This window comes from Dactylosporangium siamense (assembly GCF_016862795.1).
Classification (GTDB): Bacteria; Actinomycetota; Actinomycetes; order Mycobacteriales; family Micromonosporaceae; genus Dactylosporangium; species Dactylosporangium siamense.
The window spans coordinates 57,672-106,110 of record NZ_BONQ01000060.1 but is presented as its reverse complement, the minus strand read 5'-3'; the positions used below and the strand labels follow the sequence as shown (position 1 = coordinate 106,110).

General features: G+C 72.0%; 45 protein-coding genes, 1 tRNA gene and 1 other RNA gene (1 of these 47 running past the window's edge). 21 read left to right on the top strand and 26 right to left on the bottom strand.

The window, feature by feature from the left end; translation table 11 throughout:
• Window positions 1–131 precede the first annotated feature (131 nt).
• Entirely contained in the window at window positions 132–962 is an 831-nt protein-coding gene (panB, locus tag Dsi01nite_RS20790; protein ID WP_203847865.1) for a 3-methyl-2-oxobutanoate hydroxymethyltransferase, read from the top strand.
• Between the two features lie 51 nt (window positions 963–1,013).
• Here panB and Dsi01nite_RS20785 read toward each other — a convergent pair whose 3' ends face one another.
• The 4 genes from Dsi01nite_RS20785 to Dsi01nite_RS20770 form a co-directional block, all read right to left on the bottom strand.
• On the bottom strand, window positions 1,014–2,204 hold the full coding sequence (locus Dsi01nite_RS20785; protein WP_203847864.1) for a cytochrome P450: 1,191 nt from the start codon (window positions 2,202–2,204) through the stop codon (window positions 1,014–1,016).
• Window positions 2,201–2,893: an NADPH-dependent F420 reductase gene (npdG, locus tag Dsi01nite_RS20780; protein WP_203847863.1), complete on the bottom strand. Its 693-nt coding sequence runs from the start codon at window positions 2,891–2,893 to the stop codon at window positions 2,201–2,203. Before npdG ends, Dsi01nite_RS20785 begins: the two co-directional genes overlap by 4 nt.
• Entirely contained in the window at window positions 2,890–4,302 is a 1,413-nt protein-coding gene (locus Dsi01nite_RS20775) for an RNB domain-containing ribonuclease (RefSeq protein WP_203847862.1), read from the bottom strand. Before Dsi01nite_RS20775 ends, npdG begins: the two co-directional genes overlap by 4 nt.
• Window positions 4,303–4,384: 82 nt before the next feature.
• On the bottom strand, window positions 4,385–5,104 hold the full coding sequence (locus Dsi01nite_RS20770) for a hypothetical protein (RefSeq protein WP_203847861.1): 720 nt from the start codon (window positions 5,102–5,104) through the stop codon (window positions 4,385–4,387).
• Here Dsi01nite_RS20770 and Dsi01nite_RS20765 point away from each other — a divergent pair.
• The 4 genes from Dsi01nite_RS20765 to Dsi01nite_RS20750 all read left to right on the top strand — a co-directional run bounded on the left by Dsi01nite_RS20765 (window position 5,067) and on the right by Dsi01nite_RS20750 (window position 10,147).
• Entirely contained in the window at window positions 5,067–7,103 is a 2,037-nt protein-coding gene (locus Dsi01nite_RS20765; protein ID WP_203847860.1) for a hypothetical protein, read from the top strand. The genes Dsi01nite_RS20770 and Dsi01nite_RS20765 overlap by 38 nt on opposite strands.
• Window positions 7,104–7,591: 488 nt before the next feature.
• Entirely contained in the window at window positions 7,592–8,017 is a 426-nt protein-coding gene (locus Dsi01nite_RS20760) for a hypothetical protein (protein WP_203847859.1), read from the top strand.
• A gap of 58 nt (window positions 8,018–8,075) precedes the next feature.
• On the top strand, window positions 8,076–9,350 hold the full coding sequence (gene aroA / locus Dsi01nite_RS20755) for a 3-phosphoshikimate 1-carboxyvinyltransferase (protein WP_239136041.1): 1,275 nt from the start codon (window positions 8,076–8,078) through the stop codon (window positions 9,348–9,350).
• Window positions 9,347–10,147: an inositol monophosphatase family protein gene (locus tag Dsi01nite_RS20750; protein ID WP_203847857.1), complete on the top strand. Its 801-nt coding sequence runs from the start codon at window positions 9,347–9,349 to the stop codon at window positions 10,145–10,147. The genes aroA and Dsi01nite_RS20750 overlap by 4 nt, the downstream gene beginning before the upstream one ends.
• Window positions 10,148–10,153: 6 nt before the next feature.
• Here Dsi01nite_RS20750 and Dsi01nite_RS20745 read toward each other — a convergent pair whose 3' ends face one another.
• Entirely contained in the window at window positions 10,154–10,588 is a 435-nt protein-coding gene (locus Dsi01nite_RS20745; protein ID WP_203847856.1) for a pyridoxamine 5'-phosphate oxidase family protein, read from the bottom strand.
• Window positions 10,589–10,610: 22 nt separating this feature from the next.
• Between Dsi01nite_RS20745 and Dsi01nite_RS20740 the strand changes: the two genes are divergently transcribed.
• From Dsi01nite_RS20740 to Dsi01nite_RS20730, 3 genes are read left to right on the top strand one after another with little or no spacing between them, the layout of a single operon-like run.
• A complete protein-coding gene (locus tag Dsi01nite_RS20740; RefSeq protein WP_203847855.1) occupies window positions 10,611–11,456 on the top strand; it encodes a sigma-70 family RNA polymerase sigma factor in 846 nt (281 codons plus the stop codon).
• Window positions 11,457–11,514: 58 nt separating this feature from the next.
• The gene (locus Dsi01nite_RS20735) at window positions 11,515–12,291 is read left to right on the top strand and encodes a hypothetical protein (RefSeq protein WP_203847854.1); all 777 of its coding nucleotides are present in this window, start codon (window positions 11,515–11,517) and stop codon (window positions 12,289–12,291) included.
• On the top strand, window positions 12,288–12,728 hold the full coding sequence (locus tag Dsi01nite_RS20730; RefSeq protein WP_239136040.1) for an NUDIX hydrolase: 441 nt from the start codon (window positions 12,288–12,290) through the stop codon (window positions 12,726–12,728). The genes Dsi01nite_RS20735 and Dsi01nite_RS20730 overlap by 4 nt, the downstream gene beginning before the upstream one ends.
• Before the next feature lie 350 nt (window positions 12,729–13,078).
• Here the strand turns inward: Dsi01nite_RS20730 and Dsi01nite_RS20725 are convergent, their stop codons facing one another.
• A complete protein-coding gene (locus Dsi01nite_RS20725; RefSeq protein WP_203847852.1) occupies window positions 13,079–13,588 on the bottom strand; it encodes a DUF2199 domain-containing protein in 510 nt (169 codons plus the stop codon).
• A gap of 334 nt (window positions 13,589–13,922) precedes the next feature.
• Window positions 13,923–14,290, bottom strand: an RNA gene (gene rnpB / locus Dsi01nite_RS20720) — RNase P RNA component class A.
• 30 nt (window positions 14,291–14,320) lie between these two features.
• On the opposite strand from rnpB, the gene Dsi01nite_RS20715 reads away from it, so the two are divergent.
• Window positions 14,321–15,100 carry a sulfite exporter TauE/SafE family protein gene (locus tag Dsi01nite_RS20715; RefSeq protein ID WP_203847851.1) on the top strand — a complete coding sequence of 260 codons (780 nt, stop codon included), beginning with the start codon at window positions 14,321–14,323 and terminating at the stop codon, window positions 15,098–15,100.
• Here the strand turns inward: Dsi01nite_RS20715 and Dsi01nite_RS20710 are convergent.
• The 5 genes from Dsi01nite_RS20710 to Dsi01nite_RS20690 are packed head-to-tail and all read right to left on the bottom strand — an operon-like array spanning window position 15,097 to window position 19,698.
• Window positions 15,097–16,353 (bottom strand): bifunctional RNase H/acid phosphatase, encoded by a 1,257-nt coding sequence (locus Dsi01nite_RS20710; RefSeq protein ID WP_373318799.1) that lies wholly within the window; start codon window positions 16,351–16,353, stop codon window positions 15,097–15,099. The two genes, Dsi01nite_RS20715 and Dsi01nite_RS20710, sit on opposite strands and share 4 nt — an antisense overlap.
• A complete protein-coding gene (locus Dsi01nite_RS20705) occupies window positions 16,350–17,090 on the bottom strand; it encodes a zinc ribbon domain-containing protein (protein WP_203847849.1) in 741 nt (246 codons plus the stop codon). The genes Dsi01nite_RS20710 and Dsi01nite_RS20705 overlap by 4 nt, the downstream gene beginning before the upstream one ends.
• A complete protein-coding gene (locus Dsi01nite_RS20700; RefSeq protein WP_203847848.1) occupies window positions 17,087–17,878 on the bottom strand; it encodes a Nif3-like dinuclear metal center hexameric protein in 792 nt (263 codons plus the stop codon). Before Dsi01nite_RS20700 ends, Dsi01nite_RS20705 begins: the two co-directional genes overlap by 4 nt.
• Before the next feature lie 9 nt (window positions 17,879–17,887).
• Window positions 17,888–18,442, bottom strand: coding sequence for a flavoprotein (locus Dsi01nite_RS20695; RefSeq protein ID WP_203847847.1), 555 nt, complete (start codon window positions 18,440–18,442; stop codon window positions 17,888–17,890).
• Window positions 18,443–18,465: 23 nt separating this feature from the next.
• Window positions 18,466–19,698 carry a helix-turn-helix domain-containing protein gene (locus tag Dsi01nite_RS20690; RefSeq protein WP_203847846.1) on the bottom strand — a complete coding sequence of 411 codons (1,233 nt, stop codon included), beginning with the start codon at window positions 19,696–19,698 and terminating at the stop codon, window positions 18,466–18,468.
• Between the two features lie 193 nt (window positions 19,699–19,891).
• On the opposite strand from Dsi01nite_RS20690, the gene Dsi01nite_RS20685 reads away from it, so the two are divergent.
• On the top strand, window positions 19,892–20,530 hold the full coding sequence (locus tag Dsi01nite_RS20685) for a bifunctional DNA primase/polymerase (RefSeq protein ID WP_203847845.1): 639 nt from the start codon (window positions 19,892–19,894) through the stop codon (window positions 20,528–20,530).
• 253 nt (window positions 20,531–20,783) lie between these two features.
• Here Dsi01nite_RS20685 and Dsi01nite_RS20680 read toward each other — a convergent pair whose 3' ends face one another.
• The 6 genes from Dsi01nite_RS20680 to aceE all read right to left on the bottom strand — a co-directional run bounded on the left by Dsi01nite_RS20680 (window position 20,784) and on the right by aceE (window position 26,962).
• On the bottom strand, window positions 20,784–21,185 hold the full coding sequence (locus tag Dsi01nite_RS20680) for a hypothetical protein (protein WP_203847844.1): 402 nt from the start codon (window positions 21,183–21,185) through the stop codon (window positions 20,784–20,786).
• Window positions 21,186–21,584: 399 nt separating this feature from the next.
• Window positions 21,585–22,322 (bottom strand): ABC transporter permease, encoded by a 738-nt coding sequence (locus tag Dsi01nite_RS20675; RefSeq protein ID WP_203847843.1) that lies wholly within the window; start codon window positions 22,320–22,322, stop codon window positions 21,585–21,587.
• 3 nt (window positions 22,323–22,325) lie between these two features.
• Window positions 22,326–23,198 carry an ABC transporter ATP-binding protein gene (locus Dsi01nite_RS20670; RefSeq protein ID WP_203847842.1) on the bottom strand — a complete coding sequence of 291 codons (873 nt, stop codon included), beginning with the start codon at window positions 23,196–23,198 and terminating at the stop codon, window positions 22,326–22,328.
• On the bottom strand, window positions 23,198–23,500 hold the full coding sequence (locus Dsi01nite_RS20665) for a transcriptional regulator (protein ID WP_203847841.1): 303 nt from the start codon (window positions 23,498–23,500) through the stop codon (window positions 23,198–23,200). Before Dsi01nite_RS20665 ends, Dsi01nite_RS20670 begins: the two co-directional genes overlap by 1 nt.
• Window positions 23,493–24,137, bottom strand: a complete 645-nt coding sequence (locus Dsi01nite_RS20660) for a transporter (protein ID WP_203847840.1) — start codon at window positions 24,135–24,137, stop codon at window positions 23,493–23,495. The genes Dsi01nite_RS20665 and Dsi01nite_RS20660 overlap by 8 nt, the downstream gene beginning before the upstream one ends.
• Window positions 24,138–24,217: 80 nt before the next feature.
• Window positions 24,218–26,962: a pyruvate dehydrogenase (acetyl-transferring), homodimeric type gene (aceE, locus tag Dsi01nite_RS20655; protein ID WP_203847839.1), complete on the bottom strand. Its 2,745-nt coding sequence runs from the start codon at window positions 26,960–26,962 to the stop codon at window positions 24,218–24,220.
• Between the two features lie 251 nt (window positions 26,963–27,213).
• On the opposite strand from aceE, the gene Dsi01nite_RS20650 reads away from it, so the two are divergent.
• From Dsi01nite_RS20650 to Dsi01nite_RS20625, 5 genes are all read left to right on the top strand, one after another.
• Window positions 27,214–27,657 (top strand): hypothetical protein, encoded by a 444-nt coding sequence (locus tag Dsi01nite_RS20650; RefSeq protein WP_203847838.1) that lies wholly within the window; start codon window positions 27,214–27,216, stop codon window positions 27,655–27,657.
• 13 nt (window positions 27,658–27,670) lie between these two features.
• The gene (locus tag Dsi01nite_RS20645) at window positions 27,671–28,084 is read left to right on the top strand and encodes a YjbQ family protein (protein ID WP_203847837.1); all 414 of its coding nucleotides are present in this window, start codon (window positions 27,671–27,673) and stop codon (window positions 28,082–28,084) included.
• 49 nt (window positions 28,085–28,133) lie between these two features.
• Window positions 28,134–28,577, top strand: coding sequence for an NUDIX hydrolase (locus Dsi01nite_RS20640; protein WP_275423402.1), 444 nt, complete (start codon window positions 28,134–28,136; stop codon window positions 28,575–28,577).
• Between the two features lie 66 nt (window positions 28,578–28,643).
• Window positions 28,644–31,469, top strand: a complete 2,826-nt coding sequence (locus Dsi01nite_RS59180; RefSeq protein WP_308442076.1) for a transketolase C-terminal domain-containing protein — start codon at window positions 28,644–28,646, stop codon at window positions 31,467–31,469.
• A gap of 106 nt (window positions 31,470–31,575) precedes the next feature.
• Window positions 31,576–32,007, top strand: a complete 432-nt coding sequence (locus Dsi01nite_RS20625; RefSeq protein ID WP_033362448.1) for a DUF3052 domain-containing protein — start codon at window positions 31,576–31,578, stop codon at window positions 32,005–32,007.
• A 383-nt stretch (window positions 32,008–32,390) separates the two neighbouring features.
• Here Dsi01nite_RS20625 and Dsi01nite_RS20620 read toward each other — a convergent pair whose 3' ends face one another.
• Window positions 32,391–35,039, bottom strand: coding sequence for an Hsp70 family protein (locus tag Dsi01nite_RS20620; protein WP_203847836.1), 2,649 nt, complete (start codon window positions 35,037–35,039; stop codon window positions 32,391–32,393).
• A gap of 47 nt (window positions 35,040–35,086) precedes the next feature.
• Here Dsi01nite_RS20620 and Dsi01nite_RS20615 point away from each other — a divergent pair, with 47 nt between their 5' ends.
• Both Dsi01nite_RS20615 and Dsi01nite_RS20610 read left to right on the top strand, forming a co-directional pair.
• Entirely contained in the window at window positions 35,087–35,539 is a 453-nt protein-coding gene (locus Dsi01nite_RS20615) for a peroxiredoxin (RefSeq protein WP_203847871.1), read from the top strand.
• A gap of 86 nt (window positions 35,540–35,625) precedes the next feature.
• A tRNA-Val gene (locus Dsi01nite_RS20610) sits at window positions 35,626–35,697 on the top strand.
• A gap of 99 nt (window positions 35,698–35,796) precedes the next feature.
• On the opposite strand, the gene Dsi01nite_RS20605 is transcribed toward Dsi01nite_RS20610, so the two are convergent.
• Entirely contained in the window at window positions 35,797–37,359 is a 1,563-nt protein-coding gene (locus tag Dsi01nite_RS20605) for a methyl-accepting chemotaxis protein (protein ID WP_203847835.1), read from the bottom strand.
• 80 nt (window positions 37,360–37,439) lie between these two features.
• Between Dsi01nite_RS20605 and Dsi01nite_RS20600 the strand changes: the two genes are divergently transcribed.
• Window positions 37,440–37,901, top strand: coding sequence for a hypothetical protein (locus Dsi01nite_RS20600; protein ID WP_203847834.1), 462 nt, complete (start codon window positions 37,440–37,442; stop codon window positions 37,899–37,901).
• Here Dsi01nite_RS20600 and Dsi01nite_RS20595 read toward each other — a convergent pair.
• On the bottom strand, window positions 37,888–38,661 hold the full coding sequence (locus tag Dsi01nite_RS20595) for an aldo/keto reductase (RefSeq protein ID WP_203847833.1): 774 nt from the start codon (window positions 38,659–38,661) through the stop codon (window positions 37,888–37,890). The two genes, Dsi01nite_RS20600 and Dsi01nite_RS20595, sit on opposite strands and share 14 nt — an antisense overlap.
• Window positions 38,662–38,695: 34 nt before the next feature.
• Between Dsi01nite_RS20595 and Dsi01nite_RS20590 the strand changes: the two genes are divergently transcribed.
• Together Dsi01nite_RS20590 and Dsi01nite_RS20585 are read left to right on the top strand one after the other, a co-directional pair.
• Window positions 38,696–40,045, top strand: coding sequence for a GH1 family beta-glucosidase (locus Dsi01nite_RS20590; RefSeq protein WP_203847832.1), 1,350 nt, complete (start codon window positions 38,696–38,698; stop codon window positions 40,043–40,045).
• 68 nt (window positions 40,046–40,113) lie between these two features.
• A complete protein-coding gene (locus Dsi01nite_RS20585; RefSeq protein WP_203847831.1) occupies window positions 40,114–40,530 on the top strand; it encodes a hypothetical protein in 417 nt (138 codons plus the stop codon).
• Between the two features lie 44 nt (window positions 40,531–40,574).
• Here the strand turns inward: Dsi01nite_RS20585 and Dsi01nite_RS20580 are convergent, their stop codons facing one another.
• From Dsi01nite_RS20580 to Dsi01nite_RS20565, 4 genes are all read right to left on the bottom strand, one after another.
• Complete coding sequence (locus Dsi01nite_RS20580; protein WP_203847830.1) at window positions 40,575–41,015, bottom strand: hypothetical protein; 441 nt, start codon at window positions 41,013–41,015, stop codon at window positions 40,575–40,577.
• A 69-nt stretch (window positions 41,016–41,084) separates the two neighbouring features.
• On the bottom strand, window positions 41,085–42,119 hold the full coding sequence (locus Dsi01nite_RS20575; RefSeq protein ID WP_203847829.1) for a type VI immunity family protein: 1,035 nt from the start codon (window positions 42,117–42,119) through the stop codon (window positions 41,085–41,087).
• Between the two features lie 12 nt (window positions 42,120–42,131).
• Window positions 42,132–42,677, bottom strand: a complete 546-nt coding sequence (locus tag Dsi01nite_RS20570; protein WP_203847828.1) for a hypothetical protein — start codon at window positions 42,675–42,677, stop codon at window positions 42,132–42,134.
• 191 nt (window positions 42,678–42,868) lie between these two features.
• A complete protein-coding gene (locus Dsi01nite_RS20565; RefSeq protein ID WP_203847827.1) occupies window positions 42,869–43,318 on the bottom strand; it encodes a hypothetical protein in 450 nt (149 codons plus the stop codon).
• 1,535 nt (window positions 43,319–44,853) lie between these two features.
• Between Dsi01nite_RS20565 and Dsi01nite_RS20560 the strand changes: the two genes are divergently transcribed.
• The gene (locus Dsi01nite_RS20560; RefSeq protein WP_239136038.1) at window positions 44,854–46,410 is read left to right on the top strand and encodes a methyl-accepting chemotaxis protein; all 1,557 of its coding nucleotides are present in this window, start codon (window positions 44,854–44,856) and stop codon (window positions 46,408–46,410) included.
• A 114-nt stretch (window positions 46,411–46,524) separates the two neighbouring features.
• On the opposite strand, the gene Dsi01nite_RS20555 is transcribed toward Dsi01nite_RS20560, so the two are convergent.
• Window positions 46,525–48,439: the 3' portion of an efflux RND transporter permease subunit gene (locus Dsi01nite_RS20555; RefSeq protein ID WP_203847825.1), read on the bottom strand. It continues 1,268 nt past the right edge of the window; the window shows 1,915 of its 3,183 coding nt (coding positions 1,269–3,183); its start codon lies beyond the right edge, outside the window; the stop codon is at window positions 46,525–46,527.

Genomic DNA, 48,439 nt, shown 5'->3' with positions numbered 1-48,439 from the left:
AAGGCCGCCGCGGAAGAAGCAGTGACATTTCGCATGCGCCCTGTCGGGGGGCGGGGGGCGGTGCGACCATCGGGGGGAACAGCCCGGGGACCTCGCTACGGGGCCTCGAGGAATCCGTTAGGAGGACATCGATGTCCGAAGTCCAGTCGCTGTACGGCGGTGCCGTCAACCGCCGGGTGCGCACCAGGGACCTGCTCGCCGCCAAGGAGCGGGGTGAGCGGTGGCCGATGCTGACGTCGTACGACCAGTACACGGCCGGCATCTTCGACGAGGCCGGGATCCCGGTCCTGCTGGTCGGCGACTCCGCCGCCAACAACGTATACGGCTACGCCTCGACGGTCTCCGTGACCGAGGACGAGCTGCTGCCGCTGGTGCGGGCCGTGGTCCGTTCCACGAGACGGGCGCTCGTCGTCGGGGACCTGCCGTTCGGGTCCTACGAGGAAGGGCCGGCGCAGGCGCTGCGCACCGGCGTGCGGTTCATGAAGGAGGGCGGCTGCCACGCCGTCAAGCTGGAGGGCGGCGTGCGGGTCGCGCCGCAGATCGCCGCGCTGACCGGGGCCGGCATCCCGGTGATGGCGCACATCGGGTTCACGCCGCAGAGCGAGCACGCGATCGGCGGGTTCCGGGTGCAGGGCCGCGGTGACGCCGCCGACGAGGTGGTGGCCGACGCGCACGCGGTCGCGGAGGCCGGCGCGTTCGCGGTGGTCCTGGAGATGGTGCCGGGCGAGGTCGCCAAGCGCGTCACGCACGAGCTGCGGATCCCCACGATCGGCATCGGGGCCGGCGCGGAGACCGACGCCCAGGTGCTCGTCTGGCAGGACATGGCGGGGCTGCGCACGGGGAAGGCACCGCGGTTCGTGAAGGCGTACGCGGACCTGGCCGGCGCGCTCGGCGACGCCACCCGGGCGTTCGCCGACGAGGTGCGCTCCGGCGTCTTCCCGGCCCAGGAGCACACCTTCTGAGCTGGCTGGACGCCGCGGTGCGAGAACGGCCCGCCATCAGCGGGCCGTTCTTCAGATCGACACGTCGAGCCGTTCGAGGCCCCTGATCACATAGCCGGGCTTCCACGCCGGTTCCCGGTCCAGGCGCAGCCCGGGGGCCTTGGCCAGCAGCGCGCCGAACGACGCGACGAGCTCGATCCGCGCGAGGGGGGCGCCCAGGCAGTAGTGGATGCCGGCGCCGAAGGAGATGTGCGGGTTGTCGCGGCGCTCGATGTCGAGGCGCTCCGGGTCGGCGAACACGGCCGGGTCGTGGTTGGCGGAGCCGAACAGCAGCGCGACCTCCTGCCCTTTGCGGATCGTGTGGCCGTGCAGCTCGAGGTCCTCCAGGACCCATCGTTCGAACATCTGCAGTGGCGTGTCGAAGCGCATCAGTTCCTCGATTGCCACCGGTACCAACGCCGCATTTGTCCGAAGTTTTTGTAGTTGATCGGGATTGCGGAACAGGGCCCACCATCCGTTGCCCGTCACATTGACGGTGGCCTCATGCCCGGCGTTGAGCAGCAGCACGCAGGTGCCGATGAGCTCGTCCTCGCTCAGCCCTTCGACCGCCGCGAGGGCGCTGACCAGGTCGTCCTGCGGATCGGCGGCCCGGCGCCGGGCCAGCCCGCGCAGGTAGTCGGAGAACTCCTCGGCGGCGCGGACCGCCGCGGCCGCCGTGTCCCGCGAGGGGTTCAGCTCGTACATCCCGCAGATCGCCGCCGACCACGGCCGCAGCAGGTGCCGGTCCGCCTCGGGGACGCCCAGCAGCTCCGCGATGACGGTCACCGGCAGCGGCTCGGCGACCTCCGCGATCAGGTCCCCGCCGCCCTTGGCGACGAACGCGTCGACCAGGCCGTCGGCGAGGCGCTGCACCACCGGCCGCAGCGCCTCGACCCGCCGCGGCGTGAACGCCTGCGACACGAGCCGCCGCAGCCGGGTGTGGTCCGGCGGCTCCCGGTCCAGCATGCCGTTGTTGTTGAGCTTCCAGAACGGCTCGTCCTGCGCCGGAGGGGCGGTGCGGCCCATCTCCTCGTGCGTGGCGACGTGCAGGTAGGTGCGGCCCAGCCGGCGGTCCCGCAGCAGCGCGTTGACGTCCTCGTGCCGCGACACCAGGAACTGGCCGCTCGGCTCGAACCAGCTGACCGGGTCGTGCTCCCGCAGCCGGCGGTACGCCTCGTACGGGTGCGCGACGAACGCCGGCGACCACGGGTCGAACGTGCTCACAGGTCCGTCACCCGCACGCCGGCGTGCACCTTGTAGCGCTTGTTGATCGCGATCAGGTTCGCCGTGAGCGCCTCGACCTGCCCCGCGTTGCGCAGCCGGCCGGCGAACACGCCGCGCATCCCCTCGACCTTCCCGGCGATGGCCTGCACCTGCGCGGCCGCGTCCCGGTCGTCGCCGAGGACCAGCACGTCCAGGTCGATCTTCTCGATCTCCGGGTCGGTCAGCAGCGCCGCGCTGACGTGGTGGAACGCGGCGCACACCCGCGCCTCCGGCAGCAGCGTCGCGGCCTGCTCGGCGGCGCTGCCCTCCTCGACCCGCAGCGCGTAGGGCCCCTGCTTGTCGAACCCGAGCGGGTTCACGCAGTCGACCACGATCTTGTTCTGGATGAGGAGCGGCGCCAGCTCCGCGAGGGTCGCCGAGTGTCCCTCCCACGGCACCGCGATCACGACCACGTCGGCCTGGCAGGCGAACGCGTTGTCGCCGCCCTCGGCGTCCCTGGTGACACCGGGCAGCGCGTTGAGCTCCTCCGCCGCCTGCGCGCCGCGCTCGGTGGATCGGGACCCGACCAGCACCTGCAGCCCGGCCCGGGCGAACCGGTACGCGAGGCCGCGACCCTGCGGCCCGGTGCCGCCGATGATGCCGACCCGCAGCGCCGACACGTCGGGCAGTTCGATCTGCTCGTAGCTCATGACTCAAGTCTTACCGTGCGGAAGAGCACCTTGCGGCGGGTGGGGTCCGCCTCGGTGAGTTTGACCCGGATCCGCTCCCCCAGCGGAAGCCGCTCACCCTCGCACCGCGCCCGCACCGGCGGCTCGTCGAGGGCGATGTCCGCCCGGTTCTTGTCCACGTCGAGCACCGCGGCGTCGAACTCCTCCCCGATGCGGTGCTGCAGCAGCACCGCCTCCACCAGGTCGACGGCGCCGCGCTCGGCGGCGTTGGCGACCCGGTCGGTGCGGCTCATCACCTCCGGCAGCCGCGGCAACGCCTCCCGCGCCCACTGCGGCACCGTGGTCGCGTTGTGCAGGGCGAGGCACACCTCGGTGACGTACCGGTCGGCGAGGCGGCGCAGCGGGGCCGTCACGTGGGCGTACGGGGCCGCCACGGCGCCGTGCAGCGGCTGCTCCGGCACCTGACCGTCGAACGGCGTGTAGCCGGCGCCGCGCATCATCTCCGCGGCCTGGTCGATGAGCGCCGCCGCCCGCGGCTCCATCGGGTCGAGTCCCGCGATGACCTCGCCAGGGCTCTTCTCGGCGGGCCAGTCGATGTGCAGCGCCTGCGCCGCCAGCCGCAACCTACGCACCGCCTCCTCAGCCGGCGGCGGCATGGTGCGCAGCAGCCCGATGCCGTGCTTGAGCATGATCTGCGCGGCGGCCATCCCGGTCAGCAGCGAGATCTGCGCGTTGAACTCCTCGACCGGCACCGGTCCCCGGATCGCGAGGCGCCAGCCGTCGCCGTCGGGCTCGATCTCCTGCTCCGGCATCGGCAGGTTCACCGCGCCCCGCTCGAGGCCCTTCCTGACGAGGAGCTGCCCGATCTCCGGCAGCAGCGCGACCGACGGGTGCGGGGTGCCCGCGTCGGCGTCGCGCTGGACCTGCTCGTAGTTGAGCTTCGCCCGGCTGCGCACGGTGGCCCGCCGGACGTCGACCCCTGTTGTCCCGCCGTGCTCGTCGAGGTCGATGGTCCACACGACGGCGGGCCGGTCCTGGTCCGGCAGGAGGCTCGCGGCGCCCTCGCTGAGCACCGCCGGGTGCAGCGGCACCTTGCCGTCGGGCAGGTACACCGTCTGCCCCCGCTGCCAGCTCTCGGCTTCGATCGCGGGCGCCGCGCTCGTGAACGCGGCGACGTCGGCGATCGCGTAGTACACCCGGTAGCCGCTGTCCTCCTTGTGGAGCAGCAGGGCCTGGTCGAGGTCCTTGGACGTCGGCGGGTCGATCGTCACGAACTCCAGCGCGGTGCGGTCCTCGCGGTCCCCGTGCAGGTCCTTCGCGGCGGTCTCGGCCTCCCGTTCGGCCGCCTCGGGGAACGCGGTGGGCAGGTCGAGCTCTCGGCGCAGCCCGGAGAAGTCGATGCGGGCGGCTCGGATACGTCGTAAGGCCACGGCACAGTCTTACACCGGCACCGCAAAAAGCGGCGGCGCCGCGGTCCAGTGGACCGCGGCGCCGCCGATCGTGCCGGTGCCGTTACGGACGGGCCAGGCTGGCCCAGTCCTCGGGGGTCATGGCCGACGCCCCTTCGACGTTGTTGCCGTTCTCGCGGCCGGGGATCGCCTCGGTGGCGGCACCACCGGACGGCGCGGTCGCGGCGCCCTCGACGTCACCGGCCGCGCCGGCGTCGAGACCACCCTCGGACACCACGGCCGGCGGGGTCGCCGGCTCCGCCGCCGCGGCGACGGGCGCCGGAGCGGCTTCGGCGGCCTTCTTCGCCGGGGCCTTCTTCGCCGCGGCCGGCTTCGCCGCCGTGGACTTGGCCGCCGTGGACCTGGCCGCCTTCGCGGGGGTCGCCTTGGCGGTGGTGGCCTTCGCCGTCTTCGCGGTCGCCGTGGCGGCCGGGACGGGCTCGGTCACGGTGGCCGGCGCGGTGGTGGCCGCCGGTGCCGTGGCGGGTGCTGCGGCCGCCTTGGTCGCCTTGGCGGGGGCCGCCTTGGACGCCGCCGTCTTGGCCGGGGCCTTGGTGGCCTTCGCCGTGGCGGTCTTCGCCGCGGTCGCCTTGGCCGCGGTGGGCTTCGCCGCCGCCTTGGCCGGGGCCGCCTTCGCCGTGGTGGTGGCCTTCGCCGCGGTGGTGGCCTTGGCCGTCTTGGCCGGGGCCGCCTTCGCGGCCGGGGCCGCCTTCGTGGCCGGCGTGGCCTTGGTGGCGGTTGCCTTGGTGGCGGGCGCGGTCTTCTTGGCGGTCGCCTTGGCCACGGTCTTCGTGGCGGTCGCCTTGGCGGCGGCCTTCGCCGGGGCCTTCGTGGCGACGGCCTTCGCGGGGGCCTTCGTGGCGGTCGCCTTGGCCGCGGCCGGCTTCGCCGCCGTCTTGGCCGGGGCGGTCTTCGCCGCCGCGGTGGCCTTGGCGGTGGTGGCCTTGGCGGTCTTCGCCGGGGCCGCCTTCGCCGCCGTCTTGGCCGGGGCCGCCTTCGCCGCCGCCGTCTTGGCCGCCGCCGTCTTTGCCGGGGCTGCCTTCGCCGCGGTGGTGGCCTTGGCGGTGGTGGCCTTGGCGGTGGTGGCCTTGGCGGTCTTCGCCGGGGCTGCCTTCGCCGTCGCCTTCGCCGCCGTCGACTTCGCGGCCGCCTTGGTGGCCGTCTTCGCCGGGGCGGACTTGACGGCCGCCTTGGCCGCGGCCGTCTTTGCCGGGGCCGCCTTGGTCGCGGTGGCCTTCGTCGCGGTGGCCTTCGTCGCCGTGGCCTTGGTCGCCTTGGCCGCCGTGGACTTCGCTGCGGTCGCCTTTGTCGCCGTGGACTTGGCCGGGGTCGACTTGGCCGCCGCGGTCTTCGCGGGCGCCGACTTGGTCGCCGCCTTCGCCGGGGTCGCCTTCGCCGTGGTGGCCTTCGCCGCCGTCGCCTTGGCCGTCGTGGCCTTGGCGGTGGTGGCCTTGGCCGTGGTGGCCTTGGCGGTCTTCGCCGGGGCCGCCTTCGCCGTCGCCTTGGCCGCCGTCGACTTCGCGGCCGCCTTGGTGGCTGCCTTGGTGGCTGCCTTCGCCGGGGCAGCCGACTTGGTGGCTGCCTTCGCCGGGGTCGCCTTGGCGGTCACGGTCTTGGCGGGAGTCGCCTTGGCCGCGCTCGTCCTGGCCGACTTCGCCGGCGTCGCCTTCGCCGTGGCAGCCGACTTGGTGGCCGCCTTGGCCGCCGTCGACTTCGCCGCCGGGGTCGCCTTGGCAGTGGTGGCCTTCGCCGTGGTGGCCTTCGCCGCCGTCGACTTCGCCGCCGGGGTCGCCTTCGCCGTGGTGGCCTTGGCCGCCGTCGACTTCGCCGCCGGGGTCGCCTTGGCCGTGGTGGCCTTGGCCGCCGTCGACTTCGCGGCCGGGGTGGCCTTCGCCGTCGCCGACTTCGCCGCGGTCGCCTTCGCCGCGGGCGTCGCCTTCGCCGTGGCCGACTTCGCCGCGGTCGACTTCGCCGCCGGGGTCGCCTTCGACGACCGTGCCGCGGTGGACTTGGCGGCCGGGGTCGCCTTCGCCGTGGTGGCCTTCGCCGCCGTCGACTTCGCGGCCGGGGTGGCCTTCGCCGTCGCCGACTTCGCCGCGGTCGCCTTCGCCGCGGGCGTCGCCTTCGCCGTGGCCGACTTGGCCGCGGTCGACTTCGCGGCCGGGGTCGCCGTCCGGGCCGTGGTGGCCTTCGCGGCCGGCTGCGCCGTCGACTTCGCCGCAGTCGCCTTGGTGGCGGTCTTGGCGGCGGTAGCCTTGGAAGCGGCCGCGGCCGGCTTGGCCGCCGAAGACGCAGCCGCACCCGACCGGCCGGCCGGGGTGGCGACGGTGAGCGCCGCCGGGGTCGCACCCGTTGCCGGCGTGGTGCCGGTCGCGCGCGTACGGGTCGAGGACTTGGTGCCGGTGGGCTGCGCCACCGTGGTGCTGGTCGCGCGCCGGCGGGGTGCGGCGGCGGCGACCGACTTCGCGGCCCTGGCGGGGGTCACGGCCGTTGCCGCGTCCGCGGTTGGAGTCGTCGTGGCCGCGCTCGTTGCGGCCGATCTCGTGGTGGCCTTCTTAGCTGCGGCCATCGTGGTCCTCCTGGAGGAGTTCTCCCGCATCCTGCGGGATGTTCGCGGTTGGGTTGTGCGGGTGGAGACGGGTCGAACGTGTCGTGTGCCGGGGCGGTTCGCGGTCGCCGTCGGCTGCGACGTGTTGCTAGTGCTTGCCTTCCCACCGTTCGTCTTCGGCGTCCCACGCCTCGTTGCGTTGCTGGACTGTTGTCAGCGCATGTTCGGCTTCTGACGCCGAATCATAGGGGCCGAGCCGATCCCTGCCGGCGCACATGTCGGCCTCGGACTCGACCCGATGGTGGGAAAGGCACCAGTAGTACCGCTCAGCACCGCTGCTGCTCATGACATCACTGTGCACCGCAAATGCAACACGCGCCACCGAAACCGGCAAATAGCTGGTTGGGATTCCACAGTAGACGCAACCGCCCGAGTCCGGGAGCAGACGCCCGCAAGACGTCCGGAAGGCGACGAAGAAGGTCCGCGAAAGGCGGAGAAAACCTTGTGCGGCAACGATTCCTGGAATCGACCGGCGGCCCGGGCGGCATGCGCGGAGGCACCGACGGCGGCGGATGCGTGTGGTCACGATCACCCGCGGGTGAGCCGTTCGGTGGATCGAGATTCGAGTCGGTCGGGCGACCCTCGTTCATCGTTAGGAGACGAACGGTCCACCGTGGACGCCGCCGGTGGAACTTTCCGGCGCCGGGCCAGATACTCGGTGCCGTGGAGTCCTTCTCTTCCCCCGCGGCATCGGATGTACCGTCCCCGCCCGCCCTCAGCGTCGTCCTGGCGATCGGGGGTTCGGCCGCCTCGGACGATGTCGCCCGGCACCTGACGGCCGGACGGATGGCGCGCGCCGCCGACGGCCGGTTCCTGGTCCTCTACGACACACCGGCCGCGGCGGTCCACGACGTCGCCGGATACCTGCGGCCGCGGGCGATGACGATGGTCCGGTTCGGCCTGCACGCCGGGGAGCCGCCCCGTGACGGTGGCGGACGGCTGACGGGCCCGACGGTGTCGGCCGCGTCCCGCCTCGCCGACCTCGCCGCCCCGGGCCGGTTGCGCGTCTCCGCCGCCGCCGCGGAGCTCCTCGGCGGCGCGGTGCCCCTCGAGGAGACCGGGGACGGCTCGTTGCAGCTGCGGAAGTGATTTGGGACGGGGCGAGGTCGCCCCGCGCACGGCCGGCGGGCTGCGGGACAATCGGATGGTGAGCCTCCATGCCGATGAGCTGCCCGATGTCCTAGCCGTCACCCCGCTGAGCGCACCGCCGGACGTGTCGCTGCGGCCGCCGGGTTCGAAGAGCATCACCAACCGCGCCCTGATCTGCGCGGCGCTCGCCCCGGGCCGCAGCACGCTGACGGGGGTGCTGTTCGCCGACGACACGCACGCGATGCTCGGCGCCGTGCGGGCGCTGGGCGCGACGGTGACGGCCGACGAGGCGGCGTACACCGTCGTCGTCGACGGCGTCGACCCGCGCACCGCCACGGAGCCGGCCACCGTCGACGCCCGGATGTCGGGCACCACGTCGCGCTTCGTCCTGCCGGCGGCGGCGCTGCGTCCGGTGCGCAGTGTGGTGGACGGCTCGCCGCAGCTGCGGGCCCGGCCGTTCGGCCCGCTGACCGACGCGCTGCGCGAGCTCGGCGCGACGGTCGAGGACCTGGGCACGCCCGGGTTCCTGCCCGTCGCGGTCACCGGGCCGGTCGCCGGCGGCAAGGTCCCGCTGCCGGGTCACCTGTCCAGCCAGTTCCTGTCCGGGCTGCTGATGGCCGGGCCGCTGATGGCCGACGGGCTGTCGGTGGAGCTGACCTCGCCGCTGGTCTCGGTCCCCTACGTCGAGGCGACCACGGCCGTCATGGCGGCGTTCGGGGTCACCGTCGACGGGCTGCGGGTGCAGCCGGGGGCGTACCGGGCGACGGACTACGCGATCGAGCCCGACGCCAGCGCCGCGTCGTATCTGCTCGCCGCCGCCGCGATCGGCGAGGGCCGGGTCACCGTCGAGGGTCTCGGCACCGGGAGCCTGCAGGGCGACGTGCGCTTCGCGGACCTGCTCGAGCGGATGGGCGCCCGGGTCGAGCGGACCGCCGACCGGATCACCGTCACCGGCACCGGCACGCTGCACGGCATCGACGTCGACATGGCCGACATCTCCGACACCGCACAGACCCTGGCGGCGGTGGCCGTGTTCGCCGACTCCCCGACCCGGGTGCGCGGCATCGGCTTCATCCGCAAGAAGGAGACCGACCGGATCGCCGCGGTCGTCACCGAGCTGCGCCGGGCCGGCCTCGACGCGGTCGAGGACGAGGACGGGTTCACCATCAACCCGGGCCCGCCCGCGCCGACGGCCTTCGACACGTACGAGGACCACCGCATGGCGATGAGCCTGGCGCTGCTCGGCCTGCGGGTGCCCGGCATCGAGATCCGCGACCCGCGCTGTGTGGCGAAGACGTACCCGACGTACTTCGTCGACCTGGCGCGCCTGTGACCGGACCGGACGACAGCGACATCGCGCTGGCCCGCCGCGCCGCCCTGGCCGGCGCGGCGGTCGGCCTGCGGTACTTCGCGGCGCTCGCCGGGCTGCCCAGGGAGCTCAAGGCCGACGGCAGCACCGTCACCGAGGCCGACCGGGCCGTCGAGGCCGCGGTCCGGGACGTCCTCGCCGCGGCGCGGCCCGCCGACGCGATCCTCGGCGAGGAGGGCGGCCTGACCGGTGCCGGCGGCCGCCGCTGGATCATCGACCCGATCGACGGCACCGCGATGTTCGTCGCCGGCGACGACCGGTGGCTGGTCCTCGTCGCCCTCGAGGAGGACGGCGAGATCGTGGCGGGGGTGGCCGCCGTGCCGGCGCAGGGTGCGCTGTGGTGGGCCGAGCGCGGCGTCGGGGCGTACCACTCCCGGATCGACGACGACGGTCCAGCCCGGCGCCTGCGGGTCGCCTCCACCGGCGCCGACACACCCGACGGCGCCAGGCTCGGCGTCGTGCCCTTCGACGGCCAGGTGTTCCCGGCCGAGTGGACGATGCTCGAGCCGCTGCTCGCCACGGCGCACAAGGAGCCGTGGCCGACCCACGCGGCGCTGCTGGTCGCCGACGGGCGGCTCGACCTGGCCGTGCAGACCCGGGGTCAGGTCTGGGACTTCGCGGCCACGTCGCTCATCGTGCGGGAGGCCGGCGGCTGGTACAGCGGCCTCGACGGACGCACGAGCCCCGGCGCCGGCCCGGCGCTGTTCGCCAGGAGCGGCCCGCTGCACGCGGCGACCCTGAAGCTCTTCGAGAGGTCCTGACGCGCTTCACGCCAGCGGCTGCGGCAGCTCGCGTTCGGCGAGTTCGTTCACCTCGCGCCACGCCTGCACCCACAGAGGTGTCATTCGCAGGTAGACGTACTTCGGACCGGGCCGGAACCCGGTCTTCGCGGCGAACGCGTCGACGACGTCGGGCGCCATGCCGGCGGCCGGCAACGACTCCACGGCACACTCGATGAGGACCACGTCCCGGGTCGGCCCGACACCGACCCGGGCCCGTCCGTTCACGGCGAGGTTGCGGGCCGTCGGGTTGCCGGGCGCGGTGGAGAACAGCAGCGTCGCGCCGTCCCACAGGAACGACAGCGGCACCATGCACGGCTCCCCCTGCGGCGACGCGGTCGCCACCCAGGCGTCGACGTCGTGCTCGAGACGATGCAGCGTGTCGGCGACCCGCTGCGTCGTGGTGCGTGCCGGCGCGGTCATGGCCCCAGCCTAAGCTGTGGCGGTGGACGACTCCGCCCTCTTGGCCGCCCGGTTCGAGGAGCACCGCGGACATCTGCTGGGCGTGGCGTATCGCATGCTCGGCGCCCGCGTCGAGGCCGAGGACGCCGTCCAGGAGGCATGGCTGCGGCTGAGCCGGTCCGACCACACCGCCGTGGACAACCTCGGCGGCTGGCTGACCACCGTCGTCGGTCGGATCTGCCTCGACCAGCTCCGCAGCCGGAAGACAGCCGTCCCCGTCGTCTCGCTCGCCCCGACGGTCGACCCCGAGCACGAAGCGATCCTCGCCGACGACGTGGGGCAGGCGATGCTCGTGGTGCTCGACACCCTCACCCCCGCGGAACGGCTCGCGTTCGTCCTGCACGACCTGTTCGCGGTGCCGTTCGAGGACATCGCCACCGTCGTCGGCCGCACCCCCGCCGCCGCCCGCCAGCTCGCCAGCCGCGGCCGCCGCCGGGTCCAGGGCGCCGACGCTCCCCGCGACCCCGACCTGCCCCGGCAGCGCGAGGTCGTGGACGCCTTCCTCGCGGCCTCCCGCGGTGGCGACTTCGAGGCACTCCTCGCCCTGCTCGATCCCGACGTCGTCCTGCGTGCCGACGCGGCCACGGTACTGTCCGGCGCCGCCCCCGAGGTCCACGGCGCGGACGCGGTCGCCGCGACGTTCACCGGCCGGGCCAGGGGCGCGCAGACCGCCCTCGTCGACGGCTTCGCCGGCTTGGTCTGGTCCGTCGGCGGCAGCCCCCGCGTGGTCTTCGACTTCGTCGTCGAGGACGGCAAGGTCGTGGAGATCGAGCTCCTCGGCGACCCCGTCACCCTGGACCGCCTCGACCTGGAAGGTTTCCCGGCCTGACCGGAGCGGGGGCCTCCGGTGCTCGCTTCCGCTCACCGGCAGCACGAAGGGCACCGATGTGGCGCTGCCACAGGGTCTCCATCGCGCTGACGTAGCCGAACGCGTCGACGTCATCCGCGTCCGGCCCGTCGCCTTCGACGGCCGGCTGATGGAGGTCAGGATCGCGTCGCAGCCGTCCCCCGGCCGCAGCGCCAATGAGGACTTCGCGTTCGCGTTACCTGACCTGGTCGGCGTCCTCGACGGCGTCTCAGCGCCCGACCCGCTCGACACCGGTTGCCGCCACGGACCGTCGTGGTACGTCCGCCGCCTCGGCGCGCACATCGCCGCGGCCCACAGCCAGCACGACAACGCCCCACTCGCCGACCTCCTGGGGGATGCCATCGCCCAGGTTGCCACGTACCACAGCGACACCTGCGACCTCCAGCATCCGGGCACCCCGGCAAGCACTGTCTGCCTTGTCCGAGCCGGCGGCAAGGTCCTTGAATACCTGGTCCTCTGCGACAGTCCGCTCGTGGTCGAGCGAGCCGACGTCGTCACGGTCATCACCGATCCCCGCTTCGCGGCTGCCGTGACGCCGCTCCGCGCGGCTGCTCTCTCCGGAGCGCATCGCATCGGCAGCCAGGAGCATGCCGCTGGAGTACGCCACATGGTCACGCGGCAGCGGGCGTTGACCAATCGCGAGGATGGCTACTGGATCGCGGCCGCTGACCCGGTGGCAGCCCGCCACGCGGTCACCGGCACGCTGCCAATGACCGGCGGCAACCGGGTCAGCCGCGCTGCACTGCTGACGGATGGCGCGGCGGCCCTATGCCTCTTCGATGGGAGCACCTCGTGAGCCGACCCCTGCACTCCGTCTCTGTCGCGGCCGTCGTCACCGACGACGCCGGTCGGGTCCTGGTGATCCAGCGCCGCGACAACGGCAAGTGGCAGATCCCCGGCGGCATCCTCGAACTCGACGAGTCCATCCCCACCGGACTCCGCCGCGAGGTGCTGGAAGAGACCGGCGTCGAGATCGACCCGGGCCGCCTGACCGGCGTGTACAAGAACGTCAAGCTGGGCGTCGTCGCCCTGGTGTTCCGAGCGACCGCAACTGGCGGCCGGGCCGCTCCCACTGACGAGGCCGCCGCCGTCGAGTGGTGGACACCGGCCAGGATCGAGGCCGAGACCGACGAGGTGTTCGCCATCCGGGTGCTCGACGCGCTCGACAGCCACGACACCGCCGTCCGCCTGCACAACGGGGTCACGCTCCTGCCAGACGGCACCCTGCCGTAAACGCCGCGACCAGCGACCAGCGCCGCCGCTCGCCGGTGAGCTCAGCCCCAGCCGTCCGTGCGCCCGTCGTTCGGGTGACCGCCGACGCCGCACCAGAGGGTCACTTCGGCGTGATCGTCCTGTTGGCTGACGTCGATCGGCCCCTGTCCCGCCGGTGGCGATCCGGTCTTTACCTCGCCCCCACACCCACTCGGGATGCTCGGCGATCCACGGCCACCGCTCGCGCGGTCGTGGTGGAGCCGGCGGAGCAGCGAGCGACTCCCCCGACCATCTCGCCATCAATGAAGGCCGCTGGACCTTCCAGTTGGAGATCGACCGTTACACGAACGATTACGTTGCCAACGCCCCTGTCAATGGCCATGCCAGGCTTCTCCCGGGATGGCGGACAGCACCCAGTCGCGGGACCACGTTTCGGTGAGCACCTTGCCCATTTCGTCGTCCTCGATCGCCTCCACGTACGGCACCCGGTCGGGGTGACGGACGGCCACCCGAGCCCGCTTCACCAGGGGCGCTCCCCAGGGTTCGATCGCGTTGGCCAGGACACCGTCAACAACCAGCGACGGGTAGTCCGGCGAGTGCCAAAGGCTGCGAACGCGGTCGAAGTCCTCCCTGGTCATGAGGCAAAGCCACGTGCCGTAGGTGATCTGGTAGCCCTCGGTAAGGCGAACCGGCAGCAGCACGCGGACGAAGACTCCAACGCCGTCCGCCCCCACCATGTCGCCGCTATCGCTGATGCGTGCCGGGCGCTCTGCCTCGGGAATCGCGAACAGCGGATCTGGCAGCTTGAAGCGGAAATCGAGGTCGGTGCCTTCGACCCGCTGGTGGCAGTACGAGCAGACGAGTTGCGGTACTGCGGTCATGGTCGACATTCTGCCCTGACCGTCGTGCGTGCCTGTCGCCTGCCCGCGGGCGGGCCGACCCAGCGTCCGTTGTGGGCCGGTGCCTCGTCGCCTCCGGCGGGCAGGGCTACTCGCCGCGACCCGGGAAGCCTGTTCGGGTCCGAAGCAGGTTGCGGAAGCAACCGACGAAGAGCAGCCCGCAGGCCGTCCAAGTTGATCTACGTCGGGCCGTCCCTGGGCCGTCGGGGTCGTCACCGGGCCGTCAAACGACGCCCAGCATTGACCGACGTCGACCAGTACCGACGTTCGAGACACCAGGTCAGACGCCACCAGCAGGGCCACGACAAGCAGGCAACGGACGAGTCGACCTGTACGCCGGGTTCTGTCCCCGCCTGTGGGCGGGGGGCGGCCATCCATCTCGGCCTACCGTTGCCGGCAGGCTCTAGCGGTCTACCCGCAGGCTCGGGCGGGCAGCCCTCGAACGCCTGCGTCTGACCTTGCTCCGGGTGGGGTTTACCTAGCCGCCCCGGTCACCCGGGGCGCTGGTGGGCTCTTACCCCACCGTTTCACCCTTACCCGGCCGTGTGGCCGGGCGGTCTGTTCTCTGTGGCACTGTCCCGCGGGTCGCCCCGGGTTGCCGTTAACAACCACCCTGCCCTCTGGAGCCCGGACGTTCCTCGGCGGCACCGGTGAAGGTGCCGACGCGGCCGCCCGGTCGACTCGTCCGTCGTGCTGACTATCCTAGGCCGGACCATGAACCTTGTAGACATCGCGCTCCTGTCGGGTGCCGGGCTGGCCGCCGGCACGGTCAATGCGATCGCCGGCGGCGGGTCGCTGATCACGTTCCCGGCGCTGATCGCGACCGGGTTGAGCCCGGTGGCGGCGAACGTGACGAACTCCGTGTCGGTGTTCCCCGGATACGTGGCGTCGGTGTACGGCAGCCGCACCGACCTCAAGGATCTGGCGCGGGACAGTTCCAAGAAGACCCTCGTCATGCTCGTCCCCACGTCGGTGGTGGCGGCCGCGCTGGGGTGTGCGCTGCTGCTGGCCACGCCGGCGCGGGCGTTCGACCTGGTGGTGCCGTTCCTGGTGCTGGGGGCGACGACGATCCTGGCGTTCCAGGAGCGGCTGCGGGGGCTGGTCGGGCACCCGCGGGACATGACCGAGCGGCGCCGGACGCTGAGCCTGCACGCGATGGTGTTCGCCGGTTCGCTGTACGGCGGCTACTTCGGCGCGGCGCTCGGCGTGATGCTGGTCGCGGCGCTGGGCCTCGTCCTGGACCAGTCCATGGCCAGGATCAGCGCGTTGAAGAACGTGGTGTCGGCGCTCGGCGGGCTCGTCACGGTGTGCGCGTTCGCGGCGTTCGGGCCGGTCGCCTGGGCGGACGTGCTCGTCGTCGCGCCCACGGCGATGATCGGTGGATACGTGGGCGCCCGCCTCGCCCGCCGGCTGCCGTCGAAGGTGCTGAAGTGGCTGATCGTCGCCTTCGGCACCGGGGTGGGTCTGGTCCTGCTCTACCGTGCGGTGTTCTAAGGAGCCAGGTGCGAGGTGTCGTTCACGGTCCGCACGGCGACCCCGCCGTCGGGCCACGAGTCGACGACCGAGACGCCGGCCGGGTCCAGGTAGAGCCGGTACATGAACGTGTCGCCGGCGGCGAGGGCGTCGCGGAGCAGTGACTTGATCGGGGTCACGTGGCTGACGACGGCGATCTGCTGCCCGGCGTACTGCTGCTGCAGCCGTCGCAGCGCGCGCCGGACGCGGATGGTGACCTGCTGCATCGACTCGCCGCCGGGTGGGGCGACGAGCGGCGAGGCGAGCCAGCGGTCGAGCTCGTTCGGGTAGGCGGCGCGCACCTCGGCGAACGTCATGCCGTCCCACTCGCCGAAGTCGCACTCGACCAGGTCCGGCTCGACGACGGTCTCGAGGCCGCCGAAGACCGTGCCGAGCGCGGCGGCGGTCTCCAGGCAGCGGCGCAGCGGGGAGCTGACGGCGACGGCGAGGTCGGGGGCCAGGGCACGGACCCGGCCGGCGGCCCGGGCGGCCTGATCACGGCCGCTCTCCGAGAGTGGGATGTCGCTGCGACCCGAATAGCGTTTTTCGATGGTGTACGGCGTTTCGCCGTGCCGCACGAGCACCATCCGCAGCGGTGACCCGGTCGTCGGCGGCGCCCACGACCGTGGACCCTCAGCTGGCGCATCGACATCTGACGAGGCACCCACCGCGGAGGCGATGACAGGCGCGGAAGCGCCGGCAGCGGACGAGCCGGCGCCGGACGAGGCCGCCGCAGCGGCCGCGGCGGCCCGGGCCGCCGCACGGCCGGGCGAGTCCGGACCCGCGACCGGCGCGGCCTCGACGGGAGGCACCGCGGCGGCGGGCGGGTCGGGGGCGTCCTTGCCGTCCATGGCGGCGTTGGCGAGCCGGTCGGCGTGCTTGTTGCGCTCCCGGGGGATCCACGAGTAGCGCACCACCCGGAACGCCCGCGCGAGCTGCCCCGCCTGCTCGGCGAGGGGGCGCAGGCCGGGGTGCTTGATCTGCCACCGGCCCGACATCTGCTCGACGACGAGCTTGGAGTCCATGCGGACCTCGACCTCGTCGGCGCCGACCTCAGCGGCGGCGCGCAGGCCTTCGATCAGGCCGGTGTACTCCGCGACGTTGTTGGTGGTGACGCCGAGCCGGCCGAGGCGTTCGGCGAGGACCTCGCCGGTGTCGGAACGCACGACCGCGCCGTAGCCGGCGGGTCCGGGGTTGCCCCTGGACCCACCGTCGGCTTCGATCGTGACCTTCACAGACCGGACTCCGCGGTCCGCACGAGGATGCGCCGGCATTCCTCGCAGCGGACGACCTCGTCGGGGGCGGCGGCCTTGACGCGGGCCCGGTCGCCGCCGGAGAGCTCGATCCGGCAGCCTTCGCAGCGGCCGTGGCGGAGCATGGCGGCGCCGATGCCGCCGCTGCTGTCGCGGATCTTGTCGTAGAGGGTGATGAGGTCGGCCGGGAGGTCGGCGGCGAGGGGCTTGCGGCCTGAGCGGCGGAACTCCTCGTCCTTGGCGAGGCCCGCGAGGGTCTCGTCGCGGCGCTGCTCGGTGGCGGCCCGCACCGACCGGGTCTCGGTGAGGCGGCCGACGATGTCGTCGAGGGTGGCCTGCGCGGTCTCCCGCTCCTCCATCAGCTCCAGCTCGGCGTCCTCGAGCTCGCTCTGGCGCCGGTTGAGCGTGGCGATCTCGTGCTGGAGCGCCTCCAGCTCGCGGGCGGGGCCGGTGCCGGCGTCGAGCCGGACCTGGTCCTTGTCCTTGCGGGCGCGGACCTGCTCGGCGTCGCGCTCGAGGCGGCTGATGTCGCGGTCGAAGTCGTCGACCGCGACCTGGGCGCGCACGCGCTGGTCCTCCATCGTGGACAGTTCGCGGGCCAGCCGGTCGAGCTCGGCGTGCTCGGGCAGCGACTTGCGCTTGTGCGCGAGCTGGGTGAGCGCGATGTCGATCGCCTGCAGGTCGAGCAGGCGCCGCTGAGCCTCTGGGTCAGCCTTCACGAATTACCGTCCTCCAAGAACGTCCACGGTGAGGTGTCCACATCGGACACGATGGTCTGCAGGCCGGTCTCGCGTCGCAGGAATGCCGCGACGTCGTCGAGCCAGGGCCGCTCGGACGCCCAGTGCGAGACGTCGAGCAGCACGGGCCCGCCGGCCGCGAGGTGCTCGTGTGCCGGATGGTGGCGCAGATCCGAGGTCAAGTATGCGTCAACACCCGCGCGCGCGGCGTCGGCCAGGAACGCGTCGCCGGCACCACCGGACACGGCAACCGTGCGGATGGTGGTGTCGGCGGGACCTGCCACCCGTACCCCACCCACCGACGAGGACACGAGCTTCGCCAGGTCTGCCAGTGCCATCGGAGCTGGCAGGCGTCCGATCCGGCCGTGGCCACGGCCGGTGTCGGCGATCGGCACGAGGGGGCGCACGTCGAGCAGGCCGAGGCGGGCGGCGAGCGCGTCGGAGACGCCCGGGTCGGCCACGTCGCCGTTGGTGTGCGCGGTGTGCAGGGCGATGCCCGCCCGGATCAGCTGATGGACGATGCGGCCCTTGTACGTGGTGGGCGCGACGCTGGACACGCCGCGCAGCAGCAGTGGGTGGTGGGTGAACATGAATTCCGCCCCCGCCTCGACGGCCTCCGCGACGGTCCGCGGGTCGCAGTCGACGGCGAGGAGGACCCTGGTGACCTCGGCGGTCGGCTCACCGAGGGTGAGGCCGACCCGGTCCCAGCTCTCGGCCCAGGAGGGCGGGTAGCGCTGCTCGAGCAGTTCGACGAGTTCGGCGACAAGCACGGCGCGACGTTACTCCACGTCCTCCCGTGCCGTCTGCCGGTCGAGCGCGTCGACGGGCAGGTGCCACGGGAACGTGTCGACGATCCGCTCGCCGGTGCCGGGCGGGTGCAGCGGCAGCACGTCCGGGCCGTAGAGGACGGTGACGCCCCAGGAGCGCAGCTTCTCCACGGATTCGCCGAACGCCGGGTGGCGGGCCATGGCGGCGTTGGTGAACGGCACCGCGACGATCGGCAGGCCCATGCCGAGGCCCTCGACGAGCAGGCCGAGGGCCAGGGTGTCGGCGATGCCGGCGGCCCACTTGTTGATCGTGTTGACGGTTGCCGGGGCGACGATCATCGCCTCGGCCTGCGGGAGGATGTCGGGGTCGCCCGGGTACTTGTACCGGTGCCGGACGGGGTGTCCGGTCTGGGCGACGAGGCGGGGGATGTCGAGCCACTTCAGGGCGTCCGGCGTGGCGACCACGCAGACCTCCCAGCCTTTCGCCTGGGCGAGCGACACGAGCTTGCTGGCATCCTGCGTGACGGGCGATCCGCACATCACGGCGTATAGGACATGACCGGCCATGCGGGCATTGTGCTACCTGGCTTCTACACCCCGACGCTCATGTGCTCGGCGAGTTCCGCGACGGGCGCCGACGGCGTACCGCGGGTGCGTCGCAGCACGTCGCTGAGCACCTCCCGGGCCAGGGGACGGCAGCGGATCTCCGACGGGGCGAGCCGGTCGCCCTCCAGGAGCATCTCGCTGGCCAGGTCGATGTCGCCGAGCATCGCGTGGGCGCGGGCCTGGTCGAGGTAGTGGTGCGCGCGGCGCTCCGGCAGCAGCGTGTGGAACGCGTCCAGGTCCAGGGCCTCGTGCACCTCGACCGCGACCCGACCCTCGCCGAGCTCGACGGCGGCTGCGGCGCGGTGCAGCTGCACGTTGGTCGGCCCGAAGCAGGACCAGTAGTAGTTGTGGTCGCCGTCGAGTCCCCTGGCCGCGTCCTCGGCGCCGTGCAGCAGGTCCCGGACGGTGGCGCCGTCGCCGATGCGGGCGGCGGCCATCGCGCCCTGCAGCAGCAGCATGCCGTAGACCGACATGCGCTCGGGTGCGCAGTCGTTGCCGTTGGTGCCGGGGGCGAGCCGGTTGGCGATGTTGACGTTGATCTCCAGGGCCGGGCGGGACCGGCCGAGGGCGAGCAGCGCCGAGGCGACGCGGGTGGTGGCGGTGCCGGCCAGCAGCTGGTCGCCGGCGCGCTGGGACACCGCGATCGAGCGGTCGGCGGCGAGCCAGGCCAGCTCGTGCTCGCCGAGCTTGCGCAGCGCCGACGACGCGATCTGGTACACCTGCCCGAGCAGGTGGGCGGACTCGCGGCCCGGCCCGTCGCCGGCGTAGGCGGTGTCGGCGGCCTGGGCCTCCCGCAGCAGGCGCGGCAGGGTGCGGGCGAGCATGCCGTACTTGGCGTGCTGGTAGCTCAGCCACGCGTGGGTGACGGCCTTGCGCATCTCGGCCAGGGGCGGGGGCTCCGGCGGCGCGTAGAAGAAGGCGCTGATCTGGTCGTAGCGCTCCAGGGCGGCCCGGATCTCCTCGACCTCGACCTGGTCGACGCAGTTGACGCTGTCGGGGCGCCGCTCCGGGTCCTTGCCGAGCAGGATCTGCACGTCCAGCTGGAGCACGTCGGCGATCTCGTAGACCACCGAGAACTTGTCCAGCCGGCGCACGCCGCGTTCGACCTTGTCGACCCAGCTCTTCGACTTCCCGAGCCGGTCCGCGAAGACCTGCTGGGACATCTTGCGCCGGTTTCGCCAGTAGGCCACGCGCCGGCCGATCGGCAGCTCATCCACGCCGCTCACCTCCGGAGGTCACCCGCTCGGTCGACATCGCACCTTTTGTGCGGTTCGTCCGGCGTTCCCGCTCATACGTTCCGATGTGCAAGTTGCAGCCCCCGTCGCCATTGCCAACGACGCACAGGACGTCCGGTGACGCGACGTGGTGCTGTGGGCACTTTCGAGTGATCTCCCCTGCTAGGAGGAGCACATGCGGTCCTGGGAACGCGCCAAGCTGCGAAAAGCGGCGGTCCGGTACGTCGAGCACGGGTGGCACGTCCTGCCCGGCGCCTACCTGGTCGGCCAGCACGCCGGCCGGCACGCCAAGGAGCGCCGCTTCGACTGCGGCGAGGCCGGCTGCCGCACCGTGGCGTGCCACCCGACGGCCTACACGCCGAGCCGCTCGCCGGCGCTCGTCGCCGAGTGGTGGCGGGTCCATCCGTACACGGTGCTGTTCCCCACCGGGCACGCCTTCGACGTGCTCGAGGTCTCCGCGGCGCTGGGCCGCGCGGCGCTGCTGGGCGACGGCTTCGTCGCGGCACGGGGACCGGTCGCCGTCGCGCAGCAGAAGGGCCTGACGGACCGCTGGTTCTTCCTGGTGCTGCCCGGGCACGGCCTGCTGCCGGAGCTCGCCCAGCAGCCCGACGTGGTGCTGCACGGGCAGGGCTCCTGGATCCCGGCGCCGCCGAGCCCGCAGTTCGGCGGGCGGGTCCGCTGGGAGCTGTCCCCGGAGACGCACGGCTGGCGGCCGGCGGAGCCCTACGCCGTGCAGGCGCTGATGCTCGACGCCATCGGGGCCGGCCCACTCGCGGCCGCAGGGCCGAGGGCCACCTGGCGCACCGCGGCGTAGGCCGGGCAGTTCCGCACAAGCCGGCGGCCGGTCCTCTCGGGGGGACCGGCCGTCGCCGTGTGCGCGCACCGCACCAACCGAGCGGCCATGGTGCCGGGGCGCGCTAGGCGTCGGAAAAGATTCACGTGCAGAATTCATGCCGATGCACAACGTAGCGCTGGTGTAGCCCTAAGTCGACCCTTGTAACTCGGGAGGGTTACTCAACGAGCACGGAACTACCTACTCATCGTTGAGTGTTGATCTACTGAATTGATCAGTAACTGACCAAGACGTCGATGGTCGTCACTACCCGGAGGACGCCCTCGGCGGCCTTCCGGTCGGGCACCTCGGTCGGCTCGGCGGCCGGGTCGATCCGGACGATCCGGCCCCCCTCGGGCAGCCGGACACCGCGGGCGGCGAGCAGTGCCGTCAGCGCACCGTAGATGAACCGCTCCACCTGGTCGGCCTCGGCCCACGCCTGCAGCCCGATCCGCCAGCGCACCTGCCGGGCCCAGGGCAGTCTCGAGCGGGCCGGCTCCCCCACCGCCTCCACGAGCAGCACCGGCAGGTTTCCGGTCAGGTCGTCGGGGCGCTCGGTGACCAGGGTCGCGCCGGACAGGTGGTGCTGAGCGCGCAGGTACGCCACGACGAGCCCGACCGCGTCCGGCTGCGCCACGGCGGTCACCGCCCGCCCGACCAGGCGCCCGACCTCACGCGTCCCGCCCCCCGCCCTCGCCGCTGTCACTCGCCGCCGCCCTGTCGAGGACAACGGAGTCCGCACCGTCAGGTCGCGGTACCACAGATACATTTCATGTTCCCTGAAGAAAGGATTCACCGGTGATCGGAGAAACGGTGCGTCCCGTTGCATGGTTCGACAATTCTCGACCGCGGGCTGTCAGCACCTCGACATCACGTCGGCTTGCGCTGTCGCAGGCCGACCTGCTCCAGGCTACCTACCAGGGAAGATCCCTTGTGCGTGCAACGCCGGATTGCTCGACAATGATGTTCTTTGCGCCATACATCGGCGCCCTCCGATCGGCGTGAGATCACCGATCGGAGGGCGCCTGGATGCGGATCAGCTGAAGCGGACTCCCTCGTCGCGGCGGTACGCCCAGGCCGCCAAGGCCGCCGCCGCGACCGTCCAGACGGCCAGCGCGACCATCGAGGTGGTCGATACCTCGAAATCGCCGACGGCCGCCCAGACCAGCTCGACGGCGCCGCGGGTCGGCAGGTACGGGGCGATCGTCTCGACGAACCCCGGCGCGTCGCCCGGCGCGGACAGCAGCCCGCCGCCGAACGCCAGGGGGAAGAAGATGATCTGCGCGACCGCCAGGGCGGCCTTGGTCGGCAGGGCGTAGCCGATCGCCAGGCCCATGAACGTGAACGGCAGCGCGCTGAGCACCACGGCGCCGAGCGCGAGCAGCAGCTGCCAGGGCGACGCCGTGGCCGCGGTGAGCGCCGCGCCGATGATCACCACCGGGATCAGCGAGATGAACATGAACGTCAGCCCGGACAGCACCCGGCCGGCGAACGCGGCGGCGGGGCCGGCCGGCAGGGTCCGGCTGAACGGATCCCACGGCTGGGCGCGGTCCTCGGCGACGCCGACCCCGTAGGTGAACAGGGAGCTGGTCATGACCGCGAACATGACCATCGACGCGGTGGCGTAGGTGGCGCCGACGGCGTCGTCGCCGGCGAACGGCACGACGAAGAACAGCATCGACGCGGCCGGGAAGAACGCCCCGCCGACGACAGCGACGGGGATGCGGAGGGTCTCCAGGATGCGGAACCGGGCGTGCGTGAGCGCCAGTGACATGGGTCAGGATCCCGTCTTCGCGGTGGTGAGCGTCAGGAACGCCTCTTCGAGGGTGGTCGGCTGCACCTGCAGCCCGCGGAACGGCACGTTCATCGCGACGAGGTCCCGCACGAGCTGATCCGGGTCCGGGGTGAGCAGGGAGGTGCGGCCGGCGGCCTCCTCCACGCCGACGACGCCGGGCAGCTCGGGCAGCGTGATCGTGTCGAGGCTGACCCGGTGGATGCCGACCATGCCGCGGATCGACTCGACGGTGTCGTCGGCGAGGACCCGGCCGCCGCCGATGACCACGACCCGGTCGGCGAGGGCCTCGATCTCCTCCAGGTAATGGCTGGTCAGCACGACCGTGCCGGTGCGCCCGTAGTCCTTGATGTAGGTCCACAGGTCGCGCCGGGCCTGCACGTCCAGCCCGGTCGTCGGCTCGTCCAGGAAGACGAGCTCGGGGCGGCCGACGAAGGCCAGCGCGACGGCCAGGCGCCGCTTCTGCCCGCCGGACAGCCCGCCGGTCTGCCGCCGGGCCACCTCGGCCAGGCCGAAGTCCTCCAGGAGCGCACCGGCCGGGACCGGGTCGGCGAAGTGGGCGGCGACGAACGCAACGCACTCGCTGACCCGCAGCGTCGCGGGCAGGCCGGTCTCCTGCGGGGTCACCCCGATCCGGCGGCGGCTGGCCGGGTCGCGGGGGTCGCCGCCGAAGAGCTCGACGGCGCCGCTCGTCGGCTTGCGCAGGCCGACGAGCAGGTTGATGAGCGTCGACTTGCCGGCACCGTTGGGGCCCAGCAGGCCGACCACGCCGCCGGCGGGGATGTCGAGGCTGACCCCGTCCAGGGCGGTCCGGTCGCCGTAGCGGCGGGTGACGTCGATGGTGCGGGCGAGCGGCATCAGGACTCCTTGGAGGGGTCGAGCAGGGCCCGGACGGCGGCGGTGTAGTCGTCGAACGCGACCCTGCCGCGGGCGCTCAGCGCGGCCGTGGTGGTCGGGGTCCGGCCGCGGAAGGACTTGGCGACGTCGACGTAGCCCGCCTGTTCGAGCTTGGTGAGGTGCACCGACAGATTGCCGGCGGTCATGTCGAGGATCTGCTGGAGCCGGGGGAAGGTCATCCGGTCCCCGTCGGGCAGCCCGGACAGGGCGGCCATGATGCGCAGTCTCGCCTGGGCGTGGATCACGGGGTCGAGGTCAGCCACGCCGGCGCCGTTCCCGCATCGCGAGCGTGAGCCCCAGCGCGATCAGGCCTCCCCCGCCGCCCGCCGAGATCAGCAGCGAGTGCCAACCGGGGCCGAGCGCGACGCCGGCGATGTTGATGACGGTCAGCCAGGCACCGAGGACGAACATGTCGCGCGACAGCCAGATGGCGGAGCCGGCCAGGTACATGACGGCGACGGTGCCCACGGAGACGCACGCCCACAGCAGGCCCTGCTCGTCGGCGGGCAGGTACCTGACGAAGCGCCCGGTGGTGGAGCCGACCCCGGCGAACGCGAGGAACCAGGCGAGACCGTAGGCCGTGCCCTGCCACGACGAGCGTCCCTGCACGCCGCGCCCGCGCCGGGCGGAGACGACCATCGTGCTCGTCATCGCCAGGACCATCAGCGCGAAGAGGGTGACCAGCGGCAGCCAGTCCGGCAGGGGGACGAAGATCCGGCCACCCGGCCCGTACCGCAGGAACAGCAGCCCGTAGCCGATCAGCCAGGCCACTCCCCAGGGCAGGTAGTAGGCCAGGGGGTTGATCGCGACGGTGTCGGCGACCGCCGCCTGCTCCTGCCGGATGAGCGCGAGGGACTCGGCGGGTGAGGCGGGTGGCGCGTCGTCGTCGACCGGGGTCATGCAAACAACTTTAAGCCATAAACCTCTTTACCAAAAGAGAGGGGCCTTCCGGCCCCTCGCTTCTGTCGCCTACCGCCGTCCTACGAGTCGCCGCCGGTCTCGCCGACCGGGGCGGCGTTGACGTCGTCGATCGCGTACTTCTTCGCCGCCTCGGCCGGGGCCGCGGCCGGGACCTCGCCACGGCGGGCGAGCTGGCGCAGCGTGGCGACCACGATCGACTCGGCGTCGACGTGGAAGTGCCGGCGCAGCGCGTGCCGGGTGTCGGACAGGCCGAAGCCGTCGGTGCCGAGCGACGTGTAGTCGTTGGGCACCCAGCGGGAGATCAGGTCCGGCACGGCCCGCATGAAGTCGGAGACCGCGATGACCGGGCCCTGCGTGCCCTCGAGGGCCCTGGTGATGTGCGGCACGCGGGGCTCGTCGGCCGGGTGCAGCAGGTTGTGCTCCTCCGCGACGACCGCGTCGCGGCGCAGCTCGGTCCAGGACGTCGCGGACCACACGTCGGCGGCCACCCCCCACTCCTCGGCCAGGAGCTTCTGCGCCTTCAGCGCCCACTGCATGCCCGTGCCGGAGGCGAGGATCTGCGCCTTCGGGCCGTCCTGCACCGTCGCGGGCAGGTAGCGGTAGAGCCCCCTGAGCAGCCCGTCGACGTCGAGGTCCGCGGGCTCGGCCGGCTGGAAGATCGGCTCGTTGTAGACCGTCAGGTAGTAGATGAGGTCCTCGGGCTGCTCGCCGTACATCCGGTTGACCGCGGCCTCGGTGATGTGCGCGATCTCGTAGCCGAACGCCGGGTCGTAGGCGACCACGGCCGGGTTCGTCGCCGCGATGAGCAGCGAGTGACCGTCCTCGTGCTGCAGGCCCTCACCGTTGAGCGTGGTCCGCCCGGCGGTGGCACCGAGCAGGAACCCGCGCGACATCTGGTCGGCGGCCGCCCAGATGCCGTCCGCGGTGCGCTGGAAGCCGAACATGGAGTAGAAGATGTAGACCGGGATGATCGGCTCGCCGTGGGTGGCGTAGCTGGTCGCGGCGGCCGTGAACGACGCCACCGAGCCGGCCTCGTTGATCCCCTCGTGCAGGATCTGCCCGTTGGTGGACTCGCGGTAGCTCAGGAACAGCTCCCGGTCGACGGGCGTGTAGTTCTGCCCGTGCGGCGAGTAGATCTTCGCGGTCGGGAAGAGCGAGTCCATGCCGAACGTGCGGGCCTCGTCGGGGATGACCGGCACCCAGCGCCGGCCCATGCCCTTGTCCCGCATCAGGTCCTTGAGCATGCGGACGAACGCCATGGTGGTGGCGACCTTCTGCTTGCCGGAGCCGCGCTTGATGTCGCCGTAGACCGACGACTGGGGCAGCGGCAGCGGCACGTGGGTGGTGCGCCGGTTGGGCACCGGACCGCCCAGCTGCGCCCGGCGCTCCCGCATGTACTGCATCTCGTCGGACTTCTCGTCGGGCCGGTAGTACGGCACCGCGTACGGGTTGTCGCCGATCGCGCTGTCGGGGATGTCGAGGTACAGCCGGTCGCGGAAGTCCTTGACGTCCTGCAGGGTCAGCTTCTTCATCTGGTGCGTCGCGTTGCGGCCCTCGAAGTGCGAGCCGAGGGTCCAGCCCTTGATCGTCTTGGCCAGGATGACCGTCGGCTGGCCGGTGTGCTCGGTGGCCGCCTTGTACGCCGCGTACAGCTTGCGGTAGTCGTGGCCACCGCGCTTGAGCTGCCAGATCTCGTCGTCGGAGAGGTGCTCGACCATCTTGCGGGTGCGCGGGTCACGGCCGAAGAAGTGCTCCCGGACGTATGCGCCCGACTCGGCCTTGTAGGTCTGGTAGTCGCCGTCGGGGGTCTTGTTCATCAGGTTGACCAGCGCGCCGTCGGTGTCGGCGGCGAGCAGCGGGTCCCACTCCCGACCCCAGACGACCTTGATCACGTTCCACCCGGCGCCACGGAAGAACGCCTCGAGCTCCTGCATGACCTTGCCGTTGCCGCGCACCGGACCGTCGAGGCGCTGCAGGTTGCAGTTGATGACGAACGTGAGGTTGTCCAGCTCCTCGCGGGCCGCGACGCCGATCGCGCCGATCGACTCCGGCTCGTCCATCTCACCGTCGCCGAGGAACGCCCATACGTGCTGGTCGCTGGTGTCCTTGAAGCCGCGGTTGTGCAGGTAGCGGTTGAACCGCGCCTGGTAGATCGCGTTGATGCCGCCCAGACCCATCGAGACGGTCGGGAACTCCCAGAAGTTCGGCATCAGCCGCGGGTGCGGGTAGCTGGGCAGGCCGCCGCCCATGCCGCGGTGCGACAGCTCCTGGCGGAACCCGTCGAGCTGCTGCTCGCTGAGGCGGCCCTCCATGAACGCCCGCGCGTACATGCCCGGCGAGGCGTGCCCCTGGAAGAAGATCTGGTCGCCGCCGCCCGGGTGGTCCTTGCCGCGGAAGAAGTGGTTGAAGCCCACCTCGTAGAGGCTGGCGGCGCTGGCGAAGGTCGAGATGTGACCGCCGACGCCGACGTCGGGGCGCTGGGCGCGCTGCACCAGCATCGCCGCGTTCCACCGGATGTAGGCGCGGATCCGCCGCTCCACGTGCTCGTCGCCGGGGAACCAGGGCTCACGCTCCGGCGCGATCGTGTTGATGTAGTCGGTGGTGGTGAGCGGCGGCACGCCGACCTGTCGCTCCCGCGCGCGCTCCAGCAGGCGCAGCATCACGTAGCGGGCGCGCTTCGTGCCGCGCTCGTCGATCACTCCGTCCAGCGACTCGACCCACTCGGTGGTCTCCTCCGGGTCGATGTCCGGCAGTTGACTCGGCAGGCCGTCGCTGATCACTGGGCGCTTGCGTTCGGTGGACACAGGCGTTCCTTCTAGGTGTAGGACCGGCCGCGCCGTTGGTAGGACCGCGGTGGCCGGTCGGGATGGCCTCGGGGTGTGCGTGTTGAGGCAATGTGTGAGCCCATGTCCCATCCTGCCTGCCCCCAGTGCAATCCGTCACGTCTACGGGGCGTCAACTGCGACGCGCGACACGATACCGGCGGGTAACTTCTGGGTGACAAAACCGCGACTGAGCGATCATCACGACGACCGGGGTCGGCTACGGTCCGGCCGTGTCCGACAACTCTGCCTGGTGGCTGCTGATCCCGATCCTCTGCGTCGGGGGCTCGATCCTCACCGTGGTCCTCACCATCGTATTCGTCGTGCGCCGGACCGTCCGCGGCGCCGTGAGGTCCACCTTCACCAATGCCTCCTCCCGCCCGGGCGGCGGACACGGCGCACCGTCGGACTCCGCCCCGTTCGGACCCGACTGGACCCCGGACGGCGGTTTCAGCAGCTCGTCCGGCTCTTCCGGCGGCCACCACTCCTCGCACGGCGGGCACGTGCACGGCTGGGGGCACGACATGGGCCACCACCACTCCTCGCACGACTCCGGCTCGTCGTGGTCCTCCTCCGACTCAGGCTCCTCCTCGTCGGACTCCGGTTCGTCCTACTCGTCGGACTCGGGGTCGTCCTCCTCGTCGGACTCGGGGTCGTCGTCGTCCTCCAGCGACTGACAGACTGGGGTCCATGCACTCCGAGGTCATCACCGTGCGCACCGGCTCCCGGCCCGTGGTGCGCGACATCACCGACGAGGCATCGCGGTTCGTGACCTCGCACGCGCCGGACGGCGACGGGCTGCTGCACGTGTTCGTCCCGCACGCCACCGCCGGGATCGCGATCATCGAGACCGGCGCCGGCAGCGACGACGACCTGCTCACGGCCCTGGACGACGTGCTGCCGACCGACGACCGCTGGCGGCACCGGCACGGCTCACCCGGCCACGGCCGGGACCACGTGATGCCGGCGTTCGTGGCGCCGTACGCGACGCTGCCGGTCATCGGCGGGCGCATCGCGCTGGGCACCTGGCAGTCGATCTGCCTGGTCGACCCCAACGGCGACAACGCCACCCGCCAGGTCCGCTTCAGCTTCCTGCGCGGATGAACCGCGTTTCTGCCGGGCGTCCCGGCCATCAGGCGGGAGGATCACAGGCGTGATCGAGCGTCGCGTCGCCGTCGTCTTCCTCGTCGACCCGCAGGGGCGGGTCCTGATGCAGCACCGCGACTCCCACGCGAAGGTCTCCCCCAACCAGTGGGCGATGCCCGGCGGCAAGATCGAAGAAGGGGAGACCCCGGAGGAGGCCGCCCGCCGTGAGGTGTGGGAGGAGACCGGACTCACCGTCACCGTGCTCGAACACTACGTGACCAGCACCCGACCGTCGGTGACCACCGCCGACGGCCTCGTGGAGATGCACGTGTACTCCGCGCCCACCGACGCCACCCAGGACGAGATCGTCCTCGGCGAGGGTCAGGCAATGGTGTTCCTCACACCTGAGGAGGCACTCGCCCGGGACCTCGGCGTCACCGCGGCGCTTCTGGTGCCGAGCTTCCTGGCGTCTTCGCAGTACAGGGCCCTCGCGGAACGCGACAGGCGGTAGCGGCCGGGACACCCCGCGCCGCATCGGACTGGCAACCGAAGACCAATTTCGGCCATGCTGTCGAGCGTGACCACGCCACAGGACCTCGACGAGCGGTTCCGCGCGGAGCTCGCCGGGCTCGTCGCCGCCACGGTCATCCGGGACTTCGACGAGCCGGTGCGTGACGACACCGCGCTGACCGGCGTGCAGGCCAGGGCGCTGTATGACGCCCAGTGCACCAGCCGGCACCTGGACCTCGCCGCCCGCTGGCTGCGCAGCTTCGACGCCGGCTACTACACGATCGGCTCGTCCGGCCACGAGGGGAACGCGGCCGTCGCCGCGGCGCTGCGCCCGACCGACCCCGCCCTGCTGCACTACCGCTCCGGCGGCTTCTACTGCATGCGCGCGGCGCAGGTCCCCGGCAGCGATCCGATCCGCGACGTGCTCCGTGGGGTCGTCGCCTCCGCCAAGGAGCCCATCGCCGGCGGCCGGCACAAGGTCTTCGGCCACCCCGACCTGCACGTCGTGCCGACGACCTCGACGATCGCCTCACACCTGCCGCGCGCCGTCGGCGTCGCCTACGCGCTCGGCCGTGGCCGCCGCCGCAACCCGGCCGCCGGCCCGGCCAACGGCCACGGCTGGCCCGGCGACGCCCTCGTCGTGTGCTCCTTCGGCGACGCGTCGGTCAACCACGCCGCCGCCACCGCCGCGTTCAACACCGCCGGCTGGTGCGACCACGTCGGCCTGCGCCTGCCGCTGCTGTTCGTCTGCGAGGACAACTCCCTCGGCATCAGCGTCCGCTCCCCCGACGGCTGGGTCGCCGCCGCCCTGAGCAGCCGCCCCGGCGTGCGCTACTACGCCGCCGACGGCTGCGACAGCGCCGCCGCCTACGACCGGGCCGCCGAGGCCGCCGCGTGGGTGCGCCGCTTCCGCCGCCCCGCGGTCCTGCACCTCACCACCGTGCGGCTGATGGGTCACGCGGGCGCCGACGCCGAGATGGCGTACCGCTCCCCCGTCGAGATCGCCGGCGACCTGGCCCGCGACCCCCTGGTCCGCACCGCCCGGCTCCTCGTCGAGGCCGGCGTCGCCACCCCGGCCGAGCTGATGGGGCGCTACGACGAGCTCGGCTGGGACGTGCGGCGGGTCGCGGAGGAGGTCCTCGGCGAGCCGAAGCTGGGCAGCGCCTCCGAGGTGACCGCACCCCTCGCGCCGCGGCGTCCGGTCCGGGTGTCCCGGGCCGTCGCCGACGCCGCCGCGGACCTGATCGACGAGGCCGTGGACCCCGACGCGGGCAGCGACATCGACGACGACCTGGAGTTCGCCGAGGCGTACGAGGGGCGGCCCACCGCCTCCCGGACCGTGTCGTCGCACCGGGCGCCCTCCACCGCCGACGACGACATCCCGGCCATCGCGCCGGAGGGCCCCGCCACCGGCCAGCACGCCCTGGTCACCGACTCGGGCCAGCACGCCCTGGTCACCGACCCGGGCCAGACGGCTGGCCAGAGCTCGGGCGCCGGCGCCGGTTCGGCCTCCGGCGCGGACTCGGGTGCGGACTCCGGTGCGGACTCGGGTTCGGTCTCCGGCGCGGACTCCGGCGCGGACTCGGGTGCGGACTCCGGCGCGGACGACTGGCCGGAGCCGGCGACCGGGACCGGGTCGTTCGTCGCCGGGCCGCCGGACGAGGCCGCCGCTTCGGCAGCTTCGATCCTCGCGGACCTGGCGGGGCTCACCTACCCGCAGGACGGGCCGGTGGAGCCCGCGGACGGCGAGCCGCTCGCCGACCGGGACGCGCCCGAGCCCGCCGACGACAACCGGCCCAACGGCAACGGCCACCCGCCGACCCGCGCGGCGGCGTTCAACGGGCGGCTCCCCGAGCGCGCCGGCCCGCTCACGCTCGCGCAGACCATCAACGCCGCCCTGACCGACGCCATGCTCGCCTACCCGCAGATGGTGGTCTTCGGCGAGGACGTGGCGGCCAAGGGCGGCGTCTACGGGGTGACCAAGGGCCTGCGGGACCGCTTCGGCGCCACCCGCGTCTTCGACACGCTCCTGGACGAGACCTCGATCCTCGGCCTGGGGCTCGGCGCCGGCCTGGCCGGGATGCTGCCCGTGCCGGAGATCCAGTACCTGGCCTACCTGCACAACGCCGAGGACCAGCTGCGCGGCGAGGCCGCCACGATGCAGTTCTTCTCGCAGGGCGCGTACCACAACCCGATGGTCGTGCGGGTGGCCGGCCTGGCGTACCAGCTGGGCTTCGGCGGGCACTTCCACAACGACAACGCCCTCGCCGTGCTGCGCGACATCCCCGGCCTCGTCGTCGCCGCGCCCGCCCGCGCCGAGGACGCCGCGCCCATGCTGCGCACCTGCCTCGCGAGCGCGATCGTCGACGGCAGCGTCTGCGTGTTCCTGGAGCCCATCGCGCTCTACCACACCCGCGACCTGCACGGCGACAGCGACAACTGGTGGTTGTCGGACTACGCGCCGCCCAGCGAGTGGTCGGCCATCCACGTGCCCATCGGCCGGGCGCGGGCGTATCACAGCGGCCCCAACGACGACCTCACCATCATCACGTTCGGCAACGGCGTGCGAATGTCGCTGCGCGCCGCGGCCCGCCTCTCCGAGGAGGGCGTGACCTGCCGGGTCGTCGACCTGCGCTGGCTGTCGCCCCTCCCCGTCGGTGACATCATCAAGCACGCCTCCGACACCGGCCGCGTCCTCGTCGTCGACGAGACCCGCCGCTCCGGCGGCGTCGGCGAGGGGATCATCGCCGCCCTGGTGGACGCCGGCTACGTCGGCGTGGCCCGCAGAGTGGCCGCCGTCGACTCGTTCGTGCCCCTCGGCCCGGCCGCCAACCACGTCCTCGTCTCCGAGGAACAGATCGTCCAGGGAGCGAAATCGCTGTTGGCCCGGTAGTTTGGACCGATAGTTTTTCGATCGCATCGGTGCGCCACTTGCGTTGACGGCCCGTACTGTGTGGACTACGCGCTAACAGTGGTGTTGCGACAGGAGGCAGTGGACAGTGAACGCGACCGCGGGTCAGGCCGAGGTGAAGAGCCTGGCGGACCGGTTCGGCGTCGAACCGGGCATGGTCGTTATGGAGATGGGGTACGACGACGACGTCGACCAGGATCTCCGCGACGTCCTGATCGACCGGTGCGGGGACCTGGTTGACGAGGAGACCGACGAGGTCGTCGACGTTGTGCTGCTGTGGTGGCGCGACGACGACGGGGACCTGGTCGAGACGCTCATCGACGCGCTGGGCCCGCTCGCGGACAACGGCGTGGTGTGGCTGCTCACCCCGAAGGCCGGCCGTCCCGGGCACGTCGAGCCGAGCGATATCAACGAGTCGGCTCCCACCGCCGGGTTGCAGCAGACCTCGACGGTCAACGCCGGCAAGGACTGGACCGCGGCGCGCCTGGTCGCGCCGCGCGCCGCGAGGTCCCGCCGCTAGCCGCGAGCCGGTCGGTGTGCTCGCCGGCGCCCTCCCCCGCGAGGGGGAAGTCGAAGGCGAGCCAGACCAGCCCGACCCCGCCGCCCCGGCGAGGTGCTCGGGCCGATGCCTCCTGCGCACGCCCGGACCGCCGGCACCGTCGCGTGGCCGGCCAGGCGCACCGGTGCCCACCCTCAGCGACGGTAGGGACATCGGGCGCCGATCCCGATGCTGCCGAGTCAACGCGGCGGGCCGGTGGTCAAGGGGCTGATGGCCAGAACTGTCGTTCGATCACGCCGCCCAGCTCGAACCGATGCCGGCCGGGCACCGTCCTGCGGGCGCCGGCCGGGCATCGTCACGGGTTGTCGTGGCGGATGCCCGGGCCGGGCGGGGTGGGGTGGGCGTCAGGGGGCCGACTTGGTCGAGGTCGGCTTCGGTGTCGCGGTCGTCGACGGCGGGTTGGACCAGCCCGACTTCGACGGGCTGGGCGAGGTGGTCTGGTTGCCGCCGCCGCCGGAGTTGGACTGGGGCTGCCAGACCCGCACCTCCGAGAAGGTGACGTCCGCGGGGTCCGCGGCCGTGAAGGCGCCCAGGTTGACCTTGCCCTTCTTGATCAGATCGTGGTTCTTCGTGCCGAGCTTGGTGCCGTTGACCCAGACCGAGATCTCGGTGCCGATGGCGACCAGGGTCACGTACGGGTCGCCCTCGATCTTGACGGGCCACGAGGCCAGCTCGTTGTCCTGGCTGGGGGCGTTGTCGCCCAGGGCGTACAGCCGGATCACGCCGTCGCAGACGCCGACCGTGTAGCCGCGGTCACCGGTGCGGGCCCAGATGCCGGCGCAGCCGGTCTCCCGGTGCACCTTGGCCTCGATGCCGACGTCGGCCAGTGACACGTTGAGCGGGTCCTTCAGCGAGCAGCCGGTCAGGCCCTGCCGGGCGGACGTGACGTGCAGTTCGCTGTCGTCAGCGTCGCACCTGCCGCCCTCCTCGTCCTGCGAATACCACAGGTCGTGCAGGCCGCGCTGCGGGAACTGCTTCCAGTTGTTGGGCAGCCACGACGGGCGGTCCTCGCGGGGTCTCGCGGGGATGTTCAGCACCTGGCTGGTCGTGGACGAGGACGGGGCGGAGGTGGTGCTGGTCGAGGTCGAGGGCTGCTGATCGGCGGTGTTGTCGGACTTGTTGTTGCCGACCTCCGTGTAGACCACGTAGCCGGCGAGCCCCAGCGCCAGGATCAGGATGCCGACCAGGAGCGGGACCGCCACATTGCGCCGGCGGGGCGGTGGCGGCAGCGGCTCCTCCCGCGGGATCGGCGGTGCGTAGTCCATGCGGGTCGCCGAGGGCGACACGTAGCCCTGTTGCACCGGCGGTTGCGCGAACCGGGGCGGCTGCGGTGGCTGGACCGGGGCGTGGCCCTGCTGGTACGCCTGCTGGTAGCCCGCCTGCTGCACCGGCGGGGTCGTCGGACGGATCCGCTGGGTGGCCTCGGCGTCGCCGAATCCGGGGCTGACCGGCGCACCCGCCGGATAGCCCTGGAACCCGCCGGGACCGCCGCTCACCGGCGGCGGCGCGCTGACCGGCACGTTGCTCGCCGGCGGCGCACTCATCGGTGGCCCACTCATCGGCGGTCCACTCATGGGCGGTCCACTCATGGGCGGTCCACTCATGGGCGGTGAACTCATCGGCGGCGCGCTCATCGGAGGGCTGCTCACGGGGGGCGCGCTCATCGGCATGGCACTGACCGGCGTCACGCCGCCGGGTGGCGTGGCCACGGCGCCCTGCGGGAATCCAGCGGCCTGCGCCGCCTGAGCCCCGCCGTAGACCGCACCGGCCGCACCCGCGGCGGCCGCCGCACCCGCGGCCCCGGCCGCCTGGCCCTGACCGCCCTGCGGCTTCGCCAGACCGTCCTGCTGTGCCGCGGGCGCCGCACCAGGCGCCCCACCAGGCGCCCCACCAGGTGCGCCGGCGGCCGCGCCGGGCTGGGGCCCGACGTTCACCCACGCTCGGAGGCTGCCCTCAGCGACCACCATCTCCGGCTGCTCGATGATCGTCGGCGCGACCCCGAGCTCCTTCTGCAGCAGCGTCGCGACGAGCGGGATCCGGCTCGAACCGCCGACCAGGAACAGCCCGGCGAGCTTGCTGTTGTCCAGCCCGGCCCAGCGGACCACGGCCGCCGTGGTGCGGACCGTCTGCTCCAGCATCGGCCGGGCGAGGTCCTCGAACGCCTCGCGGGTGATGGCGACATCGGCGGCCGCGATCGGCACGTGCAGCCCCGTCGTCGGGGTCCGCGACAGCATCTCCTTCGCCACCCGGGCGTCGTCCCACAGCAGCCGGCGGTGCCGGCGGTCCTCGGTGGTCTGCGGGCTCTCCAGCCGCGTCCACACCGCGGCGTCTTCCAGCTGCCGTTTCGCGTGGTCGACGATCAGCGCGTCGAGGTCGATGCCGCCCAGGTCGTCGATGCCGTCGACCGCGCGCACGTCGAAACCGTCACCCGCGCGGGTCACCACGCTGGCGTCGAAGGTGCCGCCGCCGAAGTCGTACACGAGCAGGCCCTGCTCCGCGGTGAGGGGCTTCTGCAGCACACCGGCGAAATAGTGCGCGGCGGCCACCGGCTCGGGCATGAGCGCCGGCTGCGGCATCCCGGCGATCGTCGCGCCCTCCACGAGCGCCAGGCGCCGCGACACGCCCCACGCCGCCGGGTGCGTCAGCGTCACCGCGCCGACCTGCCCACCGGCGACCCGGCGGGCCTCCGAGGCCACGTGCGACAGCACCGCCCCGATCAGCGCCGGGACCGTGAACTCGCGGTCGCCGAGCAGCACCGTGCCGTCGTCGATGCGCCGCTTCGGGCTCGCCTCGAACCGCGCCGGGTCGACCCGCGCCGCGTGCACCGCGTCGCGGCCGACGAGGACCTGCCCGTCGGGCTGCGCGTAGACGCAGGACGGCAGCAACGGCGAACCGTCGAACAGCAAGGGGCGGACCCGCCCATCCGGCCACGCGAGCAGCGCAACGGTATGGGAGGTCCCGAAGTCGATGCCCAGACGCGGACCGGCAGCCATGCGGGCGAGTGTAGGCCCCCGGTACGACACCTGGCATGCTCGTGTCCATGTCGGTCGACGTCGGCGGTGAGGCGCCGGACTTCGTGCTCAGGGACCAGAACAACCAGGAGGTCCGCCTGTCGGATTTCCGCGGCCGCAAGGCCGTGCTCCTGGTCTTCTACCCGCTCGCCTTCACCGGCACCTGCCAGGGCGAACTGTCCACGGCCGGCGATTTCCAGTCCGACACCGTGCAGGTCCTCACCGTCAGCGTCGACTCGCCCTACAGCCACAAGGTCTGGGCCGACCGCGAAGGCTATGACTTCCCCCTCCTGTCGGACTTCTGGCCGCACGGTGCGGTGGCTCAGGCGTACGGGGTCTTCAACGACCGGCGCGGCTTCGCCGACCGCGGCACGTTCCTCATCGACACCACCGGCATCGTCAGGTTCGCCGAGCACCACGGCCCAGGCACCGCCCGCGACCAGGACGCCTGGCGGACAGCGATCGCATCGTTGCAGAGCTGATACACATCTGGTACCGACTGGGGCGGATGAGGCGCGGCAGGTAGCATCCTGGATACCCGGGTTCGCGTCACCGTGACAGCAGTTCGGGGCGCGTAGCTCAGTGGAAGAGCACCCGCCTTACAAGCGGGGGGTCGTTGGTTCGAACCCAACCGTGCCCACGTGACCAGGAACGGCCCCCGCACAGACGGGGGCCGTTCGTCATGACACAGCCGGAATTCGCCGCACAGCCGGAAACCGCCACACAGCCGGAGCCGCCGTCAGTAGCGGAACGAATGAACGATGGTGCGCAGGCTGCCGGAGAGCTCGGCCAGGCTCCCCGCGGCACGGTTGGCCTCGGCGATGCCGGTGGTGGTCAGCTGCACGGAGGTGGCCACGTCGCCGATCGTGGCGGCCACCTGGTTGCCGGTGGCGGCGGCCTGCTCGACGCTGCGGCTCATCTCCTCCGTGGTGGCGGACTGCTCCTCGACGGCTGAGGCGATCGTCGTCTGGTACTCGTTGATCTGGGCGATGATCCCCGTGATCTCCTCGATGGCGGCGACGGCGCCGGTGGTGTCGGACTGGATGGCGGCGACCCGGCGGCTGATGTCGTCGGTGGCCCGGGCGGTCTCCTGGGCGAGGTCCTTGACCTCGGAGGCGACGACGGCGAAGCCCTTGCCCGCGGCGCCGGCGCGGGCCGCCTCGATGGTGGCGTTGAGGGCGAGGAGGTTCGTCTGCTCGGCGATCGAGGTGATCACCTTGATGACGTTGCCGATCTCGGCGGAGGAGTCGCCGAGCTTGCCCATGACGGTGTTGGTGGTGCCGGCGACCTCGACGGCGCGGCCGGCGACGGTCACGGCCTGGGTGGCGCTCTGGGCGATCTCGCGGATCGAGGCGCCCATCTCGGTGGCGCCGGCGGCGACGGTGGAGATGGCGCCGGACATCTCGGTGGCCAGGCCCGCGACGGCGCTGGCCTGACGGGCGCCGGTCGCGGCGCCGTCGGAGCTCTGCGCGCTGGTGGTGGCGAGCTCCTCGGAGGCGCTGGCGAGGACCGTCGAGTGCTCGGCCAGGGTCGCCACCGTCCGGCGGAGGTTGCCGGTGGCGGTCCGCAGGGCGTCGGCCATCTGGCCCACCTCGTCGCGCTGGTCGACGGCCGGGTCCTGGGTGAGGTCGCCGTCGGCGACGGCGCGCAGGACGTGCGAGACGCGGCCGAGCGGTTGCACGATCGAGCGGGCGATGTACAGCGCGAGCGCGACGGCGAGGGCGAGGGCGACGATCAGCAGGACGACGACGGTGAAGCGGACCGAGGACACCGTGTCGCCGAACTCCTTGCCGGCGACCAGGGCCGCGTCGGCGCGGGCGATCTCCTTGTCGAGGAGGCCCTCGTACACCTTGCGCAGGTCGCGGTTCGGGCCGAAGGCGGCGGTCACGGCGGCCGGCCGGTCGGTGCCGAACAGGGTGAACTCCGCCCGCAGCGCGGTGAACCAGGCGTCGGTGGCGGCCTGGATCTCCTGGACGGCAGCACCGGACCGGGCCAGCGCGAGGGCCGAGGCCAGCGCGGTGTTGACGGTCTCCTGGCGGCCGAGCGCCTCGTCGCGGAAGGTGGTGTCGCCGCCGAGGAGGTAGCCGCGTTCGTCGTTGGCCGCCGCCTTCGCGGTGAGGGCTGCCTTGTTCAGCGCGGTGATGTACGGCACCGAGTGGCCGACCTCGTCGTTGCGGGTGTTGCTCAGCCCCGCGATGCCGGCGAGGGCGAAGATCCCGGTCGCGGCGGTGCCGGCGATCGCGACGGCCGCGACGATGAGGATCTTGGTATAGACGCGGCGGGAACCCAGCCAGCGGCGCATGGGACGTCCTTTCGGATGTTCTGTCCCGCTGAACGGCCGATGGTGGCGGCATCTGAGGAAAAGCAGGCGAAGATGTCGCCGTGGACAGTTGGGTGCCGTTCCGCCGGTCGGACACCGCGAAGGTGGTCGACCTGGTGCGCGCCGTCGCGGACGCCCGCGACCCGGGTGAGCACGGCGAGGGCGTCGAGGTGATCGTGGAGGCCCCGCCGGAGCGCCGGCGGTGGTGGCGGGCACTGTTCCAGCGGGACGGCACGCGACCGCAGGCGCGGATCGTGGTGACCCGCGACGGCGGTGCGGTGCGCCACCCGTTCGACATCCAGCTGGTCACCGCGCACGGCGCCGATGCGGCGCACCGGCTTGGCAGGCGTACCGGATGGGCCGTGAGCAACTCGAACGGCCTGGCGTTTCTCATCCACAAGGGACCGGACCCCGACTTCGGCGAGCTGGTGACCGGCGCCGTCGAGGCCCTCGCGAAGCTGCGCCGCCAGCCCCGCGACGGGGGCTGGCGGGCCAGGGTGGACCGGGGCGTCACAAGGCGTTGATGGTCTCCAGCTCGTCCGCGGACAGCGAGAAGCCGAGCACCGACAGGTTCTCGGTCATCCGCTCCCGGCGGGTCGACTTCGGGATGATGACGATGTCGTGGTGCAGCTGCCAGCGCAGCACCACCTGCGGCACCGTCACTCCGTGCGCCGCCGCGATCGCGACCAGCCGCGGGTCCTCCAGGGGCGTGTTCTTCAGCGAGCTGTACCCCTCCACGACGACCCCCCGGTCCCGCATGTCGGCGAGGAAGTGCTCGTCGTGCTGGGCCGGGCTCCACGCGACCTGGTTGACGACGGGGACCTCGCCGGTCTCCTTGATCAGCTGGTCGATGAGCGCCGCGTCGTAGTTGCTGACCCCGATCGAGCGGGTCAGGCCGGCGTCGCGGACCTCCTGGAACGCCGCCCAGGTCGGCACCGACTTCGCCCGCGACGGCGGCCAGTGGATGAGCCACAGGTCGACGTGGTCGACGCCGAGCGCCTTGAGGCTGGCCTCGATCGTCTGCCGCTCCAGGCCGGCCTGCGACGGCGGGAGTTTCGTGGTGATGAAGATGTCCGAACGGTCCACGCCGCTGTCGCGCAGCGCCCTGCCGATCTGCTCCTCGTTGCCGTACATGGTGGCGGTGTCGATGTGCCGGTAACCGACGTCGAGCGCGGTGCGGGTCGACTCGTACGCCGACGAGCCGGTGATCTGCCAGGTGCCGAAGCCGATGGTCGGCAGCTGCACCCCCGGGGCGAGCTCGACGGTCGGGATCTCGTGTGCCATGGCCCAATACTGCCCCAGCCGGTAGCGTGCGATCATGTCGGACTTTCCAGCGGGGTTCCAGTTCGGCGTCTCGACCGCCGCGTATCAGATCGAGGGTGCCGCGGACGAGGACGGCCGCGGCCTGTCCATCTGGGACACGTTCAGCCGCACCCCCGGCACGACCAGGGGCGGCGCCACCGGCGACGTCGCCTGCGACCACTACCACCGGTGGGAGTCCGACCTCGACCTGATCCAGGAGCTCGGCGCCACCGCGTACCGGTTCTCGATCTCCTGGTCCCGGGTCCAGCCGACCGGCGAGGGCCCCGCCAACGCCGCCGGCCTGGCGTTCTACGACCGGCTCGTCGACGGCCTGCTCGCCCGCGGCATCGACCCGCTCGTGACCCTGTTCCACTGGGACCTGCCGCAGGCCCTGCAGGACCTCGGCGGCTGGGGCAACCGCGACACCGCGATGCGCTTCGGTGAATACGCCGAGCTCGTCGGCGAGGCCCTCGGCGACCGGGTGAAGCTGTGGGTGACGCTCAACGAGCCCTACATCCACCTGGTGCTCGGTCACGTCCTCGGCGTCCACGCCCCCGGCCAGCAGCTCGGCCTGGACCTGCTCCCGATCATCCACCACCAGCTCCTCGGCCACGGCCTGGCCGTGTCGGCGCTGCGCCGGGTGTCCGCCGCGCCGATCACCCTCGCCAACAACTACTCGCCGGTGTGGCCGAAGAGCGACGCCGAGGACGACCAGACCTCCGCCATGTTCTACGACCTGGTGCAGAACCGGCTCTTCACCGACCCGGTCCTGCTCGGCGAGTACCCACCGATCGTCGAGGCGCTCACCACCGCCGACATCGACTCGATCGTCCTGGACGGCGACCTGCGGGTCATCTCCCAGCCGATCGACGCCCTCGGGGTCAACTATTACAACCCGAGCCTCGTCGGCGCCCCGCTGCCCGGCGAGGACCTGCCGTTCCACCGCGCCGAGACCATCCCGGGCTACCCGACGACCGACTTCGGCTGGCCGGTCGTGCCGTCGGCGTTGCGGGACCTGCTGGTGACGTTGCGCGACACGTACGGCGAGAAGCTCCCGCCGATCTGGATCACCGAGAGCGGCTGTTCCCACGCACCGGTCGACGACCAGTTCCGCATCGACTACCACGCCGACCACCTCACCGCCGTCCGCGAGGCGATCGCTGCCGGGGTCGACGTCCGCGGCTACTGTGCCTGGTCGTTGCTGGACAACTTCGAGTGGGCCGAGGGGTACGACCAGCGCTTCGGCCTCGTCCACGTCGACTTCACCACCCAGGAGCGGACCAGGCGGCGGTCCTTCGACTGGTTCAGGGAGGTTTGCACCTCAGCTGCACCCCGCCCGGACTTGCAGGGCGGACCGACCGGATGACATCGTCGATGCGGGGCAATCCGTAGCGTTGCGCAGGTCAGTAGTGCGCAGCGTTGGGAGTCGTCGTCGTGACCGAGCAATACGCCGGAGCCCTGCTCTACCTGGTCCCGGTCATCGTGGCGGCCGTCGTCGCGTTCGTGGTCACCAGGCCGGAGAAGGACGAACCGGCCCCGGTGGCCGCCGCGCCCGTCGACGCGATCCCGGCCACCCGGCGCATCCCGGCGCAGCGCAGCTACAGCCCGCCGGCTTCGTCGTACACCGGCCACAACCGTCGCACCTCGACCTCGCCGCAGCAGTCCCCGACGCTGCTGCACGCCGCGTTGTCGTCGCACCTCGCCGCGGTCTCCCGCACCGCGACGTCCGCCACGGCACCACTGTCCTCGAAGCAGCCGGTCCTCCGCCCGACCCGGCTCGTGTCGATCCGCCGGCCGGCCCGCATCCCCCGGCGGCCGCTGCACCAGTGCCCGCACAAGCTCGGCTCATAGGTGCTGCGTACCGGTGGGTACGCGCCGTCCCCGCGGTGCGGCGGTCAGTCCCCGGTGGCGCCGAAGAACAGGATCTGCGCCGGCCCGTCGGCACCGTGGATGATCAGGTGCCGCCCGACGCCGCGCTCGGCGAGGAGCTGCTGCGTCGGCTCCTCGAGGTCGGACCCCAGGTCGTCCGCGGTCGGGCGGGGAGTGCCGAACACCGCCGTGCACTCGGCCTCCGTCACCTCGAACGTCTTGCCGAACGTCCTGCCGCCCCAGGGGTCGCCGGTGCCGACCTCGAAGATGTCCAGGACCGAGTGGGTCATGCTCTCGCGGACGTTGTGGTCGGCCCAGAGCTCTTCCTCGGTCGCCGGCTTCGGCCGGTCCTCGCCGTAGGTCCAGTAGTAGTCGCCGGAGGCGAACACCTCGGCCCGCAGGCGCTTGAGGGCAGCCTCGACGCCTCCGTCATACGGGACCAGGTAGTCCCATCCCGACGCACCCATGTGGACCTCCGCCCATCGACCGTCGCGGAGATCCTGCCACGGCCCCGCGGCCGGGGCCGGCCGGCACGGTCAGCTCCACGGCCAGTCGTCGGGATCCTCGTCGAGGACGGCCGCGCTCTGCCGGCACAGCGCCTCGCCGAACCGCGCGTCCCAGCCCGCGTCGGAGCCCAGGACGCGGTCGGCCACCCGGGCCAGGGCCGGGTATGAGTAGCCCTCGAAACGCCACTGCCGCACCATCCCGGCCACGTCCTCGGTCACCTCGACGCCCCACGACTCGACCGTGCGCACGGGCGCGAAGACCGGCCGCAGCGCGTCGGCGACGGCCCGGGCGGCCTCCCGCGTGAACGCCCGCGGCGACTCGGTGGCCTGCACCAGCGCGCCGCCGTGGGCGAGACCGACAACCCGGTGGAAGGCTCCGGAGGCCCGCAGCGCGTCGGTGCCGCCGAGCCGCGCGACCAGCTCCCGCGGCACGACGGTGACCCAGTCGTAGCCGCGCAGCGCGGCCCGGGCGGGCTCCCGTGACCTGTCTGGGTCGCGGTTGAGCCCGGCGACGAGCCCGGGACGCAACGGGTGGAGCCGGGCCGGCCCGCCGGCGAAGAGCACCTGGCCGTAGGCGAAATCCGCGGCGTCGGCGACGACGCGGACCAGTTCGACCGCGGCCGTCAGCACGGTGTGCTCCCGCTCCTGCGGGAACGTCGAGTGGGCCCGCAGCTTCAGCTGCCGGGGACCGTCGACGCGGGAGGCCCACGTGCCCACCTCATACGGGATGTAGGGCTCGTCGCGCTCGAAGTGCCAGTTGCCCTGCAGCTGGTACAGCTGCTCGGTGAGTCCCTTGTCCCAACGCCTGAAGCGGGTCCCCTCCACCCGGTCCTCCGCGACGTTCACCCACTGCGTGCCCGACACCCGCTCCCGCGGCCGGGCCCAGCCCTCGGGCAGGCTCGCCGTGAGCAGCGCGCCGGCCGCCGTGTCGTGCCACAGGTGCAGGACGTCGCGGACGGCCTCGATCGACTCGATCTCGTCGAAATACAGCATGGTGGAGACGCCCTGCGGCGCCTCGGCCTCGCCCCTCACCCATGCGGGGACGCGAGCCTCGTCCGGAGCCAAGCCGCACCTCCTTCAGCCGGATCGTCCCACGGGCGGGATGGTCCGGCCGTAATCTTCCGCAGCCTCGCGAGGACCGCCATGCGTCGTCGGAGCACTCGCGCATCTCGGCGCGGCAAGCTCCGCCCATCGGACCTCCCGTGCCGAGAAGTACAGGTGAGACTCTTCGGCCATCTGATCCGGCGTCCGGAAATCGGATCGGGCCACATTGTCGAGATCAAGGTGAAGCCGGCCAGTGGCGTCGCGGACGACATGGAGATCGTCGAGAAGGACCCAGGAGAAGGTGTTGACGTCGATGATCCGGAAGTCCCGGACATCGCTGAGCTCCAGTCGCAAGGTGACCCACTCGGGCTCCGGCTGCTTCCTCATCAGCTCGATGACGACGGAAGCGGTGGACGTCGCGCCCTTCCCGTATGTCTGTCGGCGGTTGACTTCACGGACACACGCGTCCCCGAACTCGTACCGGTCCGTAAGGTCACCGACGCTCTCGGGGGTCAAGCTGCGCCAACACGGTTGGCCCGCCGGCAACGACGGCCGCTCGCGTGAGTGCTCGGAGGTCACCGCCGGAACGTAGCAGTGTGCCGGGCTTCGCCTTCGGTGCCGTGTTGAGAATGACGGAACCGCTGGTGAATGGTGGTGGGCACGGTTGGGTTCGAACCAACGACCCCCGCTTGTAGGGCGGTCGGGATTTCCGCAGTTCAAAGAACCTGTCCGAACCCGTCGTGCCGCAAGCGCGGTCTGCGTGGCGTTGGTCAGTCTCCCGAGTGGCCGAAGAACAAGATCTGGTCGGGCATCCCGTCGGCGTAGATGATCAGATGTCGCCCAACCCCGTAGCCCGTGAGAAGGTGGCCGAGAGTTTCCGCCAGTTGGCCGTCCAGGCGCGCCAAGTCGTCCGCCGTCACCCGTGTCGTGCCAAGCGCCCGCTCGCACTCGGCGTCCGTCACCTCAAAGGTTTTGCAGTAGGCGTCATCGTCGGTGGGATCGCCGACACCGACTTCGAAGATATCCAAGATCGAATGAGTGCTGTCCTCCAGGATCCACCCGTCGGACAGCAGCTGATCCTCCGCCGTCGGCTTCAGCCGATCGCCGCCGTGCGGCCAGTAGTAGTCATCAGGGGTAAACACGTCGGCACGAAGCTGTGCGAGTGCGGCGACCACGCTCCCGCTGAACGGGACCAGGTACTGCCACTCCGGCGCGTCCACGCGAACCTCCGACCGTCGATGTTGAGGTGATCCTGCCATCGCCGGTTCGCGCAGTCCTCCAGCGTTCGTGCCGGTTGCCGTAGGTGTTGCCATACGGACGCTGGCCGCGCCTCGGGATGCCGGCCGCCTGGCGCCCGATCGGGCTGGCGGTCGCGCCGGATCTACGGTTCGACCGCCGCCCTCCAGTGGCTGCGCCCGCAAGCCGAGCCTGGCCTCCAGGGTGCCCTGCGTGCCGCCCACCGCGATGAGCCTCGGAGGGCGGGCCGCGGCCCAGGACGCCGTGTCGCACACGGAAGGGAGGACGCTCCAGCGGGCCGGAAGTGTCGTACCCGCGAGGAGTCTGACCTGGTCGGGCGCGGACAGCGGCGGACCAGGCGCGACCCCATGCGGACGGCAAGGTGTGGTCCGTTCAGCGAAGGCGCAGAGCGCGGCGATACCGCCACAAGAGTTGGTGTGCTGACCGCGCGCAGCGCCGGTCAGTGGCCGCAGCGGCCATGGGGGTGCGGGTGGGAACCCCCGCCGCGCCGAAGGCGCAGAAAACACTGTGGGCACGGTTGGGTTCGAACCAACGACCCCCCGCTTGTTAGGCGGTCACCTTTTCCACACCATGAGCGCTGATGAACACCTAGGGGAAACTCCAACTCAGCTTCGGCGGCGCCGGCCGGTGCGTCCTGTGGCCCGGGTCCGCGTCCGTGGTCGTGGTGCTCGCTCACGGCTGGATCGAAGTCGTCCCGTGTCCCGTCCGGACGGCCCGGGCCGCGACTTCGAACTGTGCGGGGTCCCAGCGGGATGGCGCAACCAGCCGAACGATTTCCGGCGTCAGGTGCCGGGGATCCTTCGGGTTGTGAAGAAGCCCGGCCACGACCCCCGTACGGCCCGCGTGTGATCCGGCGTGCCGAGGTCCGGGTCAACGTCTTCGCTCGCTTGTTCTCGACCGGGAGGAGATCTTCCTGGTGATCGAAGTCGCGGGCCGGCTGTCCACACAGCCCGTGCACGACTTCGATCACGCCCGCCCGTAAGACCGCCCGTCCGGCCGTGCGGCAGGTGGCGGCCTGGGCCTCGGACGTCGCGAACGGTCACCGTGCCGGCGTCAGCGGAAGGGCCCTGGGCGTCGTGCGGATGTCCGCCAGAAAGCGCGAAGGGGCGGGGGCATGCAGACGCCCCCCTGCGTTTCACGCTTTTCACCGAAACGCGGCGGCGGACGCGGTCGTGATCCAAGGCGCCACCCGTGGGCCTCACATAATGCCGGGGAGCGCCTTGAACTACGCCCGAGTGCCGCTGAGCGTGCAGCAGGACTGGTAGCCGCGCTCGGATTCGGCGCGGTGGCGGGCGTGGGCGGCCGGGCTGGAGCACACGACCGTGCGCATGGCCGAGGAGGCGCCGACCGAGGTGGTCCGGGAAGCGGGCGTTGCTCTCCCGCTGACGAAGCTCAACTTCGAGTCCGGGCCGTCGATACGGGGGGTAAAGACCGTCATTGGGGGACCCGGATGAGTACGACCTCAGCATCGCCAGGTGGCGGTGGACGAATCGGTGACGTGCCGGTCGGCGCGAAGATCTTCGGAGCGGTGCTGATCGTCATCGTGACGTCCGCCGTCGTGGTGGGCCTGAGTTTCGCCGGGCTCAAGCGGTTGGCTGAGGGTGGGCAGGCGGTGTACGACGACGGGGTCCGGCCCACGCAGACGCTGGCGCAGCTGCGCGCGGACGTCCTCGCGGATCTGAACACGACGGTGAAGTACTTCATCTCCAACGCCGAGTGGCGGGCGAAGCACCTGGAGCAGATGAAGAAGCTCGACGCGAGCATCGCCGCCTCGATGGAGCGGTACGCCGGTGAGACGACCGACCCAGCCAGCTTCGACAGTCTCCGCAAGGACTGGGAGTCGTACAAGCAGGTCCGCGACGGCGAGGTTCTCCCCGCCGCCGACAAGAGCGACCTGAACGGCTTCTGGACCGGCTACAACAAGTCGGAGCTGCTCACCGACGACATGAACAAGCGGTTCGAGAGCCTCGTCGCCAGCCAGGCCTCCGCGGCCGCCGCGGAGGCGAAAGCGGTCCAGGACAAGCGGTCCAGCACCAACTGGCTGGTCCTCGGCGGTGCGGCGCTCAGCCTGCTGCTCGGCCTGGGCGTGGCGTGGTTGGTCACCCGGGCGGTGGTGGGTCCGCTGCGCCGGGTCACGACTGTGCTGGAGGCGGTGGCCGACGGTGACCTGACCCGGCACGCCGAGGTCCGGGGGCGCGACGAGGTCGGTCAGATGGCCTCCGCGCTGAACCGGGCCATCGCCAGCATGCTCACCGCGGTCACGACGATCAGTACCAACGCCACCGCGCTGGGCGGATCGTCGCGGAACATGGCCGGCATCAGCGACAAGTTGGCCGGGGGCGCGGCCCAGACCGCGCAGCGCGCCGGCGCGGTCCGGCACGCCGCCCAGGACGTGGCCGGTCACGTGCAGACCCTCGCCGCCGCGGCCGAGGAGATGGGTGCCGCGATCCGGGAGATCGCTTCGAGCGCCGGCGACGCCGCGGCCGTGGCGGGCGAGGCGGTCATCTCGGCGCGTGAGGCCACCGGCATCGTGGGCCGGCTGGGCGAGTCGTCGTCCGAGATCGGCAACATCGTCAAGGTGATCACCTCGATCGCCGAGCAGACCAACCTCCTCGCGCTGAACGCCACGATCGAGGCGGCCCGCGCCGGCGACGCGGGCAAGGGCTTCGCCGTCGTCGCCAGCGAGGTGAAGGACCTGGCCCAGGAGACGGCCCGGGCGACCGAGGACATCGCGGCCCGGATCCAGACGATCCAGGGGGAGACGACCGCCGCGGTGGCCGCGATCGAGGGGATCACGCAGATCACCGACCGCATCAGCGACTACCAGACGACGATCGCCTCGGCCGTGGAGGAGCAGACCGCCACGACCGGTGAGATCAGCCGCAGTGTCTCGGAGGCCGCCTCCGGCGCCGACGAGATCGCCCGCAACATCGGCGGCGTGGCCGACGCGACCGAGTCGACGAGCCAGACCGTCGAGGAGTCCCGGTCGGCCGCCGACGCCCTCGCCCGGATGGCGGAGGACCTCAACATGGCGGTCGGCCGCTTCCGGGTCTGACGCGGTCCGACGCGGCCCGACCGGGTCGACAGGGCCCGACGGGGTCCGACGCGGTCCGACTGGACTCGCACAGCACAATGGCCGGCCTCCACGAGGCCGGCCATTGTGGTTGGTTCAGTGCGACGGTGCCGGTTCGAGGGGGTCGACCCGGTGCCGGCCCTCGCCTTCGCCGTCCTCGCCGTCACCGGAGGCCGGCGCCGGCGGGGTGGGGGCGGCGTGCCGGCCCTCCCGCTTGAGGCGGCGGCGTTCCTTCACGCCTTCGGCCATCGTGTACAGCGTGGGCACCAGCACCAGCGTCAGCAGGGTCGAGCTGACCAGGCCGCCGATGACGACGATGGCCAGGGGCTGCGAGATGAACCCGCCCTCACCGGTGAGACCGACCGCCATCGGCGCCAGGGCGCAGATCGTGGCGACGGCCGTCATCAGGATCGGGCGGAGCCGGTGCCGGCCGCCCTCGATGACCGCCTCGCGGACGGGCATGCCGCCCTCCCGGTACTGGTTGATGAGGTCCATCAGCACGATCGCGTTGGTGACCACGATGCCGATGAGCATCAGCACGCCGATCATCGCCGGCAGGCCCAGCGGGGTGCCCGTCGCGAGCAGGAGCAGGATCGCTCCGGTCGCGGCGAACGGGATCGACACCAGCAGGATGAACGGCTGGGCGATGCTGCGGAACGTCGCCACCATGATGATGAAGACGATCGCGATGGCGGCGAGCATGGCCAGGCCGAGCTGCGCGAACGCCTCCTGCTGGTCCTGGGTGACGCCGCCGAGGGTGATGGTCGCGCCGGCCGGGACCTGCAGCGCGTCCAGCTTCTTCTGCAGGTCCGCGGAGACGGTGCCCAGGTCTGAGCCCTCGGCCCGGCCGGTGACCGAGGCGCTGCGGTTGCCGTCGATGCGGGTGATGGCGACCGGGCCGGCGCCCTCCTTGACGTCGGCGACCTGGTCGAGCCGCACGAACGGCGGCGTCGCGCCCTGGACCGGGATCTGCAGCGCCTTCAACGCGTCCAGGGTCGCCGGGGCCGGGCCGGAGCGCAGGATCAGGTCGCGCTGCTGGCCGTCGACGGTGAGCTGGGCGAGGTTCTGCCCGCGGTAGGCGGCGCTGACGATGCCGCCGACCGCCGCGTCGGACAGCCCGTACTTCGCGGCGACGTCGCGCTTGACCTTCACGTCGACCCGCGGGTTGCTGGCCGCCAGGTTGCTCTCGACGTCCGCGATGCCGGGTGTGCCCTTCATCGCCTCCTGCGCCAGCTTGGCCGCGGTCGCCAGGTCGTCGGTGTTGTTGGCCTTGATGACGACCTCGAGCTGGTCGCCTGAGCCGCCACCGCCACCGCCGGCGGTGATCTTCACGGTGCCGAACGACTTGTCACCGACCTGCGTGCGCAGCTCCTCGATGACCTTGTCGACGTCGGCGTTCTCCTTCGCGGTGACCGAGAAGTTGGCCGTGTTGCCCGACTGCGCGCCGGCCCAGCCGAAGCCGGCCGAGGCGCCGATGGTGACCTGGTACGACTCGATGTCGCCGCGGGCGCCGAGGAGGTCCTCGACCTTCTTCGCGGCGGCGTCGGTGACGGCGAGGCTGGAGCCGATCGGCAGCTCCTGCGAGATGGAGAACTCGGTCTGCCCGCTCTGGTCGATGAAGTTGGTCTTCAACTGGGTGGCCAGACCGATCGTCGCGAAGAAGACGAGGATGCTGACACCGACGGTGATCCAGCGGGTACCCCGGCTGCGGGTGACCCAGGAGATGATCGGCACGTAGGTCCGCTGGAGGCGGCTGCGCTCCTCCTTGTCGAGGGCCTTGGCGAGGATCGCCTCCCGCTCCAGGGCGCCGACCTGCTTCGGCGGCTTCAGGAACCAGTACGCGAGGACCGGCACCACGGTGAGCGAGACCAGCAGCGACGCGATCAGCGCCACGGTGATCGTGATCGCGAACGGGCGGAACAGCTGCCCGGCGAAGCCGCCGACCAGACCGATCGGCAGGAACACCGCGACCGTGGTCAGGGTGGAGGCGACGACGGCGCTGGTGACCTCG

What these genes read in the sequence shown, in the direction of transcription:
- Dsi01nite_RS20595 (WP_203847833.1), bottom strand. Translation starts at nt 38,661, where the DNA reads ATGGCACACGAGATCCCGACCGTCGAGCTCGCCCCGGGGGTGCAGCTG.
- panB (WP_203847865.1), top strand. Translation starts at nt 132, where the DNA reads ATGTCCGAAGTCCAGTCGCTGTACGGCGGTGCCGTCAACCGCCGGGTG.
- Dsi01nite_RS20725 (WP_203847852.1), bottom strand. Translation starts at nt 13,588, where the DNA reads ATGACCGCAGTACCGCAACTCGTCTGCTCGTACTGCCACCAGCGGGTC.
- Dsi01nite_RS20675 (WP_203847843.1), bottom strand. Translation starts at nt 22,322, where the DNA reads ATGTCACTGGCGCTCACGCACGCCCGGTTCCGCATCCTGGAGACCCTC.
- Dsi01nite_RS20615 (WP_203847871.1), top strand. Translation starts at nt 35,087, where the DNA reads ATGTCGGTCGACGTCGGCGGTGAGGCGCCGGACTTCGTGCTCAGGGAC.
- Dsi01nite_RS20685 (WP_203847845.1), top strand. Translation starts at nt 19,892, where the DNA reads ATGCGGTCCTGGGAACGCGCCAAGCTGCGAAAAGCGGCGGTCCGGTAC.
- Dsi01nite_RS20590 (WP_203847832.1), top strand. Translation starts at nt 38,696, where the DNA reads ATGTCGGACTTTCCAGCGGGGTTCCAGTTCGGCGTCTCGACCGCCGCG.
- npdG (WP_203847863.1), bottom strand. Translation starts at nt 2,893, where the DNA reads ATGAGCTACGAGCAGATCGAACTGCCCGACGTGTCGGCGCTGCGGGTC.
- Dsi01nite_RS20580 (WP_203847830.1), bottom strand. Translation starts at nt 41,015, where the DNA reads ATGGGTGCGTCGGGATGGGACTACCTGGTCCCGTATGACGGAGGCGTC.
- Dsi01nite_RS20715 (WP_203847851.1), top strand. Translation starts at nt 14,321, where the DNA reads ATGAACCTTGTAGACATCGCGCTCCTGTCGGGTGCCGGGCTGGCCGCC.
- Dsi01nite_RS20695 (WP_203847847.1), bottom strand. Translation starts at nt 18,442, where the DNA reads ATGGCCGGTCATGTCCTATACGCCGTGATGTGCGGATCGCCCGTCACG.
- Dsi01nite_RS20620 (WP_203847836.1), bottom strand. Translation starts at nt 35,039, where the DNA reads ATGGCTGCCGGTCCGCGTCTGGGCATCGACTTCGGGACCTCCCATACC.
- Dsi01nite_RS20745 (WP_203847856.1), bottom strand. Translation starts at nt 10,588, where the DNA reads ATGACCGCGCCGGCACGCACCACGACGCAGCGGGTCGCCGACACGCTG.
- Dsi01nite_RS20660 (WP_203847840.1), bottom strand. Translation starts at nt 24,137, where the DNA reads ATGACCCCGGTCGACGACGACGCGCCACCCGCCTCACCCGCCGAGTCC.
- Dsi01nite_RS20670 (WP_203847842.1), bottom strand. Translation starts at nt 23,198, where the DNA reads ATGCCGCTCGCCCGCACCATCGACGTCACCCGCCGCTACGGCGACCGG.
- Dsi01nite_RS20645 (WP_203847837.1), top strand. Translation starts at nt 27,671, where the DNA reads ATGCACTCCGAGGTCATCACCGTGCGCACCGGCTCCCGGCCCGTGGTG.
- Dsi01nite_RS20605 (WP_203847835.1), bottom strand. Translation starts at nt 37,359, where the DNA reads ATGCGCCGCTGGCTGGGTTCCCGCCGCGTCTATACCAAGATCCTCATC.